Source organism: Nocardia sp. CA-145437 (genome assembly GCF_050956485.1).
Taxonomy (GTDB): domain Bacteria; phylum Actinomycetota; class Actinomycetes; order Mycobacteriales; family Mycobacteriaceae; genus Nocardia.
Map to the genome: position 1 here is coordinate 1,261,317 of NZ_CP191204.1, position 55,807 is coordinate 1,317,123.

At 69.9% G+C, this 55,807-nt stretch carries 52 protein-coding genes and 2 tRNA genes (2 of these 54 only partly in view); 28 read left to right on the forward strand and 26 right to left on the reverse strand.

Going from position 1 to position 55,807, the window contains the following annotated elements; all coding sequences use genetic code 11:
• Both ACQPYY_RS05550 and ACQPYY_RS05555 read right to left on the reverse strand, forming a co-directional pair.
• Positions 1–36, reverse strand: partial view of an NAD(P) transhydrogenase subunit alpha gene (locus tag ACQPYY_RS05550; protein WP_379105553.1) — the beginning only. The gene continues 306 nt to the left of window position 1, outside the view; only the first 36 of its 342 coding nucleotides appear in the window; the start codon lies at positions 34–36; its stop codon lies off the left edge, out of view.
• Positions 36–1,178, reverse strand: a complete 1,143-nt coding sequence (locus tag ACQPYY_RS05555; protein ID WP_433592959.1) for a Re/Si-specific NAD(P)(+) transhydrogenase subunit alpha — start codon at positions 1,176–1,178, stop codon at positions 36–38. The genes ACQPYY_RS05550 and ACQPYY_RS05555 overlap by 1 nt, the downstream gene beginning before the upstream one ends.
• A gap of 325 nt (positions 1,179–1,503) precedes the next feature.
• Between ACQPYY_RS05555 and ACQPYY_RS05560 the strand changes: the two genes are divergently transcribed.
• Genes ACQPYY_RS05560 through ACQPYY_RS05570 form a run of 3 tightly spaced genes read left to right on the forward strand, consistent with a single transcriptional unit; the run spans position 1,504 to position 3,410 of the window.
• Complete coding sequence (locus ACQPYY_RS05560; protein ID WP_357282123.1) at positions 1,504–1,953, forward strand: HIT family protein; 450 nt, start codon at positions 1,504–1,506, stop codon at positions 1,951–1,953.
• Complete coding sequence (locus tag ACQPYY_RS05565; RefSeq protein ID WP_433592960.1) at positions 1,950–2,768, forward strand: maleylpyruvate isomerase family mycothiol-dependent enzyme; 819 nt, start codon at positions 1,950–1,952, stop codon at positions 2,766–2,768. Before ACQPYY_RS05560 ends, ACQPYY_RS05565 begins: the two co-directional genes overlap by 4 nt.
• Before the next feature lie 3 nt (positions 2,769–2,771).
• Positions 2,772–3,410, forward strand: coding sequence for a Type 1 glutamine amidotransferase-like domain-containing protein (locus ACQPYY_RS05570; RefSeq protein WP_379105560.1), 639 nt, complete (start codon positions 2,772–2,774; stop codon positions 3,408–3,410).
• Between the two features lie 113 nt (positions 3,411–3,523).
• On the opposite strand, the gene ACQPYY_RS05575 is transcribed toward ACQPYY_RS05570, so the two are convergent.
• Positions 3,524–4,963, reverse strand: coding sequence for an MFS transporter (locus ACQPYY_RS05575; RefSeq protein ID WP_379105562.1), 1,440 nt, complete (start codon positions 4,961–4,963; stop codon positions 3,524–3,526).
• Between the two features lie 59 nt (positions 4,964–5,022).
• Here ACQPYY_RS05575 and ACQPYY_RS05580 point away from each other — a divergent pair, with 59 nt between their 5' ends.
• Positions 5,023–5,553: a MarR family winged helix-turn-helix transcriptional regulator gene (locus tag ACQPYY_RS05580; RefSeq protein WP_433592961.1), complete on the forward strand. Its 531-nt coding sequence runs from the start codon at positions 5,023–5,025 to the stop codon at positions 5,551–5,553.
• Positions 5,554–5,556: 3 nt separating this feature from the next.
• Here the strand turns inward: ACQPYY_RS05580 and ACQPYY_RS05585 are convergent, their stop codons facing one another.
• Both ACQPYY_RS05585 and ACQPYY_RS05590 read right to left on the reverse strand, forming a co-directional pair.
• Entirely contained in the window at positions 5,557–6,801 is a 1,245-nt protein-coding gene (locus ACQPYY_RS05585; protein ID WP_433592962.1) for an MFS transporter, read from the reverse strand.
• A gap of 231 nt (positions 6,802–7,032) precedes the next feature.
• Complete coding sequence (locus ACQPYY_RS05590; RefSeq protein ID WP_433592963.1) at positions 7,033–7,890, reverse strand: NAD(P)H-binding protein; 858 nt, start codon at positions 7,888–7,890, stop codon at positions 7,033–7,035.
• A gap of 74 nt (positions 7,891–7,964) precedes the next feature.
• Here ACQPYY_RS05590 and ACQPYY_RS05595 point away from each other — a divergent pair, with 74 nt between their 5' ends.
• Both ACQPYY_RS05595 and ACQPYY_RS05600 read left to right on the forward strand, forming a co-directional pair.
• Positions 7,965–8,921: a cupin domain-containing protein gene (locus tag ACQPYY_RS05595; protein WP_433592964.1), complete on the forward strand. Its 957-nt coding sequence runs from the start codon at positions 7,965–7,967 to the stop codon at positions 8,919–8,921.
• 182 nt (positions 8,922–9,103) lie between these two features.
• Positions 9,104–9,538 (forward strand): acyl-CoA thioesterase, encoded by a 435-nt coding sequence (locus ACQPYY_RS05600; protein ID WP_357282109.1) that lies wholly within the window; start codon positions 9,104–9,106, stop codon positions 9,536–9,538.
• Here ACQPYY_RS05600 and ACQPYY_RS05605 read toward each other — a convergent pair.
• The 3 genes from ACQPYY_RS05605 to pdhA all read right to left on the reverse strand — a co-directional run bounded on the left by ACQPYY_RS05605 (position 9,535) and on the right by pdhA (position 13,057).
• Entirely contained in the window at positions 9,535–10,935 is a 1,401-nt protein-coding gene (locus ACQPYY_RS05605) for a dihydrolipoamide acetyltransferase family protein (protein ID WP_433594574.1), read from the reverse strand. The two genes, ACQPYY_RS05600 and ACQPYY_RS05605, sit on opposite strands and share 4 nt — an antisense overlap.
• A 62-nt stretch (positions 10,936–10,997) precedes the next feature.
• Positions 10,998–11,981: an alpha-ketoacid dehydrogenase subunit beta gene (locus ACQPYY_RS05610; RefSeq protein WP_433592965.1), complete on the reverse strand. Its 984-nt coding sequence runs from the start codon at positions 11,979–11,981 to the stop codon at positions 10,998–11,000.
• Positions 11,978–13,057: a pyruvate dehydrogenase (acetyl-transferring) E1 component subunit alpha gene (gene pdhA, locus ACQPYY_RS05615; RefSeq protein ID WP_433592966.1), complete on the reverse strand. Its 1,080-nt coding sequence runs from the start codon at positions 13,055–13,057 to the stop codon at positions 11,978–11,980. The genes ACQPYY_RS05610 and pdhA overlap by 4 nt, the downstream gene beginning before the upstream one ends.
• A 179-nt stretch (positions 13,058–13,236) precedes the next feature.
• Between pdhA and ACQPYY_RS05620 the strand changes: the two genes are divergently transcribed.
• The 3 genes from ACQPYY_RS05620 to ACQPYY_RS05630 all read left to right on the forward strand — a co-directional run bounded on the left by ACQPYY_RS05620 (position 13,237) and on the right by ACQPYY_RS05630 (position 16,049).
• Positions 13,237–13,737 carry an Lrp/AsnC family transcriptional regulator gene (locus tag ACQPYY_RS05620; protein WP_433592967.1) on the forward strand — a complete coding sequence of 167 codons (501 nt, stop codon included), beginning with the start codon at positions 13,237–13,239 and terminating at the stop codon, positions 13,735–13,737.
• A gap of 63 nt (positions 13,738–13,800) precedes the next feature.
• Positions 13,801–15,009, forward strand: a complete 1,209-nt coding sequence (locus ACQPYY_RS05625; RefSeq protein ID WP_433592968.1) for a benzoate/H(+) symporter BenE family transporter — start codon at positions 13,801–13,803, stop codon at positions 15,007–15,009.
• Positions 15,010–15,215: 206 nt separating this feature from the next.
• The gene (locus tag ACQPYY_RS05630; RefSeq protein WP_433592969.1) at positions 15,216–16,049 is read left to right on the forward strand and encodes a sulfurtransferase; all 834 of its coding nucleotides are present in this window, start codon (positions 15,216–15,218) and stop codon (positions 16,047–16,049) included.
• Positions 16,050–16,170: 121 nt separating this feature from the next.
• On the opposite strand, the gene ACQPYY_RS05635 is transcribed toward ACQPYY_RS05630, so the two are convergent.
• Positions 16,171–16,911, reverse strand: a complete 741-nt coding sequence (locus ACQPYY_RS05635; protein WP_433592970.1) for a class I SAM-dependent methyltransferase — start codon at positions 16,909–16,911, stop codon at positions 16,171–16,173.
• Positions 16,912–16,965: 54 nt separating this feature from the next.
• On the opposite strand from ACQPYY_RS05635, the gene ACQPYY_RS05640 reads away from it, so the two are divergent.
• Positions 16,966–17,601: a TetR/AcrR family transcriptional regulator gene (locus ACQPYY_RS05640; RefSeq protein ID WP_433592971.1), complete on the forward strand. Its 636-nt coding sequence runs from the start codon at positions 16,966–16,968 to the stop codon at positions 17,599–17,601.
• Here the strand turns inward: ACQPYY_RS05640 and ACQPYY_RS05645 are convergent.
• Together ACQPYY_RS05645 and ACQPYY_RS05650 are read right to left on the reverse strand one after the other, a co-directional pair.
• Entirely contained in the window at positions 17,542–18,240 is a 699-nt protein-coding gene (locus ACQPYY_RS05645; RefSeq protein WP_433592972.1) for an HNH endonuclease family protein, read from the reverse strand. The two genes, ACQPYY_RS05640 and ACQPYY_RS05645, sit on opposite strands and share 60 nt — an antisense overlap.
• Positions 18,241–18,308: 68 nt before the next feature.
• Complete coding sequence (locus tag ACQPYY_RS05650; RefSeq protein WP_357282100.1) at positions 18,309–18,671, reverse strand: hypothetical protein; 363 nt, start codon at positions 18,669–18,671, stop codon at positions 18,309–18,311.
• Between the two features lie 198 nt (positions 18,672–18,869).
• On the opposite strand from ACQPYY_RS05650, the gene ACQPYY_RS05655 reads away from it, so the two are divergent.
• Positions 18,870–21,704, forward strand: coding sequence for a DEAD/DEAH box helicase (locus tag ACQPYY_RS05655; RefSeq protein WP_433592973.1), 2,835 nt, complete (start codon positions 18,870–18,872; stop codon positions 21,702–21,704).
• Positions 21,701–22,468, forward strand: coding sequence for an SWIM zinc finger family protein (locus ACQPYY_RS05660; protein WP_433592974.1), 768 nt, complete (start codon positions 21,701–21,703; stop codon positions 22,466–22,468). The genes ACQPYY_RS05655 and ACQPYY_RS05660 overlap by 4 nt, the downstream gene beginning before the upstream one ends.
• A gap of 48 nt (positions 22,469–22,516) precedes the next feature.
• Here ACQPYY_RS05660 and ACQPYY_RS05665 read toward each other — a convergent pair whose 3' ends face one another.
• From ACQPYY_RS05665 to ACQPYY_RS05680, 4 genes are read right to left on the reverse strand one after another with little or no spacing between them, the layout of a single operon-like run.
• Positions 22,517–24,055 (reverse strand): flavin-containing monooxygenase, encoded by a 1,539-nt coding sequence (locus ACQPYY_RS05665; protein WP_433594575.1) that lies wholly within the window; start codon positions 24,053–24,055, stop codon positions 22,517–22,519.
• On the reverse strand, positions 24,049–24,792 hold the full coding sequence (locus ACQPYY_RS05670) for a hypothetical protein (protein WP_433592975.1): 744 nt from the start codon (positions 24,790–24,792) through the stop codon (positions 24,049–24,051). The genes ACQPYY_RS05665 and ACQPYY_RS05670 overlap by 7 nt, the downstream gene beginning before the upstream one ends.
• Positions 24,789–25,715, reverse strand: coding sequence for a ferritin-like domain-containing protein (locus tag ACQPYY_RS05675; protein ID WP_433592976.1), 927 nt, complete (start codon positions 25,713–25,715; stop codon positions 24,789–24,791). The genes ACQPYY_RS05670 and ACQPYY_RS05675 overlap by 4 nt, the downstream gene beginning before the upstream one ends.
• A gap of 22 nt (positions 25,716–25,737) precedes the next feature.
• Positions 25,738–26,574, reverse strand: coding sequence for an SDR family NAD(P)-dependent oxidoreductase (locus tag ACQPYY_RS05680; protein WP_433592977.1), 837 nt, complete (start codon positions 26,572–26,574; stop codon positions 25,738–25,740).
• A gap of 134 nt (positions 26,575–26,708) precedes the next feature.
• Between ACQPYY_RS05680 and ACQPYY_RS05685 the strand changes: the two genes are divergently transcribed.
• Positions 26,709–27,347: a TetR/AcrR family transcriptional regulator gene (locus tag ACQPYY_RS05685; protein ID WP_433594576.1), complete on the forward strand. Its 639-nt coding sequence runs from the start codon at positions 26,709–26,711 to the stop codon at positions 27,345–27,347.
• Between the two features lie 28 nt (positions 27,348–27,375).
• Here ACQPYY_RS05685 and ACQPYY_RS05690 read toward each other — a convergent pair whose 3' ends face one another.
• From ACQPYY_RS05690 to icmF, 4 genes are all read right to left on the reverse strand, one after another.
• Complete coding sequence (locus ACQPYY_RS05690) at positions 27,376–28,362, reverse strand: methyltransferase (protein WP_379105605.1); 987 nt, start codon at positions 28,360–28,362, stop codon at positions 27,376–27,378.
• A 70-nt stretch (positions 28,363–28,432) separates the two neighbouring features.
• On the reverse strand, positions 28,433–29,509 hold the full coding sequence (locus tag ACQPYY_RS05695) for an amidohydrolase family protein (RefSeq protein WP_433592978.1): 1,077 nt from the start codon (positions 29,507–29,509) through the stop codon (positions 28,433–28,435).
• A gap of 111 nt (positions 29,510–29,620) precedes the next feature.
• Positions 29,621–29,983, reverse strand: a complete 363-nt coding sequence (locus tag ACQPYY_RS05700; RefSeq protein WP_379105610.1) for a hypothetical protein — start codon at positions 29,981–29,983, stop codon at positions 29,621–29,623.
• Between the two features lie 158 nt (positions 29,984–30,141).
• The gene (gene icmF / locus ACQPYY_RS05705) at positions 30,142–33,351 is read right to left on the reverse strand and encodes a fused isobutyryl-CoA mutase/GTPase IcmF (protein ID WP_433592979.1); all 3,210 of its coding nucleotides are present in this window, start codon (positions 33,349–33,351) and stop codon (positions 30,142–30,144) included.
• A 139-nt stretch (positions 33,352–33,490) separates the two neighbouring features.
• Here icmF and ACQPYY_RS05710 point away from each other — a divergent pair, with 139 nt between their 5' ends.
• Genes ACQPYY_RS05710 through ACQPYY_RS05730 form a run of 5 tightly spaced genes read left to right on the forward strand, consistent with a single transcriptional unit; the run spans position 33,491 to position 38,928 of the window.
• On the forward strand, positions 33,491–35,014 hold the full coding sequence (locus ACQPYY_RS05710; protein WP_379105614.1) for a CoA-acylating methylmalonate-semialdehyde dehydrogenase: 1,524 nt from the start codon (positions 33,491–33,493) through the stop codon (positions 35,012–35,014).
• Positions 35,015–35,019: 5 nt separating this feature from the next.
• Entirely contained in the window at positions 35,020–36,159 is a 1,140-nt protein-coding gene (locus ACQPYY_RS05715; RefSeq protein ID WP_379105616.1) for an acyl-CoA dehydrogenase family protein, read from the forward strand.
• Positions 36,156–37,253, forward strand: coding sequence for an enoyl-CoA hydratase/isomerase family protein (locus ACQPYY_RS05720; protein WP_433592980.1), 1,098 nt, complete (start codon positions 36,156–36,158; stop codon positions 37,251–37,253). The genes ACQPYY_RS05715 and ACQPYY_RS05720 overlap by 4 nt, the downstream gene beginning before the upstream one ends.
• Positions 37,253–38,155 (forward strand): 3-hydroxyisobutyrate dehydrogenase, encoded by a 903-nt coding sequence (gene mmsB, locus ACQPYY_RS05725; RefSeq protein ID WP_379105620.1) that lies wholly within the window; start codon positions 37,253–37,255, stop codon positions 38,153–38,155. The genes ACQPYY_RS05720 and mmsB overlap by 1 nt, the downstream gene beginning before the upstream one ends.
• Positions 38,152–38,928 (forward strand): enoyl-CoA hydratase, encoded by a 777-nt coding sequence (locus tag ACQPYY_RS05730; protein WP_433592981.1) that lies wholly within the window; start codon positions 38,152–38,154, stop codon positions 38,926–38,928. Before mmsB ends, ACQPYY_RS05730 begins: the two co-directional genes overlap by 4 nt.
• Positions 38,929–39,208: 280 nt before the next feature.
• Here ACQPYY_RS05730 and ACQPYY_RS05735 read toward each other — a convergent pair whose 3' ends face one another.
• A complete protein-coding gene (locus ACQPYY_RS05735; RefSeq protein ID WP_433592982.1) occupies positions 39,209–40,261 on the reverse strand; it encodes a hypothetical protein in 1,053 nt (350 codons plus the stop codon).
• 76 nt (positions 40,262–40,337) lie between these two features.
• Positions 40,338–40,880 carry a MarR family winged helix-turn-helix transcriptional regulator gene (locus ACQPYY_RS05740; RefSeq protein ID WP_357097750.1) on the reverse strand — a complete coding sequence of 181 codons (543 nt, stop codon included), beginning with the start codon at positions 40,878–40,880 and terminating at the stop codon, positions 40,338–40,340.
• A 107-nt stretch (positions 40,881–40,987) separates the two neighbouring features.
• Between ACQPYY_RS05740 and ACQPYY_RS05745 the strand changes: the two genes are divergently transcribed.
• Positions 40,988–41,061: transfer RNA gene (locus ACQPYY_RS05745), tRNA-Cys, on the forward strand.
• A 117-nt stretch (positions 41,062–41,178) separates the two neighbouring features.
• Here the strand turns inward: ACQPYY_RS05745 and ACQPYY_RS05750 are convergent.
• The gene (locus tag ACQPYY_RS05750) at positions 41,179–41,622 is read right to left on the reverse strand and encodes an Rv0361 family membrane protein (protein WP_379105627.1); all 444 of its coding nucleotides are present in this window, start codon (positions 41,620–41,622) and stop codon (positions 41,179–41,181) included.
• Between the two features lie 110 nt (positions 41,623–41,732).
• Here ACQPYY_RS05750 and ACQPYY_RS05755 point away from each other — a divergent pair, with 110 nt between their 5' ends.
• The 6 genes from ACQPYY_RS05755 (at position 41,733) to ACQPYY_RS05780 (ending at position 48,116) form a co-directional block, all read left to right on the forward strand.
• Positions 41,733–42,755 carry an iron ABC transporter substrate-binding protein gene (locus ACQPYY_RS05755; RefSeq protein ID WP_433592983.1) on the forward strand — a complete coding sequence of 341 codons (1,023 nt, stop codon included), beginning with the start codon at positions 41,733–41,735 and terminating at the stop codon, positions 42,753–42,755.
• The gene (locus ACQPYY_RS05760) at positions 42,756–44,339 is read left to right on the forward strand and encodes an ABC transporter permease (protein ID WP_433592984.1); all 1,584 of its coding nucleotides are present in this window, start codon (positions 42,756–42,758) and stop codon (positions 44,337–44,339) included. It abuts the gene before it with no gap.
• Entirely contained in the window at positions 44,336–45,469 is a 1,134-nt protein-coding gene (locus tag ACQPYY_RS05765) for an ABC transporter ATP-binding protein (protein WP_433592985.1), read from the forward strand. Before ACQPYY_RS05760 ends, ACQPYY_RS05765 begins: the two co-directional genes overlap by 4 nt.
• A 122-nt stretch (positions 45,470–45,591) precedes the next feature.
• Positions 45,592–45,942, forward strand: a complete 351-nt coding sequence (locus ACQPYY_RS05770) for a hypothetical protein (RefSeq protein WP_379105636.1) — start codon at positions 45,592–45,594, stop codon at positions 45,940–45,942.
• Positions 45,943–46,118: 176 nt separating this feature from the next.
• Positions 46,119–47,507: a hypothetical protein gene (locus ACQPYY_RS05775; protein WP_433592986.1), complete on the forward strand. Its 1,389-nt coding sequence runs from the start codon at positions 46,119–46,121 to the stop codon at positions 47,505–47,507.
• Positions 47,508–47,516: 9 nt separating this feature from the next.
• On the forward strand, positions 47,517–48,116 hold the full coding sequence (locus ACQPYY_RS05780; RefSeq protein ID WP_433592987.1) for a TIGR03086 family metal-binding protein: 600 nt from the start codon (positions 47,517–47,519) through the stop codon (positions 48,114–48,116).
• Between the two features lie 2 nt (positions 48,117–48,118).
• On the opposite strand, the gene ACQPYY_RS05785 is transcribed toward ACQPYY_RS05780, so the two are convergent.
• The 4 genes from ACQPYY_RS05785 to ACQPYY_RS05800 all read right to left on the reverse strand — a co-directional run bounded on the left by ACQPYY_RS05785 (position 48,119) and on the right by ACQPYY_RS05800 (position 51,544).
• On the reverse strand, positions 48,119–49,396 hold the full coding sequence (locus tag ACQPYY_RS05785; RefSeq protein ID WP_433592988.1) for an alpha/beta hydrolase family protein: 1,278 nt from the start codon (positions 49,394–49,396) through the stop codon (positions 48,119–48,121).
• A gap of 273 nt (positions 49,397–49,669) precedes the next feature.
• A tRNA-Arg gene (locus ACQPYY_RS05790) sits at positions 49,670–49,745 on the reverse strand.
• 114 nt (positions 49,746–49,859) lie between these two features.
• Entirely contained in the window at positions 49,860–50,573 is a 714-nt protein-coding gene (locus ACQPYY_RS05795; RefSeq protein WP_433592989.1) for a DUF305 domain-containing protein, read from the reverse strand.
• Positions 50,574–50,584: 11 nt separating this feature from the next.
• Positions 50,585–51,544, reverse strand: coding sequence for a DUF3105 domain-containing protein (locus tag ACQPYY_RS05800; RefSeq protein ID WP_379105646.1), 960 nt, complete (start codon positions 51,542–51,544; stop codon positions 50,585–50,587).
• A gap of 122 nt (positions 51,545–51,666) precedes the next feature.
• On the opposite strand from ACQPYY_RS05800, the gene argS reads away from it, so the two are divergent.
• The 3 genes in view from argS to ACQPYY_RS05815 are tightly spaced (each overlapping or abutting the next) and all read left to right on the forward strand, a layout consistent with a single transcriptional unit that may run on beyond the window.
• Complete coding sequence (argS, locus tag ACQPYY_RS05805) at positions 51,667–53,325, forward strand: arginine--tRNA ligase (protein ID WP_379105649.1); 1,659 nt, start codon at positions 51,667–51,669, stop codon at positions 53,323–53,325.
• A complete protein-coding gene (gene lysA / locus ACQPYY_RS05810; RefSeq protein WP_433592990.1) occupies positions 53,326–54,747 on the forward strand; it encodes a diaminopimelate decarboxylase in 1,422 nt (473 codons plus the stop codon).
• Positions 54,744–55,807, forward strand: partial view of a homoserine dehydrogenase gene (locus tag ACQPYY_RS05815; protein ID WP_433592991.1) — the 5' portion only. 280 nt of this gene lie beyond the right edge of the window; only the first 1,064 of its 1,344 coding nucleotides appear in the window; it begins with the start codon at positions 54,744–54,746; the stop codon falls past the right edge of the window. Before lysA ends, ACQPYY_RS05815 begins: the two co-directional genes overlap by 4 nt.

Consider the following 55,807-nt stretch of genomic DNA (forward strand, 5'->3'; position numbering starts at 1 on the left):
CAGGATCGCGATGTTCGCCAACAATTCGGTGTACATCAGGCTTCCACCTTCTGAGCGCTCTGCTCGCTTCGCTCGCGCGTGACGCAGGAATCCGCCAGCACCTGATCCTCGAAGTCGGGTGCCAGGGCACCGTCTTTGAGCATGAGTTCGAGCAGGGCGGCGATGTTCTTGGAGTACAGCTCGCTGGCGTGCTCCGGCATGGTGGCCGGCAGGTTCAGCGGCGAGGCGATGGTGACGCCGTGGCGCACAACGGTTTTGCCGGGTTCGGTCAACTCGCAGTTACCGCCGGTCTCGCCGGCCAGGTCCACGATCACGCTGCCGGGCTTCATGCCCTCGACGGCGGCGGCGGTGACCAGGCGCGGGGCCGGGCGGCCGGGCACCAGCGCGGTGGTGATGACCACGTCGAAGCCCTTGATGGCGTTCTCGAGGGCCTGCTGCTGCTGAGCCTTCTCGTCGTCGGTGAGCTCGCGGGCGTACCCGCCCTCACCGGCGGCGTCGATGCCGAGGTCGAGCCACTGCGCGCCGACCGAGCGCACCTGGTCGGCGACCTCGGGGCGAACGTCGTAACCGGTGGTGCGGCCACCGAGGCGCTTGGCCGTGGCCAGCGCCTGCAGACCGGCGACACCGACACCGAGGACCAGCACGGTGGCCGGCTTCACGGTGCCCGCGGCGGTGGTCAGCATGGGGAAGAATCGGGTGGATTCCGACGCGGCGAGCAGCACGGCCTTGTAGCCGGCGACATTCGCCTGGGAGGACAGCGCGTCCATGACCTGGGCGCGGGAGATGCGCGGAATCGCTTCCACGGCAAAGGCCTGCACGCCCGCGGCCTTCAGCGCACCGATCTTGGTGTCGGCGTTGCGGGGCGCCAGGAACCCGATGAGGGTCTGGCCCGGCGCGAGCTTGCCGATCTCGCCGTCATTGGGCGGCGCGACCTTCACGACGACGTCGGCGCTGTACGGATCGCCCAGCGTCGCACCGGCTTCGGTGTACGCCTCGTCCGGAATCAACGCGCCCAGACCGGCACCGGCCTCGACGATCACCTCGACACCCTGCTTCAGCAGGGCCGGAATGATCTTCGGCACCAATGCGACGCGTCGTTCGTCCGGGTTCGTCTCGCGAACCACTCCGACGCGCGCACCGCGGGGCGCAGCGGTCTGTGCGCTCTGCGTTGTGTCCACTTGTCAAACTTCCTTCTCGTGGTGAGCCCAGGCCACCTGTCGGTTCCAAGCCGTGTCACCGGTTGAACGGTGGTCCGAACTTACTGTGCAGTAAGTTCGTGAGAATTCTCGCAACTGTACCTGGTTCGCGGTGAGCGTAGCGGAGATGCCCATCACATGGTGTGGCGAGAAAACCGGACAACTCCATGCTCGGCCGGGGTTCTCCCGGCTTCGAACATGATCGAATCCCTGATGCTACTGGCCGGTAGCTCTCGGTCCGGTTGTGCCCGTGTCGGGGTCGAGTAGGGGGTGTACCGCATCACCTGTACGCCGTAATGTCTGCATGGTGAGTGGCTGCATCTTCTGCCGGATCGTCGCGGGCGACGCACCCGCGACCAAGATCTTCGAGGACGACCATCTGGTCGCCTTCCTCGACGTCCGGCCGATCACCCGGGGGCACACCCTGGTGATCCCCAAGCGGCACGCGACCGATCTCGACGAGCTCGACCCGGAGATGGGCGCCCGCCTGTTCGGCTTCGGCCACCGCCTCGCCAAGTCCATGCGCCGGGCGGGCCTCACCGCCGACGGCGCGAACCTGCTCATCAATGACGGCAAGGCCGCCTTCCAGACCGTTCATCACGTGCACCTGCACGTGATTCCCCGCCATCACGGCGACACCCTGCGCTTCGCGAAGGGCTTCGTGCTGCGCCGCCCGCACGACACCGAGCGCACCGCCGCGGCACTGCGAGCCGGACTGGACCGGCTCGCCGACGAGGAGAGGGAGACCACCGCATGACCGACACGGTGCCGGACCGCGCCGAGATCACCGCCCTTTTATCCGACCAGTGGGACGCCCTCACCCGGCTGGTGGACGGGCTGGACGAAAACCGGTGGCGCACGTCATCGCCGCTGCCGGGCTGGACGGTCTTCGACGTGATCGCCCACGTGGTCGGCACCGAATCGCTGCTGCAGGGCGAGCCGACCCCCGACACCGAGGTGTCCGGCGAGCACATCCGCAACGACATCGGCGCGCTCAACGAGAAGTGGATCGAATCCCTGCGCCCGCTCGCCGGGACGCAACTGCTGGAGCGTTTCCTCGACGTCACCGGCCGCCGCCTGAAGGCCCTCGAGCAGACCACCCCGGAGGCGTGGGCCGAGCTCGTGCCGACCCCGGTGGGCATGGCCCCCTACGGCCGGTTCATGCGCATCCGCCTGTTCGACTGCTGGATGCACGAGCACGACATCGCCGATGCCCTCGGCGTCTCCGTCGATGAGGGCGGGGCGCGCGGGGCCCAGGCCTACGCCGAACTGCTGACCGCTCTCGGCCGGGCCGCGGTCAAGGGCGCGGGCGCGCCGGACGGTTCGCGCATCACCTTCGAGCTGACCGGTCCGGTGCCGCAGACCCTGCACGTGGCGGTCGACGGCGGCCGGGCGAACCTGGTCGAGGCGCTCGATGGTCCGGCCACCACGGTCGTCACCCTGGACTCGCGGCTGTTCGCCCGGCTGCGCGGCGGCCGCACCACCGCCGACGCGCACGTGGGGGAGATCACCCTCGCCGGTGACACGGACCTCGGCAACCGCCTGGTCCGCAGCCTCGCCTTCACCATCTGACCCGTGCGACTGTTCCTGTCCAGCTACCGCTTCGGCGCGCACCAGCGGCGGTTGCTCGAACTGACGGGTGCGCCCGGCCCGGTGGCCGTCATCGCCAATGCCTGTGACGCCTGGCCCTCGGCCTGGCAGAGCGCGGTCGCGAGCGATCTGGTCCCGCTGCGCCGCGTGGGTTTCCAGCCCGAGGTCCTGGACCTGCGCGACTACCTCGGCCGCCCGGACGAGGTGGAGCGACGGCTGCGCGAGTTCCCGGCGGTGTGGGTGCGCGGCGGCAACACCTTCGTGCTGCGCGCCCAATTCGCCCGCAGCGGAGCCGATCTCGCCCTGAGGAAACTGCTCGCCGAGGATGCCCTGGTGTACGCGGGTTACAGCGCGGGAGCCTGCGTGATGACCCCCGACTTCCACGGCATCGAGGCCATCGACGACCCGGACGAGGTGCGCACCGCCTGCGGTGTCGAGCCGCGCTGGGACGGTCTCGGCCTGGTCGACCGCCGCATCGTCCCGCACCTGGATTCCCCGACCGACCCGCAGGGCCTGTCCCGGAAACTGGTGCGCGACTACGTCTCCGAAGGAATTCCGCACTGGGCGCTCACCGACGACCACGTGGTCGTCGTCGACGGTGAGAGCACCACGGTCCTGACCTAGGACATGGAAAAAGCCCGCGCACACCGAGGAGGGCGCAGGCTTTCCGGGATGTCTCGGGATCGGGTTTCAGGGCGAAGCCGGCCGGGAGGCGGAGGCCCGAGTGACGAGAGCTGTCAATTCCCCTTGTGGCGCAGGCCGTGTCCCAGCGCGACCGCCGCCGCGCCGAAGGCGCCGACGGCCAGGGTCGCGAAGCTCGCGACGTACGCGCCCTCGGTCGGCACGGCGTGCGCGCCCAGCTTCAGCACGTGGGCGGTCAGGATAGAGCCGGTGATCGCGCCCGCGATCGAGCCGCCCGCGGTCCGCACCAGTGAGTTGATGCCCGACGCGATCCCGCTCTCGCTCATCGGCACGTGCTGCACGGCGAGGGTGCCCAGCGCCGCGTAGCCGATGCCGAAGCCGATGCCCTGCAGCGCGTTCGCGATGACCATGTCGTAGCCGTGGCCGTGCGAGAAGGCCAGCCAGCCCATCGACAGCCCGGCGAAGGTCGCGCCGATGGCGAGGGTGTAGGCGGGTCCGATCTTGGCGGAGATGCGGCCGGTGTTGAAGGAGAAGAAGGTCATCAGCGCAGCGCTCGGGATGCCGTAGAGGCCGACCGACAGCACGGTCCCGGACAGGCCGTAGCCGACTTTGTCCGCGGGTGTCTGAATGAAGTTGGAGACCAGCGAGAACGCGCCGAACATGGAAAAGCCGAGTAGCGCGGAGGCCACGTTCGCCGACAGCGACTGCGGGCCGACGAGCAGCTGCAGGCGCACCAGCGGCTGTTCGACCTTCAGCTCCACGAACACCCAGACGGCGGTGAGCACCGCGGCGGCCGCGAACATGCCGATGACCGAGGTGGAGCCCCAGCCCCAGCGCGGGCCCTCGCTGATGCCGAGCAGCAGGCAGATCAGCAGCGCGGCCAGCAGGGCCGCGCCGATGAAGTCGGGCTTGCCGCCGTGGCGAACGCCATTGTTCTTGGCGCTCACCTGGATCAGCACGGTGGCGACCACGCCCAGACCCGCGGTCAGCCAGAAGACCGGGTGCGGGTCGGTGGTGTGGTCGGCGATGACACCGGTGGCCAGCAGGCCGATGGTGCCGCCGACGCCCATGGTGCCGGACACGACTCCGATTGCGCGGACCAGCCTTTCGCGCGGGAACGTGTCGCGGATGATGCCGATGGCGAGCGGGATCATGGCCGACGAGATGCCTTGCAGCGCCCGGCCGATGATGTAGACGGGCAGCGTGGTGGCGAAGGCGCACACGACCGAGCCGACGATGAGCACGCCCATGGTGACCATGACCATCGGCTTCTTGCCGTACATGTCGCCGAAGCGGGAGAGCAGCGGCGTGGCGACCGCGCCGGAGAGCAGCGCGGCGGTGAACAGCCAGGTGACCCCGGCGACATCGGTGTGCAACTGCACGATGAAGCGCGGCAGCAGCGGAATCACGACGGTCTGCTGCAAGGACACGACCAGACCGGCCGCTGACAACGCGAGCAGGGTGAGGCCGAGGTGGGCCTTCGAAGGTTCGACGGGTTTCGACACGTCGACCTGACCGACAGCGGTCGTAGTCATGAAATGGTCCTTTGGTTTACTTACCAAAATTAAGTAAATGGGTTTCGTAAGATAACCACATGCCGCGATCGGAAGCCATTCCCGCCATCGAAGTTGACGCAGCTCACATCGTCGAACTGGAACGCGCGCTGGCCCGTGTCGCCTACCTGCTGACCCGGGTCCGCCGCCACGACAAAGCCATGGTGCAGTGCGGCCTGACCATGGACCGGGCCAGCGTCCCGCTGCTGCGCCTGCTCGCCGACGCCCCCGAACCCATGCGGCTGGGCGAGCTCGCCACCCGCCTGGACGTGGAGGCCCCGCACGTGAGCCGCCAGATCCAGCGCCTGGAGAAGGCCGGGTATGTGGAACGCGTCCAGGACCCGGACGACCGTCGCGCCCAGCGGGTCGGACCCACCGCGTCGGGTCGCCAGGCCGTGGAGGCCGTGCGCGAGGTGATGCGCGGCTGGATGGCCGAGGCGCTCGCCGACTGGAGTCCCGAGGACCTGAAGGCCGTCGCCGTCCTCAATCACCGCATGGTGGACGCCTTCCTCGACCATGCCGAGGTGATCGGCGATCTGGGCGCCACCGCGCGCGAGCGCCCCTCGACCTGAGCCTCAGTCGCTCGCCGGTGCCGGAACGGGCGCAGCGACCGCGCGGGCGCCCCACGCGCACAAGGCCATCGCGGCCAGCGGCACCGTCATGGCCGCGGTCAGTGGCACCAGCTTGTCGAGCCAGCCGATGACGGCCGGACCGGCCAGCAGGCCCACATAGCCGAGCCCGAAGACGCGCGACATATCCGTCGCCGCCGTCGCCGAGCCCAGATTGCCCGCGGCCGTGAACACCTGCGGGACGCCGCCGGACAAGCCGATCCCGCACAGCGCCCACCCCGCCACGGTCAGCGGCAGCCACCCGGACAGCACGACGACCCCGAAACCGACGGCCGCCACGGCCGTTCCCCAGCGCAGCACGCCCACCCGGCCGAGCCGGCCGCTCACCCGGTCCGCGCCGAATCGGCCGATGGTCATGGTCAGGGAGAACGCGGTGAAGGCCAGCGCGGCGGCGCCCGCGTCGACACCGAGCCGATCGCGGACCTGCAGGGCGCTCCAGTCCGCGGCGACGCCCTCGGCCATCAGCAGCGCGAAAGCGATCAGCCCCAGGGCCACGACCTTCCGTCCCATCCGCCGGGAGGGCTCGCCGTCCGATGGCGTCGGGGCTTCGGTGGCCGGAAGATGCTGGGCCGCCGCCGGATCCACGTACGTGCCGGGCACGTCGTCCGCCGCCGGGGCGGTGTGCGGGAGCAAGGCGGGGATCGCCACAACCGTGACGGCGAGGCCGACCGCCGTGGTGAGGGTGAACGTCGCGGGCAGGGACCAGTGCGCGTGCTGAGCGGCCGCCCCGAAGGCCGAGCCGAGGAATCCTCCGCAGGAGAAGAAGGCGTGGAACGCGGACATGATGGGCCGGGCGTAGGCCCGCTCGATGTGGACCGCTTGCGCGTTCATGGACACGTCCAGCGCGCCGTTGGCGAAACCGAAGGCGCACAGGAACAGTCCGAGGGCGGCGGGAGAGGCGGCGTGGGCCGGGCCGAGCAGCGTCAGGGCCAGCAGCGTGACGGCCGCCGCGGTGAGCGTGCGGCTACCCACCCGGTCCGCGAGCGGCCCCGCGGTCTGCATGCCCACGATGGCGCAGCCCGCCATGAGCAGGATCAGCATGCCCAGCACGGTCGGTGAGACGCCGGCGCGCGCGGTGACGGCGGGGATGTGCACGATCCACACGGCCGAGAGCATCCCGTTGAGCCCGAACACCGCGAACAGTGCCAGGCGCGCCTTGCGGAGGCGGGGAGTGGGCGTCGCAGCGGCCATCGGTACGACGCTACCGGGTGCACCCGGCGTCTCCCCGGTTTTCGCGATCCGTCCCGGCGGCGTCGACGGTCGGGACCGCGATCCGAATCGTTTGCGGTACAACCTGTTTGCCTATCATTGTACGAGGCGGCACCGACAGCTTTCGGCCCCGCCGCCGGGCCGCGATCGCCCCCCGACTTCCGGGGCTACCGGCTGGCCAGGGGCGATGCAAAGGGGCGGATGCCGGTGACCTCACGCGTCCGCGGTGACCGACCAGACCCCGGTCGCGGCCGCCGCGCGCACGTAATCGGCGAAGTCGCGCGGCTCCCGGCCCAGCGCCCGCCGCACTCCGTCGGTGACGGGCGAGTTGCGTCCGTCCAGCACCGTGCCGAACAGGTAGTCCAGCAGGCTGACCTCGTCGGCGGGGACCCCGTAGGAGGTCAGGGCCGCGACGAATTCGGTTCGGGTGAGCGGGATGTAGGCGATCTCCCGTCCCGACGCCGCACCGATCTCGGCCACCGCCGTGGCGAAGCTGATCGCGCACGGGCCGGTCAGCTCGTACACCTGCCCGGCGTGCCGGTCGTCGAGCAGCGCCGCCACTGCCACCTCGGCGATGTCGTCGGCGTGCACGAACGGCTCCTGGACGTCACCGGCGGGCAGGGCCACCTCGCCGGCCAGGATGAAGTCGGCGAACGAGCCCTCGTCGAAGTTCTGCGCGAACCAGGCGCAGCGCACCACGGTCCACGACATTCCCGAATCCCGCACGATGCCTTCGCATTCCAGGGCCTCGGGTTCGCCGCGGCCCGACAGCAGCACCACGGTGCGCACCCCGGCCGCGGCGGCCCGGTCGCAGAACGCCTTGATGTCGGCGGGGGCGCCCGGCACCGCGAGATCCGGTTGGTAGGACAGGTATACGGCGTCGACGCCGTCCAGAGCGGCCGTCCAGGTTTCGCGGTCGGTCCAGTCGAACGGGATTGCGGCCGTGCGCGAACCGGCCCGCACGGGCACGCCGTGCTCGGTCAGCAGGGCGGCCACCCGGCGTCCGGTCTTGCCGGTCGCGCCGAGGACGAGGACGGTGTTCGCGCTGCTCGAGGTGGTTTCGTTGATCATGTAACGAGTACACCGGGATTCGGCGAGCGCGAACATGGTTGAGAAGCGCCCGGGCATTTGCCATCGTCTTTGTCATGGATGCGTTGGCCAGTCTGCTCGAAGGACCACGGGCGCGAGCGGCATTCGTGATGCGCTCGTCGTTCGATCCGCCGTGGTCCCTGCGAATTCGGGACGAGGCCCCGCTGACCGTGGTGGCGGTGGTGCGGGGCGGCGGCTGGGTGCTGCCGGAACCCTCGAACGGCAAGCCGGGTCCGCCGCGGCAGCTGCGCACCGGCGATATCGCCATCTTCCGCGGCCCCGACCACTACGTCGTCGCCGACGATCCGGGCACCGCGCCGCAGGTGCTCATCGAGCCCGGCAACATCACCACCACCATGGACGGTGAAGTCCTGTGCGAGGCACTGAGTCTGGGCGTGCGCAGCTGGGGCACCAGCGCCGACGCCCAGACCGTGCTGGTCACCGGCACCTACGAGCACGAGTCCGCGGCCAGTCGCCGGCTGCTGCGCGCGCTGCCGCCCATCGCGGTGCTGGGCCGCGGCGAGATCGACTCGCGGGTGCTGGATCTGCTGGTCGACGAGTCCGCCAAGGATCTGCCGGCGCAGGGGGCCATGCTGGACCGACTATTGGATCTGCTGCTCATCGCCACCCTGCGCGCCTGGTTCTCCCGCGCCGACGCCCCCGCCTGGTATCACGCCTACGGTGATCCGCTGGTCGGCAAGGCGCTGCGGCTCATGCAGCACAATCCCGCCCACCCGTGGACGGTCGCCTCGCTGGCCGCGGAGGTCGGCGTCTCCCGGGCCGCGCTGGCCCGCCGCTTCACCGAACTGGTCGGCGAACCGCCCATGGCCTTCCTCACCGACTGGCGGCTGGCCCTGGCCGCCGACCTGCTGCACGAATCCGACGCCACCCTCGAGGCCATCGCCCGCCGCGTCGGCTACGGCAGCGCTTTCGCCCTGTCCACCGCCTTCAAACGCCACTACGGCATCAGCCCCCGCGACCATCGCGCCACACCCGACGAACGCTCCGCCTGAATACACGGCGGACCGCGCCTCGGCCGGAGCGGCTAAGGTTCGTGTTCGGAAAGCCTCAACTCGAAGGTTCGCGGCCGTCCCGATTCTGGACCGACGGAGCGGGGGAGCGAAGCGGAGGAGCGGAGGAGGGAAGAATCGGGACCAGGGGCCGCGAACCCGTCCGGAGCGAAGCGGAGGGCAGGATGACTGAGTACCCCGTGTTGTGGCCGGTGCCGACGCGCTGGGCCGATAACGACCACTACGGGCACGTGAACAACGTGACGTACTACTCGTACTTCGACACGGCCGTGAACGCCTGGCTGATCAGCGCGACCGGAACCGATATCCGGGACCTGCACGCGATCGGCGTGGTAGCCCAGACCTCCTGTAAGTTCCTGGGGTCGATCAGCTTCCCGGACATGCTGCGGGTGGGCATTCGGGTGGCGCGCCTGGGCAATTCGAGCATCAACTACGAGCTGGCCATCTTCCGCGACGGCGGCGACCATCTGGAGCTGGCCGCCACCGGCACCTTCACGCACGTCTACGTGGACGAGCAGACCCGCAAGCCGGTGCCGATCCCGGCGGTCATCCGGGCGGCCGCCGAGCCGCTGGTGGTCGCGGGGCCCGCCGAGGGCTAGACCCGGCTCAGCAGGGTCAGCGGATCCTCCAGCAGGGCGGCCACGCTCGCCAGGAACCGCGACCCCTGCTCGCCGTCGATCATCCGGTGGTCGAAGCTCAGGCCCAGGCTGGTCACCCAGCGCACGGCCAGTTCGTCGCGATGCACCCACGGCCGCTTGCGGATGGAGCCCAGGCACAGGATCGCCGCCTCGCCCGGATTTACCAGCGGCACACCGGTGTCCACGCCGAACACGCCCACATTGGTGATGGTGAAGGTGCCGCCGGTCAGGTCGGTGGGGGTGGCGGTGCCACTGCGCGCTTTGCCCGCGACCCCGGCGATCTCGAGGCACAGGTCGCGCAGCGTGAACCCTTGCGCGTCCTTGAGATTGGGCACCAGCAGCCCGCGTTCGGTGGCGACCGCGAAGCCCAGGTTCACGTAGTGCTTGGTGACGATCTCCTGATTCGCCTCGTCCCAGCGGGCATTGATCTCCGGGAACTCGGTGAGCGCCGCCAGCGCGGCCCGGGCTACCAGGGCCAGCGGGGTGAGGGTGAGCCCGGTGAAGCTGGGCGTGGTGCGCAGATGCTCGAGCAGCTCCATGGACGCGGTGAAGTCGGTGGTCACGAAGGTGCTGGCCTGCGGAATGTGCTGGGCGCTGGCCACCATGGCGGCGGCGGTGCGCTTGCGGATGCCGCTGATCGGTGTGCGGGTCTCGCGTTCGGCGGGGACGGCGCGGCCGCCGCCGAGCGCCGGATGCATGGGGGTCACCTCGGGCGCGGCCTGGGTGGCGGGCAGCGCGGTGAGGGTGGCGGGCGGCGGGGTGTGGATCGGAATGTGGCCCGAGCTCATGGATTCCGGCCGCATGCCGTGCAGATCCTCGATGGTGACCGCGCCCTGCGGTCCGGTGCCGATCACGGTACTCAGGTCGATCCCGATCTCACGGGCCAGCTTCCGGGCGGCCGGGGTGGCGGCGGGCCGTCCGGCGGGTGCGGAACTGCCGAGTCCCTCCGCACCGTCGTAGCCCATGCCGCGCGCGCTTGCCGCGCGGGCCGCGCGTCGGGAGACCGGCTCGGCGTCGGGGCCGTAGCCGACCAGCACGGATTGCCGTTCGGCCGGAGCCTCCGGGGTTTCCGCGGCGGCGTCCGTGGCTGCTGTTGCTTCCGGGGCGCCGATCGTCCCGGCGGGCGCGGCCATGCCGATCCGGATCAGCGGCGCTCCGACCGGCACGGTGTCGCCGGGTTGGGCCAGCAGTTCCAGCACCGTGCCCGCGTACGGGCTGGGCAGCGCCACCTGGGCCTTGGCCGTCTCGACCTCCGCGATGACCTGGTTGAGCGCGACGCTGTCGCCGGGCGCGACCGCCCACGACACCAATTCCGCGTCGGCCAGGCCCTCGCCGAGATCGGGCAAACGGAATTCCATGACCTGCTGCTGACTATCCACCGGGCTTCCTCCGTGCGGTAACCATTCGTGCGGCGAGCGGCTTAAGCGGCGAGCGTGCGGTCGACCGCGGCGAGAATGCGATCGGGGTCGGGCAGGTGGTGCCGCTCGAGCTTAGCCGGGGGATAGGGGATGTCGAAGCCACCGACGCGCAATACGGGCGATTCCAGATGGTAGAAACAGCGTTCGGTGATCCGGGCCGCGATTTCGGCTCCCAGCCCGGCGAATACGGGCGCTTCGTGCACCACGATCAGCCGCCCGGTTTTCCGCACCGAGGTCTCGATGGTGTCGAAATCGATGGGCGAGAGACTGCGCAGATCGATCACCTCGATCGAATGTCCTTCCGCCGCCGCGATATCGGCGGCGGTGAGCGCGGTGGCCACGGTGCCGCCGTACGCCACGATGGTGGCGTCCTCCCCGGACGCGCAGATCCGCGCCTGGTCCAGCGCGATTCCGCCGTCGTGGTCGAGTCGTTCGACATCCACCTCGGCCTTGTCCCAGTACCGGCGTTTCGGCTCGAAGAAGATCACCGGATCGTCGAGGTCGATGGCCTGCCGGATCATCAGATAGGCGTCCGCTGGATTACTCGGCGACACCACCCGCAGCCCCGCGGTGTGCGCGAAATACGCTTCCGGCGATTCCGAGTGGTGCTCGACCGACCCGATGCCGCCGCCGAACGGAATGCGAATGGTGATGGGCGCGACCACTTTTCCGCGGGTCCGGGCGTGGATTTTCGCGACCTGCGAGACGATCTGGTCGAACGCCGGGTACACGAATCCGTCGAACTGGATTTCACAGACCGGTCGCAATCCTCGCAAAGCCATTCCGAAAGCGGTTCCGATGATTCCGGATTCGGCCAGTGGAGTATCGATGACGCGGTTGTTGCCGAAATCCTTCTGCAGCGTGTCGGTGACCCGGAAGACGCCGCCGAGGCGGCCGATGTCCTCACCCATGAGCACGACCTTCGGATCGTCCTCCAGGCTGCGGCGCAGTCCGTGGTTGATCGCTCCGGCGAACGTGGTCTTCATCGTCCGACTCCCTCCAGGTAGGCCGCGTACTCGCGGCGTTCTTCCTCGATCAGCCGATGCGGGGTGGCGTACACGTGGTCGAAGAGCTGGTCGGGGTCCGGGTCGGGCATGGTGAGGGTGGCGGTGCGCAGCCGGGCGGCGATGTCGTCGGCGCGCGCGGCCACGGTCGCCTCGAAGTCGCTGTCCCACAGGTCCTCTCGTTCCAGCAGTCGCCGCATCCGGTCGATGGGGTCGCGGCGCTGCCAGAGTTCGAGTTCGGCGGCGGTGCGGTAGCGGGTGGGGTCGTCGGCGGTGGTGTGCGGGCCCATCCGGTAGGTGATGGCCTCGACGAAGCTGGGTCCGCCGCCGGCCCGCGCGTGCCGCAGCGCCTGCCGGGTCACGGCCAGCACGGCGAGTGCGTCGTTGCCGTCGACCTGGACACCGGGGATGCCGTAGCCGAGGGCGCGATTCGCGATCGGGGTGGCGCTCTGCACCCGGACCGGCGCGCTGATCGCCCAGTGGTTGTTCTGGCAGAAGAACACCACGGGCGCCGACCAGGTGGCGGCGAAGCCGAGCGCCTCGGCGATATCGCCCTGACTGGTCGCGCCGTCGCCGAAGTAGGCGATGGTGGCGATCTCCGCGCCCTCGAGATGCGCGGCGTAGGCGTAGCCGGTGGCGTGCAGGCCCTGCGCGCCGACCACGATGGCGGGATTGGTCATGTTGACCTGGTCGGCGTCCCAGCAGGAGTGCGCGGCTCCCCGCCAGAGCCGGGTGAGGTCCTCGGGCGCGACGCCGCGGCAGTAGGCGACACCCGCCTCGCGGTAGCTGCAGAACACGTAGTCGTCGGATTCGAGGGCGTGGGACGAGCCGATCTGCGCGGCCTCCTGACCGAGCAGCGGGGGCCACAGTCCGAGCTGGCCCTGCCGTTGCAGAGCGGTGGCCTCGGTGTCGATGCGCCGGGCCACGACCATGTCCGCGTAGAGGGCGCGCAGGCGCGGGCCGTCGATATCGGCGATCAGCGGGGCGTGCACGCGATCGTGGACGCGCTGTCCGTCGGGCTGGATGAGCTGGACCGGATAGGTGTTCTTGTCGGGCATGGGTATCGCCTCCTGACACCGGGTGACATCGCTTCGACCGCGGGATTGTGTCCGTGTGGCAAACCAATGTGTGTCCTGTACCACAAGCATCCTCCGCGTGGCGATCTGCGCAAGCCTGACGCGCAGAACTGAGCAGAATGCACGGTCAATTCGCCTTCGTCGGTGTCATACTGATCCCCATGAGCAGCAGGGAGCCCAATCCGGTGCCGCTGGACGCCACCGATGCCCGGTTGTTGCTGGAGTTGGTCGCGAACCCGCGCGCGACCGGTGTCGACCTGGCCGCTCGCCTGGGGCTTTCCCGCAATACCGTGCAGGCCAGACTGGCTCGCTGGGAGGCGAGCGGGGTGCTGGCCAGCTTCGAGCGCCGGGTGGACCCGCGTGCGCTCGGCTACTCCCTGGCCGCCTTCGTCGCGGTGGTGGTGGACCAGCATCGGCTCGACGCGGTGGCGGCCGAACTCGCGGAGATCCCGGAGGTCACCGAGGTGTGCGGCATGACCGGGCCGACGGATCTGACGGTCCGGGTGGTGGCCGCGGACGCGGAGGATCTGTATCGGGTGGCGGGCAGCATCCTGAGGATCCCGGGGGTGGAGCGCACCAATATGGCGCTGGTCATGCAGTCGCTGGTCGGCCCGCGCATCACGCCGCTGCTGGAACGGCTGGCGGCCGGCGGCAGCGCGTAATTCAGTCCAGTTTCGGCTGATTGGCCGCAGACCGGCGGGTGACTGGACCGCGACGATAGCCCCATGAGCACCAGCGTCACTCCCGCCGCCGAGGTCGGGAGCCCACCGGAGGCAGGTCCCGGGCAGCCGATCGGAGCCGGCATCGTCACCGCGCTGGTCGGTTTCACCAGTTCGTTCGCGGTGGTGCTGGCGGGTCTCACCGCCATGGGAGCCACGTCGGCGCAGGCGGCGTCGGGTCTGCTGGCGGTGTGCGTGACCCAGGCCGTCGGCATGCTGGTGCTGAGCCGCCGCTATCGGATGCCGATCACACTGGCCTGGTCCACGCCCGGCGCGGCTCTGCTGGCGAGCACCGGGGCGGTTGCGGGCGGCTGGGCCGCGGCGGTCGGCGCGTTCGCGGTGGCGGGCGGACTCATCGTGCTGACCGGATTCTGGGACCGGCTGGGCGCGCTCATCGCCGCCATTCCGGTGGAGATCGCGCAGGCCATGCTGGCCGGAGTGCTGCTGCCGCTGTGCCTCGCGCCGGTGAAGGCGTTGCCGGTGAGCCCGGCCGTGGTTGTGCCGGTCATCGTGACCTGGCTTGTGCTGCAACGCTTCGCGCCGCGCTGGTCGGTGTTGGCGGCCTTCGCGGTCGCGGCGGCCGGGTCCGGCATCGACATCGCCGTGCGGCACCGGAGTCTGGAGCTGTCCGCCATGGTGCCCCGGGTGGAATGGACTGTGCCGCACTGGAGTTGGCAGGCCATGATCGGCGTCGCGGTGCCGCTGTACGTGGTGACCATGGCAGCGCAGAACATTCCGGGCACGGCGGTCATGCGCACCTTCGACTATCGGGTGCCGTGGCGCGCGGCCATGACCGTCACCGGATTGGGCACCGTGCTGGGCGCGCCCGCGGGAGGGCACGCCATCAATCTGGCGGCCATCAGCGCCGCGCTCTCGGCGGCCCCGTCCGCGCACCCGGATCCGAAGCGCCGCTGGGTCGCGGCGTACACCGCGGGCTGCACCTATCTGCTGCTCGCGCTGGCCTCGGGCGCGCTGGTCGCCCTGGTGGCCGCCGCTCCGAAGGGCGTACTGGAAACCGTTGCGGGACTTGCCCTCATCGCCACCCTCGCGAGTGCGCTGACCGCCGCGCTCACCCCCGCCGCGCATCGGTCCGCGGCCGCCCTCACCTTCCTGGTGGCGGCCTCGGGCATCTCGATGCTCGGGATCGGCGCGGCCTTCTGGGCGCTGGTCGCGGGTCTGGTGGTGCGCTGGTTCCTGCCGCCCGCCAGCGTCTGAGGCGCGGGAGAGCGGACGCTGTTGCTGGACTCCGTTCCGCGAGCGGCGAACCCGGGCGCGGCGGTGGACGGGCGCAGGAGCTGATCGAGGTGGCGCATCGGAGCCAGCCGCCCGGCGGTTCGGTGGACCGCCGCGCGTCCCGGCCGCGGGTGGTTAGGGTGGGGTGGTTCGCGTCACGAGTGGTGGATCGGCGAGGAGGAGTTGGCTTGAGTTCGGTGCTGATTTCGGTTGCGGAGCTGGCGGACCTGCTGGAGGCGGGCGGGAGCCGGGTGCGATTGCTGGATGTGCGTTGGGCGCTCGGGGATCCGGACGGGCCGCAGCACTATCTGGACGGGCATATTCCGGGGGCGGTCTTCGTCGATCTGGAAACCGAACTCGCCGATCCGCCGTCGGTCGCGCACGGCCGCCACCCCATGCCGGAATTGCCGCATTTGCAGAAGTGCGCGCGCAGCTGGGGCGTCTCCGACGGCGACACGGTGATCGTGTACGACGCCACCGGCGGCCTGGCCGCGGCCCGCGCCTGGTGGCTGCTGCGCTGGGCCGGCCTCGCCGATGTCCGCATCCTGGATGGCGGGCTGCCCGCGTGGGAGGCGGCCGGTGGGAAGATCGCCGCCGGTGACGAACCCGACCCCGAACCCGGCACGGTGGTGCTGTCCTCGGGGCACATGCCGACCGTCGACGCCGATGGTGCGGCCGGCTGGCAAGGCGTGCTGATGGATGCCCGGGCGGGCGAGCGCTACCGCGGCGAGATGGAGCCCGTCGACCCGCGCGCGGGCCACATTCCGGGTGCGGTGAGCGCGCCGACCGCCGAGAACCTCACCGCTGCCGGGCATTTCCGGCCGCCGGCCGAATTGGCAGCCCGCTTCGAGGGTTTCGGCTCCGGACCGGTCGCGGTGTACTGCGGCTCCGGGGTGACCGCCGCCCACCAGGTCGCGGCACTGGCCGTCGCCGGCATCGACGCCGCGCTCTATCCGGGCTCGTGGTCGCAGTGGTCCAACGATCCCAAGCGCCCGGCGGCCACCGGACCCGACCCGGCCTGATCGACGCCGCCCCCGCCGGACCGGATCGGATCCGGCGGGGGCGCGTGAACCCGGCCGGCGCCGACGAACCGGACGCCGGCCCCGGCAACAGCCGCCGCGCCGCGCCCGGCAGTGCCTGTGCTCAACCGGGTTTGACGCCGGTCAGGATGCCGGTCGCGAACGGACCGGTGCGGAATTCGACTGCGGTGAAACCGATCTCGGCCAGCGAGGCGCGGTAGCGGCGGACATCCACCGCGGCCAGCGAGTCGCCGGGGCCGTCGTGAGTGTGCCCGTGATGGTCGGTTCCGTCGTGACCGCTGTCGCCGTGCCCGTGATCACGGCCGCCGCGATGCGCGGCCAGACCGGCCATGGCGCGAATCGCCAGTCCGCGCACGCCCGTGGTCGCCGGGTGGGTGTCCGCCAGCAGCAGGCGGCCGCCGGGTCGCAGCACTCGGAAGAAGCCCGCCAGCGCGGTGTTCCGATCCGCCTCGGCGATGTGGTGCATGGCGAACGTGCACGTCGCCACGTCGAAGGACGCGTCGGGATGGGGCAGGGCTTGGGCCGCGCCCAGTTCGAAGACACAGTTCGGGGCCGCGTGGGCGGTGGCGTACTCGATCATCGGCGCGGACGGATCGACGCCGACCACGCGCCCGTGCGGCCCGGCCTGGCGGGCCAGCTCATTGGCCAGCCGCCCCGGACCGCAGCCGACGTCGATGGCGTGATCTCCGGGCCGGATGCCCGCGGTGGTGGCGAAGTGCCGCGCCAGGCTGCCGCCGCGGCCGAGGAAGAAGACGTCGGTGAGCAGGGTGTAGCCGCGCGGCCAGGTGATCAGGGCTCCGACGGACCGGGCGTCGATATCGGACACTTGCTTGTTCTCAGTCATGTGTTCCATCATCGAAGGATGGGAAATGCCAGGCCAGAAGCAGTTTCCCCGGATGTGTACGTTTCGGGACACCCCGCCGGGATCCGTCCCGGAACGGATCCGGACCCGGTTGCCGACCGCCGGGTGCGCCGCACCCGTGCGGCGCTGCACCGGGCGCTCATCGAACTCATGCTGTCTCGCCCGTACGCGCGAATCACCGTGCGGGACATCATCGATCGCGCCGACGTCGGCCGCTCCACCTTCTACGCGCACTACCGCGACAAGGACGATCTGCTGCTGGTCAGCTGTATCGAGTATGTGCGGGGCGAGATTTCGGCGGAGCTGTCCCGTTTTCCGGGCCCCCCGCCGCCGCTGCTGCCGATCGAGATCCTGTTCCGTCTGATCGACGCCCACCCGGAGGTGTACCGGCCGCTGGTCGGTCCGCGCGCCAACGCCACAGTGCTGCGGTCGATCCGGCAGATGTACGCCGAACTGCTCACCGAGCATCTGGCCCCGCTGCTGGGCCCCGACCCCGCGGCGGCGTCCGTCGCGATCACCTTTCTTTCCTGGGGGCTTTACGGATTGCTCGAATCGGTCATGGATCCGGCCCAGGAGCTCACCGCGGAACAGGCGTACCGGCATTTCGCCGCGCTATGGGCAGCCGCGGGCGACGCCCGCGAGGGCGGCGCGGTCGGCGGCGGTGACAGGTAGCCCGTACCGGCCGGCGGCGGTCAGATACTTGCCCGCGTAGAAGCAGCGATTCGCCCGCGCGGGCGGCAGCCAGTCGCCGGGCGTGCGATCGCCCTTGTCCTGGTTGGTCTTTCCGTCCACCGCGAGCAGGTTGTAGTCGACGTCGTTGGCGAACCGCACCCGCCGCGCCATCGGCCAGCCCGCCGCGCCCAGATCCCAGGCGGCCGCCAGCGGATACACGTGGTCGATCTGCACGGCCTTGGCCGCCGCCCGCTCGAACGCGATGCGCCGCCCGGTGTACGGATCGTTCAACGCGCCCGCGACCACCACGCAGGCATCGCCCGGCCGCAGGACCACCTCGGTGAGCTGGCGTGCGAGGACGCTGTTGCGGCTGTCGCACCCGTCGTGGCCGCCGGGCCCGTCGTGATCATCGGTCCAGGACGGGCCGAACACACACCCCTGCCCGCCGCCGCATCCGCGCTGGTAGCCGCCGGGTCGCGGCCGCGCGGGCACGGTGACCACGGCGGTGAGCAGGCGTTCGAGCTGGACGCGGGTAGGGCTGCCCGGCGCGGGAGTCACCTGCCCGACGGCCCCGCACCCCAGGACCGCGAACAGGATGACCACCGTGCCGAGCAGCGAAGTCGCGCCTCTGAGCCACACGGCATCAGGTGTATCGCTACCGCCCGCCGGAGCGGGCCGTCATGCGAACTTCGCACCCCCGCGGCGGTTTACAGCCAGGCGTGGGCCAGGATGTCGTCGGCCGCCGTCTCCGACAGTTGCGGCGGAAAGCGCGTGGCCGCAATGGAATCCACGTGCGCGCCGTCGTGCCCGATGAGCCACGAGCCGCCCCGGTCCTCGCACTCGGCGATCTTGGCGAAGATGGTGAGCAGGAATGTGATGGAGTCGCGTGGATCCGGGGTCCGGGCGAGTCGCTGCGACTCACCGGGCCGGGACAGATCCAGCCACACCCCGGACTGCCCGTCCAGGCGCATCCCCACGATCTTCGCTGTATCCACGAAGGTGAATTTCCGCCGTTCCCACGAAGTCGTGGGCGTGAAGGCCTGCTCGAGCACTTGGAGCAGAATCGTCATCTTCACGGCCTCCCTACGGTCTCGAAAGTGCCACGGCCCCGGATTGGGTCGCGGTGATGTCGGGTGCGCACACAGGTGTTACCGACATGCGGTGACCTGCGGATTTATCCAGTATGTGCCGTATCCGATCAGAAATAAAGAGGGACCTGACTCGCGGGTAGCGCGGGCCCTGTCGGGGCGGGCTGCTTGGATGGTCGGATGCTGCACGGACTGTGGACGCCCGGGTCCGGGTTGGTGCTGTGGCACGACCCGGACGGCTTCGTGCTCGCCGACGAGACGGAGAAGCTGCCCGAGCCGCTGCGGTCGGTGGTGCGGGCGGCCAAGTGGCGGCACTGGGCCGAGGTCACGCTGGCGGGGGAGTACGGCAAGGAACGGGCCCGGGTGCGGGCGCACGCGCTGGCCCCGGAGGCGGCGGCCCGGGTGCTGCTGGGGGAGCTGCCGCCGCACTGGCCGGTGGCGGGGGATCTGCGCTATCTGGGCCATGTGGCGCGCGGGATCGAGCGCTGGGTGCGGGCGGGGCGGATCGTGCCGGAGATCCGGCGCGACGACGGGGAGTGGTGGGTGCGGTGGCGGCTGGTCGGCGGGCAGCGGCAGCGGGCCTGGCTGGCCGAGTTGGCCGTAGCCATGCCGTCGGCGCTGAAGGACCACGGCAGGCCCGCCGACATCCTGGAGAACCTGGTCGCCGAGCTGACCGATCCCATTGCCAGGACATGGATTTCCGAACGCGATCCCGAGATCGGTTCCGCGCCGACGGATTCGGTGCCGCATCCGCTGTTGAGGGCACTGCTGGACGCCACACCGCTGGAGACCGGATCGCATCGGGTGGCGGCGGTGCTCGAGGACTGGCGCACCAGTCTCACCGCGGGCGAACCCGATCTGGTGCTGCGCCTGCTGGAACCCGACGGCGACGAGCCGGGTGAACTGTGGCGGCTCGAGGTCTGCCTGCGCGTCGAAGGTGAAGCGCCGCAACCGGTGCTGCTGCCCGGCGATCCGATGCTGACCCGGCTGGCGGGGGAGAAGCTGAGCGCCGCCAAGGAGGTGTATCCGCGCCTGCGGGACCTGCCCGGCGATCCGCGCAGCATGGACCTGTTCCTGCCCACCGAGGTGGTCATGGACCTGGTGGCGCACGGCGCGAACGTGCTGGCCGCCGCCGGGGTGCGTCTCATGCTGCCGCGCGCCTGGCGGGTCGCCGCACCGACCATGAAGCTGCGGGTGCAGAGCCCCGCGGCCACCGAAACCGCTGTGGGGCTCAAGGGTTTGGTGTCGTTCCGGTGGGAGCTGGCGCTGGGCGACACGGTGCTGACGCCCGCGGAGATGGCGCGGCTGGTGGACGCGAAATCGGATCTGGTGCGCTTGCGCGGGGACTGGGTGCAGGCCGACCATCGCATGCTCGCCGCGGCCGCCGACTACGTCTCGGGCCGCACCGACGGCACCGAGACCACGATCGGCGGCCTGTTCGCCGAGCTGTCCGCGCATCCGGTGATCGGTGTGCCGCTGGACGAGGTCACCGCGACCGGCTGGGCGGCAGAGCTTTTCGCCGGCGAGCGCGCCACCGAGCCGGTGCCCGACCCGGTCGGCCTGAAGGCCCAGCTGCGGCCCTATCAGCAGCGCGGCCTGGCCTGGCTGGCGACCATGAGCCGCCTGGGCTGCGGTGCGATCCTCGCCGACGACATGGGCCTGGGCAAGACCGTGCAGGTGCTGGCCCTGCTGGCGCACGAGCGGGAAACGGCCGCCGTGCCGACCGGCCCCACCCTGCTGGTGTGCCCGATGTCGGTGGTGGGCAACTGGCAGCGGGAGGCCGAACGCTTCGCCCCGGATCTGCGCGTGCTGGTGCACCACGGCCCCGCCCGCCGCTCGGGCGCGGAACTGGATGCGGCGGTGACGGATTCGGATCTGGTGGTCACCACCTACGCCCTGCTGGCCCGCGATGTGGAGGAGCTGAAGCGGCAGGACTGGCAGCGGGTGGTGCTGGACGAGGCGCAGCACATCAAGAACGCCGGGACCCGGCAGGCGCGCGCGGCCCGGCTGGTCCCGGCGCGGCATCGACTGGCGCTCACCGGAACTCCGGTGGAGAACCGCCTGGAGGAGTTGCGGTCGATCCTGGATTTCGCCAATCCCAAGCTGCTGGGCAAGGCGTCGGAGTTCCACGCCCGGTTCGCGGTCCCGATCGAGCGTGAGCACGACGAGAACGCCGTCACCCGCCTGCGCGCCATCACCTCGCCGTTCGTGCTGCGCCGGGTCAAGACCGATCCGGCGGTGATCTCGGATCTGCCGGAGAAGATCGAGATGACGGTGCGGGCCAACCTGACGGTGGAGCAGGCCGCGCTGTATCAGGCTGTCCTGGACGATATGTCGGCCACACTGAAGGCCGCCGAGGGCATGGAACGCAAGGGCGCGGTACTGGCCGCGCTGACCCGGCTCAAGCAGGTCTGCAACCACCCGGCCCACTACCTGAACGACGGTTCGGCGGTGCTGCGCCGCGGTCAGCACCGGTCCGGGAAACTGGCGCTGGTCGAGGACATCCTGGAATCGGTCATCGCCGACGGGGAACGCGCCCTGATGTTCACCCAGTTCGCGGAGTTCGGAAAGCTGCTGGCCCCCTTCCTGTCCGAGCGTTTCGGGGCCGAGGTTCCGTTCCTGCACGGCGGGGTGAGCAAGCAGGCCCGCGATGCCATGGTGGCGGACTTCCAGGGCGGCGACGGCCCGCCGCTGATGCTGCTGTCGCTCAAGGCCGGCGGCACCGGCCTCAATCTCACCGCCGCCAATCACGTGGTGCACCTGGACCGCTGGTGGAATCCGGCGGTGGAGAACCAGGCCACCGACCGCGCCTTCCGGATCGGCCAGCGCCGGGATGTGCAGGTGCGCAAGCTGGTCTGCGTCGACACCATCGAGGAGCGGGTGGACGACATGCTGAAGGGCAAGAGCCGGCTGGCCGATCTCACCGTCGGCGCCGGCGAGCACTGGATCACCGAACTCGGCGACGAGGAGCTGCGGGAACTGTTCGCGCTGGGAGCGGAGGCGGTCGGCGAATGAACGATGTCATCGACTTCGGCGGGTACGGCAAGCGCCGCCCGGTGCGCGGCGGGGTGCCGGCGCGCAGCCGCCGCGGCGCCGCCTTCGCCCGGACCTGGTGGGGCCGTGCCTTTCTGGACGCCGTGGAGCAGGTCGCCGACGCCGGGCGGCTCTCGCGCGGCCGCTCCTACGCCCGCACCGGCCAGGTGATCAACTACCGGCTCGAGGAGGGCATGGTGACCGCGGAGGTGCAGGGCAGTCAGCCTCGCCCCTTCGTCTCCGTGCTGACCATGCGGACCTTCGACCGCCACCACCTGGAGGAACTGGCGGACGCGGTGCGCGAGTCGCCGGGCATGCTGGGCGAGATCGCGGCGGGCACGCTGCCCCGGGCGCTGGGCCCGCTGCTGCTGCCGACGACGGTGTCCGAACTCGACTTCTCCTGCAGCTGCCCGGATCACAGCTGGCCCTGCAAGCACGCGGCCGCCATCTGCTACGTGGTGGCGGAACGGCTCGACGAGCACCCGACCGACCTGCTCACCCTGCGCGGGATCCGGCTCGACGACCTCATCGGCGGCCTGCTGCAGAGCGAGACCCTCGACTGCGGTGACCTGTACGGCGAGCACGCGGCGCTGCCCACGCTGCCGGACCCCGAATTCCATCCGGCCCCCGACGATCTGGACCCGGTGCTGCTGCGCCAGGCCCTGCGCATGACCTCCGAGGACGAGCAGTCCGTCGCCGCCGGGCTGCGGCACCTGCGCGACCTCTACCGCTCCCTGGACCGCTGAGGGCTGTTCCCCGGCCCGCTGCGGGCTGGGCCGTGGCTCGCCGCGGCGCTAGGCCGTGGCGGTCCGGGTGGCGGGCCGATCGTCGGTGCGGCGTCCGCCGGGCGCTTCGAAGGTGTAGTCGTTCAGATCGAAATGGGCTGCCCGCCAGGCGGCTTCGGGCGTGCTCATGGCCCGCAGCGGGACGTCGCCGTTCTTGTCGAAGTAGTAGGAGTTGGCCAGTGTGCAGCTGTCCTGCCAGAACACCTGGGTGCCGCGCCGCGACATCATCTCCTGGAAGTACCGCTCGTTGGCGGCGGCGGTGACCTCCACCCGGGTGGCGGCGTGGCGGCGGGCCCGGCGGAGCAGTCGCAGGATGTGGGTCGTCTGCATCTCGATGAGCGTGAAGTAGGACGCCCCGTTATAGCCGTAGGGCCCGATGATGGTGAAGAAGTTCGGGAACCCGGGCACGCTGACGCCCTCGTAGGCCTGCAGCCGGTGGGTGTCCCACCAATCCTCCAGTCGCAGTCCGCCGCTGCCGTGCAGGTCGAAGGTGGGCATATTGCCCGACTCCATCACCTTGAAGCCGGTGGCCATGATGAGCACGTCGACCTGGTGGTGGCGACCGGTGGTGCGCAGACCGCTCGCGGTGATCTCGGTGATGGGATCGGTTTCGAGGGTGACGTTCTCGCGGTTGAAGGTCTTCAGGTAGTCGTTGGAGAACGACGGCCGCTTGCAGCCCAGCGCGTAGTCGGGTGTGAGCTTCGCGCGAATCTCGGGGTCCCGCACCTGATCCCGCAGGTGCGCGAGCCCGGTGCGTTCGCCGAGCTTCACGATCGGCAGCACCTTGTAGTAGTGCGCCGACAGCGGGAAGGTCAGTTCCACGAACGCCTGGCTGATCCAGCGGGTGACGAACTGCCCGCCGGGCAGTCGCATCAGTGCGCGGGCCACCGGCGGCATGGGCGCGTCGGGCCGCGGCAGGCACCAGATCGGGGTGCGCTGGAAGACCACCAGTTCCGACACCTGCGGCGCGATCTCGGGAATGATCTGGATGGCCGAGGCCCCGGTCCCGATGATCCCGACCCGTTTGCCGCGCAGGTCGACGTCGTGATCCCAGCGCGCGGTGTGCATGGTGACGCCCCGGAACCGTTCCGCCCCCGCGATGTCCGGCAGTTTCGGGCGGGTCAGCACCCCGGTCGCGCCGATGAGGAAGCGGCAGGTCAGCTGGTCGCCGTCGTTGGTGCGCAGCCGCCACAGGTGCAGGTCGTCGTCGAAGTCGGCGCGTTCGATGGTGGTGCCGAACCGGATTCGCGGCCGCAGCCCGTACTTCTGCACGCACCGCTCGGCGTAGGCCTTCAGCTCCCGGCCCGGCGCGTATACCCGCGACCACGAGTTCTGCTTCTCGAACGAGTACTGGTAGCTGAACGACGGAATGTCCACGGCGATGCCGGGATAGGTGTTCCAATGCCAGGTCCCGCCCGGGCCGTCGGCCTCGTCGATCATGACGAAGTCGTCGAATCCGGCCTTGCGCAGGGCGATCGCGGTCCCGATCCCCGAGAATCCCGCTCCCACGATGACGATCTGATGATCGACCACGGTTCTTGTCACGATGCGTCCTCCGCGTAGATGATGCAGTCCACCCGATGCTCGACACCGTCCACGGTGCGAATCCCGAGCGGTGCGATCCGGGCGATGGGCCAGCTGACCAGCGTGCAGTTCGGCTGCCGCAGGGCCCGGTAGTAGCGGCCGTGCACCCGCACCGCCGCCCGCTGGTCCGGCGTCAATTGCCGCCGCACCCACGAATCCCCCACCTGCGCCCGCAGATTCGCCGCGGCCGCCCGTCGCAACGCCTGCCGCCCGCCCCAGCGCAGGGCGTCGAAGCCGACGCGCCCGAGTGCGCCCGGCCAGGTGTTCCTGTGCCCCACGCGGTCACCTCGCCCGGAAGCGGTGGGCGATGCCTGGCTTCCGACAGGCGCGCGGAGATCGCCGGAGCGCGGTGCGGCGGAATCTGCGGGGAGCCGTGACCCCGAGTCGCCGGGCAGTGGCGGCGCGGAGTGCGCCGGGAGCGTCCCGAGCGCGTCGGCGGGTAACCGGTCCAGCACCAGCCGGATGCCGGGGACGGGCGGGGTGGGCACGATCCATACCGGATCGTGCTGGAAGACGGTCACCCGCCGGGCCTGCTCGGCGACCGGGGGCACGACCTTGGCCAGTGCCGCCCCGCCGCCGATCACCGCGACGTGCAGGCGGTCCAGCTCGTATTGATCCCGCCAGTGCGTGCAATGGATCGTGGGTCCGCGGTAGGCGTCTCGGGCCCGGCCGACCGCGCCGCCCCGGATCGGGGAGCTCATCTCGCCACCGGCTCGTAGGTCAGGGCCTTGGACCAGGACGGCGTGCGGCGGCGCAGCACTCGCCCGGGGATGCTGTCGATGGCCTTGTTCAGCGCGTCGTTGAGGCCCTGGATCGGTTGCAGGCGATTGATCGTGGCCCTGCCGTGCAGACGGACGACGTGGTAGAGCGGCAGGCGCTTGATGTCGGGGCTGCGTTCCCCGGCCTTCTCATAGCGCCGCACGGCATTCCACAGCTTCTCCTCGTCGAGCCCCATGGCCATGATGTTGGTGGACATGCGTGACAGCAGCGGCGTGTACAGCAGTGCCCCCATCAGCAGGGTGGGGCGCAGCGCGAAACCGGCCGTCTCGATGGCGATGCGCCGCATCGGTCCGGCGCCGAGCTGTTCGAGGACCTGGAAGCCGACCGCCAGGTGCCGGGACTCGTCGCTGTTGATGTGCCGGAACACCTCGTGGCACAGCGGGTCTCGCACCTCGTCGAGCAGGAACTTCACCAGTGCGCCGTCGAGCGCGCACTCGAGCGAGGGGATCACGGTACCGAGCACCGGCAGCGACAGGTGGTCGCCGTACCGGTCCAGCCATTGGATGACGAGCTGAATGTTCTTGTTGGGCAGCGGCATCGCGTCCCTGTCGAGCATGCCCCACCGGCGCATCAACGCCAGTTCGGCATTGGCGTGCTTCTGTTCCTCGGCGTGGAAGTGCCGGTAGATCTCCTTGAGCGGGCCGTCCGGCGCGTGCAGCGTGAGGGCGGCGAAACCGCGCGCGCCCACGTGTTCGATCCACACCAGGTCGGCCATGAAGGTGGCCAGCGCCGGGCGTTGCTCATCGGTGATGAGCTCGGCTCCCGGTGCGTCCCAGTCGATGTCGGCCAGCGCCCACTGCCGGTCCCGGACCACGGTGAGCATGTCGGAATACGCGAACGCCATTGTTCTGCTCCTCGCTGCATGGCTACCGCACCAGCCGCTCCAGTAATCCGGCGGCGCGGGTGTAGGTTTCGGGCAGCAGTCGCTTGGACTGCCAGATCGCCTTGGCCTCGAGCTGCGGGACCACGTAGAGCTGACCGTGGTCGACGGCGTCGAGGGTGGCGCGGGCGATGGCCGCGGGCGGGCGTCCGGTCCAGCGCAGCAGGCGGTCGCCCCACAGCTGCACGGTCTCGTCGCCGATCGAAACGCCTTCCAGGATATTGGTTCTCACCCCGGTCGGGCAGAGCACGGTGACGGTGACGCCGGTGCCGGACAGCTCCGCGGCGAGCGTCTCCGACAGCGCCAGCACCCCGGCCTTGGATACGTTGTAGGCGGCCATGCGCGGCGCGGACCCGAAGGCGGCGGCGGAGGCGACGTTCACGATGGACCCGTGCCCGGCGGCGCGCAGCCGGGGCGCGAAGACGTGGCAGCCGTGGATGACGCCCCACAGGTTCACGTCCAGCACCTGATGCCATTCCGCGGGCGGGGTCTCGCCGATGACGGTGCCGCCGCGGCCGATGCCCGCATTGTTGACCACCAGGTCCGGGCTCTTGCCGAACCATTCCTCGGCGGTGTTCGCGAGCGCGGTGACCTGCGCCAGGCTGCTCACATCGCAGCCGGTGTCGAAGGCCTTGCCCCCGATGTCGCCGACCAGTTCGGCGGTCTCACGGGCGCGGTCGGGGTCGAGGTCGGAGCAGACGACGCGTCCACCCCGTTTGCCGATCTCGAGGGCGAAGGCGCGGCCGATGCCGCTGCCCGCACCGGTCACCACCGCGTCCGCCTGCCGAGTGCGGTGGGTTCCGCCGAAAGGATTGAGTCGCATGGGAACTCCCGGGAGCGTGCCATCCGGGCAGTCAAGTGGTGGCGTGTGCCACCACTGGCCGCACCTGCCACCAATTAGGCTCCGGATGCGCTATTTTGTCAACTATGGACGTGCCCGCGACGGCGACGACCGACCTGTCCGCGACCCCCGGGCGGCGCGGCGGCACCTGGGGTGGCCGCACGCAGGAGCAGCGCCGGGCCGAACGCCGCGAGCGGCTGATCACGGCGGCTCTGGACATCTGGCTCGAGCACGGCTGGGCCGCGGTCACCATGCGCGGCGTGTGCACCCGCGCCGGCCTCAACGACCGCTACTTCTACGAGCATTTCGCCGACCGCGACGACCTGCTGGGCGCGGTCTGGGACGAGGTCGGATTCCAGGTGCTGGGCGAACTCTCGGCCGTGGTCGCCGACAATCTCGCGCACCCGGCGCTGGGCATCCTGCACCTGGCCATCGCCCGCGCCGTGGAACTGCAGTCCGAGGGCCCGGCCCGCATCCTGTTCGGTGATCACTCGGGCAGTCGCGTCCTCGAGCAGCGCCGCACCGCCCTGCTCACCGAGTCCACCGACATGCTCATCGCCACCGCCCGCCCGTACCTGCGCCCGGGCGTCGACGAATCCGACCTGCGCATGGGCGTGCTGATGAGCATCGGCGGCTTCATCGAACTGCTGACCGCCTGGCGAGCCGGGATCATCGAGGCCGACGCCGGCCGCATCGTCGATCACGTCAGCCACGCGGCCGATCTGCTCGGCGCGGAATACCTGGCTCTGCCCTGACCGGCACCCGGCTCGGCCCCGGCCGCCGCTACTTGACCGCCCACATCATCGATTCCGGCCCGGCGAGGTGCTCGGTCTGCGGGTCGTGGAACCCGGCGTCGGCGAGCCAGCCGCGCAGGTCGGCGGCGGTGTAGTCGAAGCCGCCGGGCGTCTCGATCAGCATGTTGAGGCTCATGAGCAGGCCGGGCAGATTGGTGCGGCGATCATCGTCAATGAGGGATTCGTAGACCAGGATCGCGCCGCCCTCGGGCAGCGCGCGATAGGCCTTCTCCAGCAGCATGCGCTTGGTGTCGAGATCCCAGTCGTGCAGGATGTGGCCGAAGACCAGTACATCGGCCTCGGGCAGCTCCTCGGCGAAGAAGTCCCCGGCCCGGAAGCTGCTCCGATCCGCCACCGGGGCAATGTATTCGGTGAAGATCGGCTCGACGGGCGCCAGGTCGTAGCCGATGCCGTGCAGGTGCGGATTGGTCTCCAGGACGGTGCGCAGCAGCGCGCCCTGGGCGGTGCCGATATCGGCGACGGTCTTCCAGCGCTGCCACGGGAAGACCTCGGCGATGACGTGCGCGCCGGGCAGTGACAGCCCGGTCATGGCGCGCTGAAAGTCGTAGAGCCGCTCGGGATCCCGGTACAGCTCGGTGAAGAGGTCACGGCCCTCGCGCGCCTCGTTCTGGGGTAGCCCGGTGCGCAGGCCCTCGGTCAGATGGCCCCAGAAGGGATACAGCCGCGCCGCCGCCATCTCCAGGAAGCCGCCGATGTACTCGCTGCCGGTGCTGTCCAGATAGGTCGCGGTGTCGGCGGTGTTGGCGTACCGGTCGTCGGTGCGCCGCAGCATCTCCATGGCGACGAGCGCGTCGAAGAAGTCACGGGCGGACCGCGGGTGCAGGCCGAGTTCGCACCGCAGCTGCTCGGCGGTCAGCTGGCGATGCCCGAGCACCGTGAACACCCCGAGTTCGACAGCGCTGAGCAAGGCCCGGGACTCCCAGAAACCCATTCCGATCCGCAGGATCCGCTCCATGGCGCATCACGATAGCCAGCGTGACGATCCGCCACGGCCGGACCCGGCAAATTCGGAGCACCCGACCGGGTCAGAGCATGTCGAGCCGGTAGATCCGTTCGGCGTTGCGGCGGAACACCTGCTCGATGGCCTTGTCGTCGGCCCCGTGCCCGGCCAGCGCGGTGGCCACCGCGCTCGCGGCGTTCGGGATGCTCGTAATCGGCTTGTCCACCGGGAAGTTCGAGCCCCAGATCAGCCGGTCGGAGCCGAAGACGTCCAGCGCGTGCTCCAGCATCGGCGAAATCCGTTCCACCAGTACCGGAACCGGTGTCGGCTCGCCGCGCTTGGGCACCGGGTGGCCGAGGATGGGCATCATCAGCCCGCTCACCTTGGCCACCACATTGGGATGCGCGGCCAGCGCGGTGAGGTCGTCGCGCCAGCGCAGGAACAGTTCGCGCCGCTGGCTCGCATTCCTGCCGGTCTCCCGCCCGACCGGCCCGAAAATGCCCGCGGGCGTGCCGAGATGGTTGAGCACGATGGTGGTGTCCGGATACCGCTCGGCCAGCGCCGTCACCTCGGGCAGCTGGCCGGAGTACACCCATGCCTCGAAGTCGAGCCCGCGGTCGGCCAGCGCGCCGAACCCGTTGAGGAAGGCGGCGGAGGTGAGCTTGCCCGGCGCCTTGCAGGTCGCCCGCACATCCGGATCCGGGTGGTATTCGACGCGGGTGCGCACGCCCCGGAACAGCGGGGACGCGGCCTGATGCGCGTCCAGCAACTCGGCGAATTCGGGTGTGACGGGGTCGGCCGCTCCCATGATCGCACCCAGGGCGGGGGTGTCGACGCCCCACGGCAGGCTGGCCACCCACCGGGTCTCGTCGACGGGCCCGAGCGGGCCGTTGCCGACCCATTCCACCTCGATGTGCACGATGGCCTCGACCGGCACCTCGCCCGCATCGGAGTCGTAGTCGCGCGGCAGATAGGGGCGCATGAACGGCGTGGGGTCCCCCACGAACTCGCGATCGCGGCGCGGCGCGAGCCGTTTGGCCCAGTCGACCGGCACCGGTACGTACCGGAACAGCTTCGCCAGGCCGCTGAACTCGCGCGGCGTGGTCATCGGATCCCACTGGTGAATGTGCGCGTCCACCACGGTCATTCCCGCAAACTCCATGGGGTGCCTTCCGTCGGGGTCAGCCTGTCCGGATTGTTCCACAGAGACGCCCGTGCCGCGCTCGCCTGAGCGAACGCGGCACGGAGTTTGCCCGGGGAAGTTGGCGGTGCGTTACGGCAGCACCTGCGGGATGGCGTCGGGATTGAGCAGGCCGATCAGCGCGCCGATGCCGCCGCCGATCAGGGCGCCCAGGGCGGAGCCGCCCAGCGCGCCGGGGATGGAGCCGACGACCGAGCCGAGTGCCGCGCCGCCCGCGCTGCCGGTGAGCGCGCCCGCGGCCGCGCCGTTGAGGGCCGGGTCCGGGAACATCGCGTTCGGGTTGGTGGCCACCGGATCCAGCGGAATGCCCTCGGAGACCGGGGTGACCTGGATCGGCGCGCTGTCCGGGGCCTCGGCGGCCGCCGCGCCGGCGAACAGGGTTGCTGCCGCTGCGAGCGACATGGTGATGGTGGCGAGCTTGGCGGTGGTTCTCATGGTTCCGGTATAGCCGAGAAATTGCTGCCAATCGGAAATTGCCATACACCCTGGGCGGTGTAAGCACTCGCCAGTGCGGGATCGCAGGTGAAAGCAATAGCACCCCGCTATATTTCGAGATATGGCGGGGCGCTGTCGGTCAGCCGGTCAGGGTTTGATCACACGTTGCGGCGATACTGTCCACCCACGGTGAAGAAGGTGTCGGTGATCTGCTGCAGCGTGCACACCCGCGCGGCGTCCATCAATACCTCGAAGGCGTTCTCGTCGCTCGCCGCGGCCGCCGCGAGCCGAGCCAGCGCGGCCGGGGCCTCGTCGCGATGCCGCTCGGTGAATTCGCTGACTCGTTGCAGCTGAGACTGTTTCTCGGCCTCCGTGCCGCGCGCCAATTCCAGTACCCGATGTTCTTCCTCGTGCGGACTGCGGAAGGTGTTGACCCCGATGAGCGGCAGGCTCCCGTCGTGCTTGCGGCGCTCGTAGAGCATGGACTCGTCCTGGATCCGGCCGCGCTGATACCCGGTCTCCATCGCGCCCAGCACCCCACCGCGTTCGCTGATCCGCTCGAACTCCCGCAGCACCGCCTCCTCCACCAGATCGGTGAGCTCATCGATGACGAAGCTGCCCTGCAGCGGGTTCTCGTTCATCGCCAGCCCCCACTCCCGGTTGATGATGAGCTGGATGGCCAGCGCCCGGCGCACCGATTCCTCGGTGGGCGTGGTGACCGCCTCGTCGTAGGCATTGGTGTGCAGGCTGTTGCAGTTGTCGTAGATCGCGATCAGCGCCTGCAGGGTGGTGCGAATGTCGTTGAAGCTCATCTCCTGTGCGTGCAGCGACCGCCCGGAGGTCTGCACGTGGTACTTGAGCTTCTGCGACCGTTCGCCGGCCCCGTACTTGTCGCGCATGGCGATCGCCCAGATGCGCCGCGCCACCCGGCCGATCACCGAGTATTCGGCGTCCATCCCGTTGGAAAAGAAGAACGACAGATTGGGCGCGAAATCGTCGATGTCCATGCCGCGCGCCAGATACGCCTCCACATAGGTGAAGCCGTTGGCGAGGGTGAAGGCCAGCTGGCTGATCGGGTTCGCCCCGGCCTCGGCGATGTGATAGCCGGAGATGGACACCGAGTAGAAGTTGCGAACGCCGTTGCGCACGAACCACTCCTGGATGTCGGCCATCATGCGCAGGCTGAACTCGGTGGAGAAGATGCAGGTGTTCTGGCCCTGATCCTCCTTGAGGATGTCGGCCTGCACGGTGCCACGCACGGTGGCCAGGGTGCGGGCGCGCAGGTCCGCGGCCTCCGCGTCGGTGGGTTCGCGGCCCTGCTCGGCGGAGAACTCCTCGCGCGCTTGATCGATGGCCGCATTGAGGTAGTAGGCCAGGATGGTCGGCGCGGGCCCGTTGATGGTCATGGACACCGAGGTGCTGGGCGCGTCCAGATCGAACCCGGCGTACAGCGCCTTCATATCGTCGAGCGTGGCGATGGAGACCCCGGACGTGCCGACCTTGCCATAGATGTCGGGCCGCTCGGCCGGATCGTGCCCGTACAGGGTCACCGAGTCGAACGCCGTCGAAAGCCGTTTGGCGTCGGCGTGTTCGGACAGCACCCGGAACCGCCGATTGGTGCGGAAGGCGTCGCCCTCGCCCGCGAACATGCGCGCCGGATCCTCGTTGTCCCGTTTGAACGGGAACACCCCGGCCGTGAACGGGAACCGCCCGGGCAGATTCTCCGACCGCAGGAACCGCAGGAGTTCACCGTGATCGGTGAAGCGGGGGAGCGCCACCCGCGGAATCGAGCTGCCGGACAGGGTCTCCCGGCGCAGCGTGGTCCGCAGCTCCCGGTCCCGGACCCGCACCACCTGCTCCTCGCCGCGATAGGACTCCGCGACGGCGGGCCATTCGGCCAGCAGGGCGGCGTTCTCGGGCGCCAGCTCCCGCGCGGCCCGGGCGAGCAGATCGCGCACGGATTCGTCGTCCGGTAGTTCGGCGAGCACCTGCTCGACGCGCTGCACCCGCTGCGCCGCCGCGAGCTGCCGGGCGGTCGCCGCGTGGTAATCCCGGACGGTCTCGGCGATCTCGGCCAGGTAGCGCACCCGCGCGGGCGGAATGATCTGCGCGAACCGCGTCGAGGCGCGGGTTTCCACCCGGGGCAGCGCACCCTCCTGTAGTGGTAGCCCGCGCTCGGCGAGCAGCCCGGTCAGATGGTGGTATAGCGCCGTCACCCCGTCGTCGTTGAACGTGGCCGCGCTGGTGCCGAACACCGGCATGTCCTCGGGCAGGGCGTGGAAGTCCTCGCGATTGCGCACCAGCTGCCGCGATACGTCCCGCAGCGCGTCCTCGGCCCCGCGCCGCTCGAACTTGTTGATGGCCACCACATCCGCGAAGTCGAGCATGTCGATCTTCTCGAGCTGGGAGGCCGCCCCGAATTCCGGCGTCATCACGTACAGCGACACGTCCACGTGCTCGGCGATGGCCGCGTCACCCTGTCCGATGCCGGGGGTCTCCAGGATGACCAGGTCGAATCCGGCTGCCTTGCAGGCGATCAGCATGGCGTCGATATTGTTCGGCACCTCCCGCTCGCCCCGGGTGGCCAGGGACCGGAAGTAGACGCGTTCCCCGTCCAGGGCGTTCATCCGGATCCGGTCGCCGAGCAGTGCGCCGCCGCCGCGTCGCCGGGTGGGGTCCACCGCCAGGATCGCGACCCGCAGCTTGTCCTGCTGGTCGGTGCGCAGCCGCCGCACGAGTTCGTCGGTGAGGGAGGACTTTCCGGAGCCGCCGGTGCCGGTGATGCCGAGTACCGGCACCTGCCGCGCCGCCGCCGCGGCCGTCAGCGCTGCCAGGTCGTCCGCCGGCAGCGTCCCCTGTTGCAAGCAGGTGAGTGCGCGGGCCAGTGCCGCCCGATCGCCGCTCAGCACCGCGTCGACGGGGGCGGGCGTCCGGGAAACATCCACGTCGCACGCCGAAATCAGCTGATTGATCATGCCCGGCAGCCCGAGCCGCTGCCCGTCCTCGGGGGAGAAGATGGTCACCCCCGACTCTTGTAGCCGGGAGATCTCCTCGGGAATGATCACCCCGCCGCCCCCGCCGAAGATCTTCACGTGCCCGGCCCCGGCCTCTTTCAAAGCCTGCGCCAGGTATTCGAAGTACTCGATGTGCCCGCCTTGATACGAGCTGACGGCCACCCCCTGCACGTCCTCGGTGACGGCCGCGTCCACGACTTCGCGCACGGCCCGGTTATGCCCCAGATGAATCACCTCCGCCCCCTGCGCCTGGAGGATTCTTCGCATGATGTTGATGGCCGCGTCATGGCCATCGAAAAGCGCAGCGGCGGTCACGAACCGCACTGGATTTACCGGGACATGCAGATCTGGCATGCCAATCCTCCGCACGGAGAGCCTGTAGGTGCTGTGAATTATCCCACAGCCAATACTTGGATGTCCAACTATAGGATCGCCACATACCGCGCAAATTGCGCGCAAGCTTCGAGACAGGCTGAGAATTTTGGAGACGGGCATGGTTCGCGAACTCACGCACTTCATCGACGGCAAGCACGTAGAGGGAACTTCCGGCAAGTTCGGGGATGTCTTCAACCCCAGCACCGGTCAGGTCCAGGCGCGGGTGCCGCTGGCGAGCAAGAGTGAGGTCGAGGCGGTCATCGCGAACGCGGCCGCCGCGCAGCCCGCCTGGGCGGCCACCAACCCGCAGAAGCGGGCCCGCGTGCTCATGAAGTTCCTGACCCTGGTGCAGGACGAGATGGACTCGCTGGCCGCCCTGCTCTCCGCCGAGCACGGCAAGACCATCGCCGACGCCAAGGGTGACATCCAGCGCGGCCTCGAGGTCATCGAATTCGCCGTCGGCATCCCGCACCTGCTCAAGGGCGAGTACACCGAGAGCGCCGGCACCGGCATCGACGTCTACTCCATGCGCCAGCCGCTCGGCGTGGTCGCGGGCATCACCCCGTTCAACTTCCCGGCCATGATCCCGCTGTGGAAGGCCGGACCCGCACTGGCCTGTGGAAACGCCTTCGTGCTCAAGCCCTCCGAGCGCGACCCCTCGGTGCCGCTGCGCCTGGCCGAGCTGTTCCTCGAGGCCGGACTGCCCGCGGGCATCTTCAATGTCGTCAACGGCGACAAGGAAGCCGTCGACACCCTGCTGAACGACGAGCGGATCAAGGCCGTCGGCTTCGTCGGCTCCACCCCGATCGCGCAGTACATCTACGAGACCGCCACCGCCAACGGCAAGCGCGCCCAGTGCTTCGGCGGCGCCAAGAACCACGCCATCGTGATGCCCGACGCCGATCTCGACGATGTGGCCGACCAGCTCATCGGCGCGGGCTACGGCTCCGCGGGCGAGCGCTGCATGGCCATCTCGGTCGCGGTGCCGGTCGGCGAGGAGACCGCGGATCGCTTGCGCGCCAAGCTCGTCGAGCGCATCGGCAAGCTGAACGTCGGCCTCTCCGACGACCCGGGCGCCGACTTCGGCCCGCTGGTCGGCCGTGACGGCGTGGACCGCGTGAACAACTACGTGCAGATCGGCGTCGACGAGGGCGCGGAACTGGTCATCGACGGCCGCGGCCTGGTGGTCGAGGGCGGCGAGGACGGATTCTTCGCGGGCGCTTCGCTGTTCGACAACGTCACCCCCGAGATGCGGATCTACAAGGAAGAGATCTTCGGCCCGGTGCTGGCGCTGGTCCGTGCCAAGGACTACGAAGAGGCGCTGCGGCTGCCCAACGAGCACGAGTACGGCAACGGCGTCGCCATCTTCACCCGCGACGGCGACACCGCCCGCGACTTCGCCGCCCGCGTGCAGGTCGGCATGGTCGGCATCAATGTCCCGATCCCGGTGCCGATCGCGTACCACACCTTCGGCGGCTGGAAGCGGTCCGGCTTCGGCGACCTCAACCAGCACGGCCCGGACTCGATCCGCTTCTACACCAAGACCAAGACGGTGACGCAGCGCTGGCCGGCAGGCGGAAAGGAGACCGCGTCCTCGAGCGGCTCCGCCGCCAACGCCTTCGTCATCCCGACCATGGACTGACGCTGATGTTCGTACTGGACGAGGACGAGAAGGCGATCGTCGAGACCGCCCGCTCCTTCGCCGACGAGCTGCTCGCGCCCGACGCCCTGGAATGGGACGAGCGCAAGCACTTCCCGGTGGATGTGCTGCGCAAGGCGGGCGGGCTCGGACTGGGCGGCATCTATGTGCGCGAGGACGTGGGCGGCTCGCAGCTGCGGCGGCTGGACGCCGTCCGCATCTTCGAGCAGCTGGCCACCGGCTGCCCGTCGGTCGCCGCCTACATCTCCATCCACAACATGGCGACGTGGATGATCGACACCTATGGCACCGAGCCGCAACGCAATCGGTGGCTGCCGGGACTGACGTCGATGGATCTGCTGGCGTCCTACGCGCTGACCGAACCGGGCGTCGGCTCCGACGCGGCGGCCTTGAGCACCAAGGCCGTTCGCGACGGTGACGACTACATCCTCAACGGCGCGAAGCAATTCATCTCGGGAGCCGGGTCCAACGACGTCTACGTGATGATGGTGCGCACCGGAACCGAAGGCGCGCGCGGCATCTCGGCGCTCATCGTTCCCGCCGACACCCCCGGTCTCTCGGTGGGGCCGAACGAGAAGAAGATGGGCTGGAACGCCCAGCCCACCCGGCAGGTCATCCTCGAGGACGCGCGCGTTCCGGCGGCCAACCTGCTCGGCGCGGAGGGCGACGGCTTCCGGATCGCCATGAACGGGCTCAACGGCGGGCGGCTGAACATCGCCGCCTGCTCGATGGGCGGCGCGCAGGCCGCGCTGGACCGCACGGTCGAGTACCTGGCCCAGCGCAAGGCCTTCGGCTCCCGGCTGCTGGACAACACCGCCCTGCAGTTCCAGCTGGCCGATATGCGCACCTCCCTGGAAGCCGCCCGCACCCTGCTGTGGCGCGCCGCGGCCGCCCTGGACGCCGACGCCCCCGACAAGGTGGAGCTGTGCGCCATGGCCAAGCGGTTCGCCACCGACGCCGGGTTCGAGGTGGCCAACCAGGCCCTGCAACTCCACGGTGGCTACGGTTACCTGGCCGAATACGGCATCGAGAAGATCGTCCGCGACCTGCGGGTGCATCAGATCCTCGAGGGCACGAACGAAATCATGCGGGTGGTCGTCGCCCGCTCGGTGGTAGGAGCAGCATGAGCGAAGGCGTGAAGGAACCCGAGGTTCTGATCGAGCAGCGTGACGGGCTCGGCCTGATCACCCTCAACCGGCCCCGCGCCATCAACGCGCTCAATCACCCCATGGCGCTGACCATCCTGGCCGCGCTGCGGGCCTGGGCCGACGACGACGCGGTGCGCGCGGTCGTGCTGACCGGCGCGGGCGAGCGCGGACTGTGCGCGGGCGGCGATATCGTCGCCATCCACAACGACGCCAAGGCCACTGTGGCACAGGGTGATTCGCCGGAGGTCGCGGCCGACTCGCCCAGCGGGAAGTTCTGGCGCGACGAGTACATCCTCAACGCCCTGATCAAGCGCTACCCTAAGCCCTACGTCGCGATCATGGACGGCATCGTCATGGGCGGCGGCGTCGGCCTGTCCGGGCACGCCTCGCACCGCATCGTGACCGAGCGGTCCATGGTCGGCATGCCCGAGACCGGCATCGGCTTCATCCCAGACGTGGGCGGCACCTGGCTGCTGGCGCACGCGCCCGGCGAGATCGGCACCCACATCGCGCTCACCACCGCGCGCATGTCCGCCGGCGACGCCATCGCGGCCGGCTTCGCCGACCACTTCGTGCCCTCGGAACACCTGCCCGCGCTGCTCGAGGCGCTGGCGACCACCGAGGTCGAGGTGGCCATCGCGAAATTCGCGCAGCCCGCACCGGTTTCGGAGTTCGTGGCCCAGCAGGACTGGATCGACGCCTGCTACAGCGCCGACACCGTCGAGGAGATCGTGCACCGGCTCGAGATCGACGGCCGCGCCGAGGCCGCCAAGGCCGCCGCCGATGTGCTGACGAAATCCCCGGTGGCCCTGAAGGTCACGCTGAGCTCGCTGCGCGAGGCGCGCCGGGCCGCCGACCTCGAGACGGCGCTGAACCAGGAATACCGGGTCTCCGTCGCCGCCCTGAACACCCACGACCTGGTGGAAGGCATTCGCGCCCAGGTCATCGACAAGGACCGCAACCCGCAGTGGTCGCCCGCCACCCTGGCGGACGTCACCGACGCCGACGTCGACGCCTACTTCGGCGCGCTCGGCGATCGCGAATTGGGTTTGGCCGCAGCTAAGGACGAATGATGAGCAACAACACCACGGTCGGGTTCCTCGGACTCGGTCACATGGGCGGGCCGATGGCCGCCAACCTGGTCGAGGCCGGATACGACGTTCTCGCTTTCGATCCCGTGCCCGCCGCGCAGGAGCAGGCCCGCCAGGACGGGGCGACCGTGGTCGCCACCGCGTCGGAAGCGGTCTCGGCCTCCGACATCGTGATCACCATGCTGCCCAACGGCCGCATCGTGCTCGACCTCTACGGCGACATCCTCCCGGCCGCGAAGCCGGGCACCCTGTTCGTCGACTGCTCCACCATCGACGTCGGCGACGCCAAGCAGGCCGCGGAACTCGCTGTGGCGGCGGGGCATCGGGCCCTCGACGCCCCCGTCTCCGGCGGCGTGGCGGGGGCGGCGGCGGGCACCCTCACCTTCATGGTGGGCGGCGCGGACGCCGACTTCGCCGCGGCGCTGCCGCTGCTCGAGGTGATGGGCGGCAAGGTCGTGCACTGCGGCGGGGCAGGCGTCGGCCAGGCCGCCAAGATCTGCAACAACATGCTGCTGGGCATTTCCATGATCGGACTCTCCGAAGCCATCGTGCTGGGGGAGAAGCTGGGGCTGACCCACGACAAGTTCTTCGACGTGGTCTCCACCGCGTCGGGCCAGTCGTGGGCGCTGACCTCGTATTGCCCGGTGCCGGGACCGGTTCCGGCCAGCCCCGCCAACAATGACTACCAGCCGGGCTTCGCGACCGCGCTCATGTCCAAGGACCTGGGGCTCGCCGCCAACGCGCTGCGGTCCAACGGGGTGGACGGACAAATCGGTCAGCTGGCGGCAGCGATCTACACCCGCTTCAACCAGGAAGAAGCGGGCAAGGACTTCTCGGCTATCGTCACCGATATCCGCAAGCGATCTGAGGGAGAGACGGCGTGACCGACTTCGAGACCATTCTGCTGGAGCGCAAGGGCCGCGTCGCGCTCATCACGCTCAACCGGCCGAAGGCCCTGAACGCGCTGAACTCGCAGGTCCTGTCCGACATCTCGGCCGCGCTCGACGAGCTCGAGAACGACAACGAGATCGGCGCGGTCGTGGTGACCGGGTCCGAGAAGGCCTTCGCGGCCGGCGCGGACATCAAGGAGATGCAGACCAAGTCCTACATGGACATGTTCGTGACCGACCACTTCGGTGGCTGGGACCGCGTCGCCGCCTTCCGCAAGCCGCTGATCGCCGCGGTCGCCGGCTACGCCCTCGGCGGCGGCTGCGAACTCGCCATGATGTGCGACCTGCTGCTCGCCGCCGACACCGCCAAGTTCGGGCAGCCCGAGATCAAGCTCGGCGTCATCCCCGGCATGGGCGGCTCGCAGCGCCTCACCCGCGCCGTCGGCAAGGCCAAGGCCATGGACCTCATCCTCACCGGCCGCAATATGGGCGCCGAGGAGGCCGAGCGCGCGGGCCTGGTCTCGCGCATCGTCCCCGCCGCCGAACTGGTCGCCACCGCCATGGAGGTCGCCGAGACCATCGCCTCCATGTCGCTGCCATCGGTGATGATCGCCAAGGAAGCCGTGGACCGCTCCTTCGAGACCACCCTCGGCGAGGGCCTGCGCTTCGAGCGTCGCGTCTTCCACTCGCTGTTCGCGACCGACGACCAGAAGGAAGGCATGACCGCCTTCGTCGAGAAGCGCCCCGCCAACTTCACCAACAAGTAAGCGCGACACCAACTCTCGTACTCTCGTGCCCCGCTGCCGTTGGTAGCGGGGCACGGTGCTGGGTGGGGTGGGTGAGGTTCGCCGCAGCCATGCCGGACGCGTGGTCATCGGTAGCGGGGCACGGTGCTGGGTGGGGTGGGTGAGGTTCGCCGCAGCCATGCCGGACGCGTGGCCATCGGCAGCGGGGCCCGGTGCGAGGCGGTGGTGTTTACCGACACCGTGCCCCGGGGCGTGGCCGAGCGGTGCGGGATCGCTTGCGGGCGAGCGGGATCGGTGGGCGTCAGCCGTGTTTGGACGGGCCGACCACTTCGACGGTCGGGGGTTTGCCGTCGGTGTGGCCTCCGCTGTCGCCTTTCATCGCCAGTCCGCCGACGATGGTGCCGCCGAGGGTGGCGGTAACCGCCACCGCCGCAACGAGTTTGCGGCGGGAGACGGGGGCGGCGGGGGCCTCGACGGGAGTGCCGCCCGGGGCCAGGTGCACGCTGCGGATGCTGCGGGCCGACGGGCGTTCGGCGGCCAGCAGGACCGCGCCGCGGGTGGACACGAAATCGGGCTCCGGGTCGTAGATCATCGGGTAGCCCAGCTGGAGTTTCAGCTCGTCGCGGATGCTCTTGTTGCGGGTGCAGCCGCCGAGCAGGGCCAGACCCGCGGGCCGGATGCCGGTCTCGTCGATCATGTGGCGGACGAACGACGCCGAATGATGGATGCCCGCCTCGACCAGTTCGGCGAAATCACTGCGGGTGACCACGGTGCGCTGCCCGGAGATCGGATCGCAGACGGCCAGTACGCGTTCGGAGGCCAGGGCTTCCTTCTGACGGCGGATATCGGCCAGGTCCAGGGTGACGCCGCCGCGGGTGAGCAGCCAGCGCAGCAGGGCGTCGTGGCCGTCCCCGCCCAGGACGGTGCTGCGCTTGGTGGCGAGGACGGCATCGTTTCGGCAGTCGATCTGGGTGAGGGTCAGCCCGGACGCGCCGAGGTCGTACAGCAGGATCGAGCCCTCGGTGGGGAGCTTCCGGGTGAAGCGCAGATATCTGAGCTGAGCCACCGGCTCGTCGATGACGGTCAGGCGATTGCGGCCCGCGGCGGTGCGGACGGCCTCGGCATGGTTGGTACTGCGGCAGGTGACCGCGATACCGGTGATGAACTCGTCACGCTCGGCCGCCGACTTCCGCATCAGGCGGATGGCCTCGAAGACCGCCTCCGCCATGCTCCCGCCGCCAGCCCGGCGTAGGACCTTGCACCGGTCGATGGGAGGCAGGTGCGGCTGGTCGGAATGGGTGAGCATGGCGCGTGCGCCAGCAGCGCCCGCCGACACCCCCAGGACCAGCACCATGGCCTCAATGGTGAACCTTTTGCGGGCCGAAGCCAAGACTATGACGCAGGAAATTGGCTGCTGGGTCGCTGGGTGGTTACTGACCGGCCCATCGGGTGGGCGAGCTACCGGGGTCGAAGTCGCCTGCGCTCTGCCGGAACTCCGCCAGCAATTGCAGCAGCAGCTGCAATCGTTCCGGCGCCAAACCGGTCTCGGCGAAAACTCGCCGATTCAGTTCGGTGGTGGCCTTGGCCACCAATTCTCTTCCGGCCCCGGTGATTTCGATGAGCGTTGCCCGCCGGTCACTGGGATGTGGCACACGCTTCACCAACTGGGCCGCCTCCAGCCGGTCCACCGTATTGGTGACCGACGTCGGATGCACCTGCAGCCGGGCGCTCGCCACCGCCATCGGCAGCGCACCAGTTTTGCTGAAACTCAGCAACATCAGTAGCTCGTACCGCGAGAAGGTCAAACCGGACGGCTTCAATGCTTCGTCCACCCGCGCCATCACGATCTGCTGCGCGCGCACCAGGGAGGTGACCGCCGCCATCCCGTCCGCGACCTCGCCCCAGCCGTGCTCGGTCCACTGGCGGTGCGCCTCCTCGATCGGATCGAGCGGCAGCGGACGGGGACGCGACATGCCCTGATCATCGCATGTCGCGAAGCGCTCGGGCCGCCCCATAGCAATCACGGTGATTCAAACCCTCGGCCCCGGACCCGAACCGGCGCACTATGGACCTCGCCGATGCGGGTGTGACCGAGTGGCCAGGTGGCGGTCTGCAAAGCCGTGTACGCGGGTTCGACTCCCGCCGCTCGCTCCATCGGAGAACGCCTCCCCGGGCAATCAGCCCAGGGAGGCGTTCCCTTTTCCTCCTGCCGCCGGACGCTCAGGAACGGATCGGTCGCGATCGGCGAATCGGCTTGGGCCCGAACCGGTCCTACTTCGCGTCGGTGGAGCACACCTTCCATACACCGTCCTCCTTGCGGAGGTGTTCGTTGGTGGATCGTTTGCTGTCGGCGGCGCCGGGCAGCGAGAGGGTGCCGAGGGTGACGGCGGTCGCGCGGTCGCCGGTGACGGTGACGCCCTCCACCGAATCCACCTTCATGCTGACCTTGCCCTGGTCCATGGCCTTGCGCTGGGCTTCGGGCAGGCCCTGGTACTGGGCGCGGTCGCCCGCGCAGGTCTGGCCGACAGCCTGGGACGCGCCGCCGGTGGACAGGGTTGCGTAGAAGTCGCGCAGCGTGGTCTCGATCCGCTTGGCGTCGCTCGGTGCGGAGTCCTTGCCGTTCAACGTCATCGCGGTAGCGATGCCGCCGCCGACGAGAACCGCGGCCGCGATGCCGATGCCGATGGTGAGAGGGGTGCGCTTGTGCCGAGTCATCGAGGGGCAGATTACAGCGATTCGGTTTCGTCGGCGGGGTGGCATTTCCACCCGTGACGTGGGACGGTACGTTGGTTAGGCAAACCTCAGCGTCGAGTGGAAGGACGGTCATGACGGCGGCTCGATGGAAACTGGTGTCCGGCGCATTGGCGGCGATCGCGGTGCTCGGCGCGACCACGGCATGCTCCAGCTCGTCCGACGAGGACAACGAGATCCTGGTCTACAACGCCCAGCACGAATCCCTCACCAAGGCGTGGGTCGACGCGTTCACCAAGGACACCGGCATCAAGGTGACCATCCGCAACGGCGGTGACACCGACCTGGGCAACCAGATCGTCGCCGAGGGTAAGAACTCCAAGGCCGACGTCTTCATCACCGAGAACTCCCCGGCCATGGCGCTGGTCGAGAACGCCGGCCTGTTCGCCGACGTCGACAAGGACACCCTCGGCCAGGTGCCCGAGCAGTTCCGTCCCTCCACCGGCAAGTGGACCGGAATCGCCGCGCGCTCCACCGTTTTCGTCTACAACACCGGCAAGCTCCCCGCCGACCAGCTGCCCAAGTCGCTGCTGGACCTGGCGCAGCCGCAGTGGAAGGGCCGCTGGAGCGGCGCCGCCGCGGGCGCGGACTTCCAGGCCATCGTGGCCGCGCTGCTCGCCCAGAAGGGTGAGGAGGCGACCCTCTCCTGGCTCAAGGGCATGAAGGAGAACGCGGTCATCTCCCAGAACAACACCACCGTCATGAAGGGCGTCAACTCCGGCCAGTTCGACGGCGGCGTGATCTACCACTACTACTGGTTCAAGGATCAGGCCAAGACCAAGGAGAACAGCAAGAACACCCAGCTGTTCTACTTCAAGAACCAGGACCCGGGCGCCTTCGTCTCCATTTCCGGTGGCGGCGTGCTGAAGTCGAGCAAGCACCAGAACGACGCCCAGAAATTCCTGAACTACATCACCTCCAAGAAGGGCCAGGAGGTGCTGCGGGACGGCGACTCCATGGAGTACCCGGTGGCCTCCGACGTCGCCGCCAACGCGGCGCTGCCGCCGCTGGCCTCACTGGACGCGCCCAAGATCGATCCCTCGAAGCTGGACTCCAAGAAGGTCACCCAGCTGATGACCCAGGCGGGCCTGCTCTAAGTGACCGCTCGGACCGCTGTGCCCACCCGGGCCACCGGGTCGACCCGGGTCGCCACGGCACTCGCCTGGCGGCCCGGGTCGCTCGTCACCGTCGCCGCCCTGCTCATGGTGGCGGCGACGCTCGTGCCACTGGGCTACATCGTGTCCACCCTGGTCTCCACCGGCCTGCACGAGACCGCCGAACTGGTCTTCCGGCCGCGCGTGGCCGAATTGCTGCGCAACACCGCCGAATTGGTGGTCCTCACCGTGCCGATCAGCGTCGCGCTCGGCGTCGGACTGGCCTGGATCGTGGAACGCACCGACGTGCCGGGCGCGGCCTGGTGGGGACCGGCCTTCGCGGCGCCCCTGGCGGTTCCGGCCTTCGTCAACAGCTACGGCTGGGTCAGCGCCATCCCGTCGCTGCACGGACTGTGGGCGGGCGTGCTCGTCGCCACCGTCTCCTACTTCCCGCTGGTGTACCTGCCCGCCGCGGCCACCCTGCGCCGGCTCGACCCGGCCGTGGAGGAATCCGCCCGCGCACTGGGCTCGGGGCCGTTCGCCGTCTTCGCGCGGGTGGTGCTGCCGCAGCTGCGGCTCGCGATTCTCGGTGGCGGACTGCTGATCTCGCTGCACCTGCTCGCCGAGTACGGCGCCTTCGCCATGATCCGGTTCGACACCTTCACCACTGCCATCTTCCAGCAGTACCAGTCCAGCTTCGCCGGGGCCGCGGGCAGCACCCTGTCCGGCGTGCTGGTGGTGCTGTGCCTGGTGCTGCTGGCCGCCGAGGCCGGAGTGCGCGGGCGGGCCCGCTACGCGCGGATCGGCGGCGGCGCGCAACGCGGTGTCCACCGGATCCGCCTGGGGCTGGGCCGGATTCCCATGCTGCTGGTGTTGTTCGGGGCGCTGGCGGCCACGCTGGGCGTGCCGCTGTGGACCATCGGGCGCTGGCTGACGATCGGCGGCTCGGCGGTGTGGAACACCGTCGACATCGGCGAATCCCTGGGCCAGACCATCGGTCTGGCCGCCACCGCCGCGGCGATCACCACCCTGTGCGCCTTCCCGGTCGCGTGGGTCGCGGTTCGCTCCACCTCGCGGTTCGCGCGAATCATCGAGGGCGCCAACTACATCACCAGCTCGCTGCCGGGCATCGTGATCGCGCTGGCCCTGGTGACCGTATCGATCCGCTGGCTGCCCGTCTTCTATCAGACCGCCGCCACCATCCTGGCCGCCTACACCCTGATGTTCCTGCCGCGCGCCCTGGTCAGCGTGCGCGCCGGGCTGGCGCAGGTGCCGATCGGGCTGGAGGAGGCGTCGCTGGCGCTCGGAAAGTCCCCGGCCGCCACGTTCTTCCGCGTCACCCTGCGCCTGACCGCACCCGCCGCCGCGGCCGCCGCCGCCATGGTGTTCGTGGCGGTGGCCACCGAACTGACCGCCACCCTGCTGCTCGCGCCCAACGGCACCAACACCCTCGCCATGCAGTTCTGGCAGCTGTCGGGCGAACTGGACTACGCCGCCGCCGCGCCCTACGCGCTGATCATGATCATCGCCTCGGTGCCGGTCACCTATCTGCTGTTCACCCAATCCAGGAAGGCGGCGGGATTGTGAGTCGGCTTGTCGTAGACCAGGTTCGCAAGAGCTTCGGACCGGGAGCTCCGGTCCTCGACGGCATCGGCCTGGACGTCGCCGACGGCACCGCCACCGCCGTCGTCGGCTCCTCCGGCTGCGGCAAGACCACCCTGCTGCGGGTGATCGCCGGGTTCGAGCACCCCGACTCGGGCTCGGTGACCATCGGCGGGGAAACCGTCACCCGCGAAGGCTTCTCGCTGCCCGCGCACCGCCGCCGCATCGGCTACGTGGCGCAGGACGGCGCGCTGTTCCCGCACTTGACCGTGGGACAGAACATCGCCTACGGGCTGGGCGGCGGGTTCGGGGCGAGCCGCAAACACCGGCGGCACGTGGCCGAACTCCTCGACATGGTCTCCCTCGACCCGTCGTACGCGGATCGGCGGCCGCACCAGCTCTCCGGCGGCCAGCAGCAGCGCGTCGCCCTGGCCCGGGCCATGGCCCGCAAACCCGCCCTCATGCTGCTCGACGAACCCTTCAGCGCCCTCGACACCGGACTGCGCGCCGCCACCCGCCAGGCCGTCGCCGAAACCCTGCGCGCCGCGGGCATGACCAGCATCCTGGTCACCCACGACCAGGAGGAGGCGCTGTCCTTCGCCGATCAGGTGGCGGTCATGTGCTCCGGTCGCTTCACCCAGGTCGGCACCCCGGAGCAGGTCTACGCCGAGCCCGCGGACCTGTTCACCGCCGGATTCCTCGGCGACACCGTGCTGCTCGACGCCAGCATCGGCCCGGTGACCGCCGAGACCCTGCTGGGCCGGATTCCCGTGCAGGACAACGCCCCGACCGGGCAGGGCGCGATCATGCTGCGCCCCGAACAGTTGCTGGCGCACGCCACCGCCGCCGGCGACGCGGGGAGCGCCACCGTGCGCGCCCTCGAATTCCGCGGCGCGGACGTCATGCTCACCCTCGACCTCGACGGCTCCCCGGAACCGATCCAGGTGCGCCGGGTCAGCGTCGGCGCGCCCGCGGTCGGCGACCGGGTCGACCTCGAAGTCCTCGGCGCGGCGGTCGCTTTCACCTCCGAGCAGTGCGCCGCCGCTGGTCGCGCACCCCGCAACGGCGCCGCGCCCGGCGTGTTCACCGTGCCGGACGTCGTCTCCGCGGTCTGATCACACGTGCCCCGGGTCTACACACACCGTGCCCCGGGTCGACGGAATGTGACCGAATGGTCTGGGAAGCACCTATATTGGCGCGGAAGCCGAATCCTCGGCTCGAGGCCGAAGGAGACCCGGTGCGCCGCACGCTGATCGTCATGTCCGCCCTCGCCGCCGCGTGCGCGCTCGCCCCGCAGGCCGGCGCCGAACCGGCCGCCGATCCGGCGCTGAAGGTGCAGGCGGTCTTCGGAACCGAACAGTTCCCCATGGCGGGCGTGGCCGCCGACATCGCGCCCTGCGGCGGCGCGAGCGTGGCCACCATCACCACCGGCGCCGACGGGTCGGCCGTCTACGCGGGCGCGCCGGGCTGCTATCGGGTTCAGGTCGCCGCGCCCATCGGCTGCATGCTCGACGGCGATTCCGCGCTCGAGGTCACCTCGGTGCCCGGCACCACCCCGCTCGCGACGTTCCGCTTCCGCTGCGCCTGAACCGGCTCGCGCGCCCGCACCCTCATCTCCCACGCGTCTCGTGTGATCGTGATCCCGTGTGACCGACTCCACATCCCGGAATGCACACTGCCCGGGGCTGTTAGCCTCGGTCACACATAGCTGCTCGACATCGCCGTACGCGGAAGGCGTCGCATCACCGAGGGAGTAGGTGACACATGGGCGCGAGATTCGCGCTGGCACACCAGCCCGGCATCGCCGCGCCCCTGTCGATCCGGCGCTACGCGGTGTCGATCGAGACGCTCGCGGCCCTGCTCGGCGCGGTAGTGGCGGGACTGCTGCTGATGGCCCCCCTCGATCTCGGCGGCGCCACCGCCGGACCGGTCCTGCAATTGGATCTGCTCGTCCTCAATATGCCGCGCGCCGCGGCGGCCGGAGCCGCGCTGGCCGTGGTGTCGGCGGCCCTGGTGGTCGCGCTCGGTAGACGCAGCGCGTGGATCACCGCCTGCGGCAGCGCGGTCATGCTGTTGGTCGACCAGTTCTGGAACCGGGGCGCGCCGACCATGGACAGCCTCACTACCGCCAATTACATCGACTCCATGTTCGCGGGCATCCTGCTCGGCGCGCTGGCCGTCGCGGTCTTCGGCAAGCCGCTCGCGACCGCGGCCTTCCTCATCGGCGCGCTCGGCTCGATCCTGGTCGGCGACCAGACCTCGCTGCCGCCCGCCGACGGCCAGGGCAACCCGCTCATCCAATTGGCCTCGGCCGGCACCCCGCCGGTGTGGCTGCTGCTGCTCACCGCCGCGCTGCTGGCCGCGGGAATCATGCTGCAACAGCCCGATCCGGCGATCGAGGAGGAGACCACCGACCTGGCCATCGGCACCATCCTGTCCGCGCTCGTGGTGATCACCGCGACCGTGCTGTCCACGGAATGGTTCGTGCGCCACGCCGGGACGCTCGTGCAGATCGGCGCGGCGATCGCCGTCACCGTCGGCGCGGCCGTACTGGCCGCCCTGCTGCTGCCGGGCCGCGAGGGCACGCTGGTGCTGCTGGCGGTCGCGGTCGCCAATGCGGGCAGCGCGATCATCGCGGTGCCGCGGCCGGATTGGACCGCGCCGTTCCCGGTGCTGGCCCTGCTGGCCGGACTGGCCGCCGGACGCGCGCGGCGCTCACCGTGGCTCGCGCTGGCGGTGACCGGAGCACTGGCCGTCTTCGCGGCGGGCACCGCCGACCTGGCCCACCAGTACTCGGTGATCCCGGTGCTCGGCGTGGTCGGCACCGGATTCGCCATCGGCTGCTGCTTCGGCGCGGCGGTGCCGAAGGGCGCGGGCAGCGCGGTGGTCGCCATCGCGGTGCTGATCGTGCCCTGCCTGGTGGTGGCGTTGCGCGGCAGCGACTTCGGCCGGGTCGCGTATTCGCCGCGCTGGTACCGGGATCCGACCGGCGTGGTCTCGGCGATGCCGGGCTGGTCTGCGCTGGTCGTCACCCTCGGCTGTGCGGCCGGGGTGTACCTGCTGTGGCGGATCCGGCCGGCGGGCGCCGCACCCGCCGCTCTGCTCGCCGCGCCCCACGCCGATGAACCGCGGAAGGTCCTGCCCCGGGGCTAGTCTGGCCGCATGGCCGACACGTCACCGGTGGACCCGACCGTCGATCTCCTGGCCCGGGCGATCACCCAGACCGGCGAGGTCATCGCCGCCGTCACCCCGGATCAGGCCGACCAGCCCACCCCGTGCGCGGACTGGACGGTGCGGGAGCTGGTGACCCACCTGATCGGTCAGATCCTGCGCGACTTCCGCATCGCCGCCCGCGGCGACATGCCCGAGTGGGGAGCGCCGCCCGAGGAGGTCGGCGCGGACTGGTCCGCCGAATTCGAGACCCGCGCGCGAGCCCTGCTCGACGAGTGGCGGACCGCCGACCTGGAACGGCCGGTGCCCAGCCTGGGCGGGGAGGCCCCGCTGCGCGGCCGCGCCGACCAGCAGATCGCCGAATTCGCCACGCACACCTGGGATCTCGCCCGCGCCACCGGCCAGGACCGGACCCTGGACCCCGAACTCGCCGAATACGGCCTGGCCTGGTCACGCCGGGTGCTGAAACCCGAATTCCGGGGCCCGGGAAAGGCTTTCGGCGCCGAGATGCCGATCGCCGCGGACGCCCCCGCCTACGACCGCCTCGCCGCCTGGTTCGGCCGCGATCCGGCGTGGACGCGGTCGGCCTGAGCTCAGCGCCCGAAGCGCCGGTTCACCCAGTCCAGCGCGTCGTCGAACGACGCGTCGAGCACGCCGCGGTGATCCACCCCCGCATAGGCGTGGTACTGCACCGGCTGCCCGCTCGCGCGCTGCCGCACCACCATGGCCTCGGTGCCCGGTGCGGGCACGGTGGTGTCGGCGCGGCCCTGCAACACCAGCAGCGGCTGGGTGAAGGACAGGGCGGTGGGGTCGTTCTCGTTCAGCACGCGGATCAACGCGGCCGCGTCCCCGTCGCGTCGGAAGACGTCGTCGGCGTTCAGTCCGCCCCACGAATCCGGTTGCCGCAGTTGCCCGATGCACCGGTCGTCGGCCTCGTCCAGCATGGATTGCGCACGTGGCGTGAGGAATCGGACGGGATCCACCTCGGCCACCGTCTGCGCGCCGCGAATGATCAAGGGCAGGAACGACACCGCGCCGCCGGTGAGCGGGGCCAGCGGCCCCGCCACGCCCGCGGTGCTGGCCAGCTGCGAGGCCTGCAGGCCGATGCCCTGGTGTGAGGCCGGGGCCAGCGCCACCGCGCCCAGCAACTGCAGATCCGGCGCCCACTGCTGGGCCTCCGCGTCGGTGAAGACGGCCGCCTGCCCGCCCTGGGAATGCCCGACCGCCACCCAGCGCGTCCCGATATCGGGGTCGATCTGCCGTGCGGCCCTGGCCATATCGGTGACGGCGCGCTGCTCGGCGGTGCCGATCAGATAGCCGTGCGGCCCGGGCGTGCCCAGCCCCTGATAGTCGGTCTGCGCGACCGCGTACCCGGCCGCCACCCAGCGCTCCTGCACCCGCCGCACCATCGAGGTGTAGTCGTGGGCGGGGAAGTCGGGGGAGGTGTCCTGCGAGGGCGCGCACGCGTCGGCGACACCGGTGGTGCCGTGCGCCCAGGAGATCAACGGCCAGCCCCCGGGCGGCGGCGTGCTGTCGGGCACCGCGAGCGTGCCGGTGACCGCGACCGGATTGCCCCGCATATCGATCGAGCGGTACATCAGCAGATAGTTGCGTGCCCCGGCAAGCGCGGGATCGCCTGTGAGCGGCCGGATCTGGATCACCGAACCGTGGGTCCCGGGAATCCGGTCGGCGGCCGGTTCGTAGAACGACGCGAGGGTCGTCTCCTCCGGCCGGACGGGTGTGGAGGTGGCCGGTGTGGCCAGGATCGAGCCGGTGACGGTGGCCGCGAGCAGCGGGAACAAGCGGCGGATTCCGGGGCGCGAGGCGCGCCGGGACCGCTGTCCTGTACGGGCGCTCTCGTTCTCCGGCACCTCTCAGAAGATACCGGCTTGCACGTGTTTCACTCGGCAAGGCAGGGCCGACCGGTCCGCCCGGAACGCGCTCGCGGTGTCCGGCTGCCTCCTGCACAACCGGACACCGCGATGCACAGCTCTACCTTCCCGCCCAGGGCCGTGAATCGGAATACCGATCGGTCACGATGGCACGATAAGTCAGACATCTGATTCGGCTGTCACGGTGCGCGAACGACAGCATGTGCACGAACGACAAAGGCCCCGACCGTGAATCACGGTCGGGGCCTTTGATGGTGCCCTCGGCAGGAATCGAACCTGCGGCCTTCTGCTCCGGAGGCAGACGCTCTATCCCCTGAGCTACGAGGGCGGGGATGGTCCCGTCCGGTCTCCCGGTCGGGCGGGGAAAGCGTATCGCATCGGCCGCGCTGCGCCAAAAACCGATGCGGACCGGGCGTTTCTATCCACCCGGTCCGCCGGGTCCTCAGTTCATCGGCAGCGGTGCGACCTTGCGTTCGGCGAGCATCTGCGTCATCAGATCGGCCTCACCCTGCTGGGTTTTGGCCATGCTCTCCGCCAGCGACCGCACCGCGTCGGTGTCGGCGCGCTGGGCCGCGTACTCGATCATCGGCATGCCGCCCTGATGGTGGCGCAGCATGAGCTGCAGGAACAGTGCGTCCTGGGCCGGACCGGTGGCCTGGCCGAGCGCGGCCATCTCCTGATCCGAGGCCATACCGGGCATGGTCTGCACCGCGCCCGCGTGTACGCCCGTGCCCGAATGCTGGTGCGCCGACATGTCGGTCATCCAGCCCATGTAACCGTCGGGGGCGATGAGCGGCTTGTCCCACAGCTGCAGCCAACCCTGCATGCGCCCGGCTTGATTGGCCTGTGTGGTCAGGATGTCGTAGGCCAGGCGTTTCACCGCCGGGTCGGCCGACCCGGACAGGGCGAGACTCGACATCTGCACCGCCTGCGTGTGGTGCACCGACATGTCCTGGGAGAAGCCGACATCCACGGCGCCGGGCGTTTCGGTCTGATGCCGCAGCGGATTGCCGACCAGGATTCCGGCCAGGAAACCGGCGAGCAGCACCCCGACCACGCCGAGGATCGCCAGCAGCTGCCGCTGATTGCGGCGCGGCTGCTGGGCGGGCTCGGCGGCGGGATCCGGCTCGGAGCTGCGATCGGGGACGTCGGCCATGAACGGCGGCACTACTGGGTCGGAGCCGGCTGCTCCGGCTGCGTCGGGCCGTCGGTCGGGGCCGGGATGGTCGGGATGCCGCCGGGCAGATTGGCGTCGGTCGGCAGCGCCGGGGTGCCCTCGGGCAGGCTCGGGATACCGGCGGGGAAGCCGGGGATGCTGGGCATGCCCGGGGTGCCGCCGATCTCGTTCTGCGCCTTGGTCGCACCGGTGCCGTCCATCGGGACCGCGTCGGGGCCGGGGGCGCTCGGATCGAAGGCGGGCGGGTTGTCGGTCTTGAAGGTCGGGTTCGCGCAGTCCGCGCCGACCTCGGGGTAGGCGTACTGGTTCAGCCGCAGCGCGGTGATGAACTGGGTGACGCGCTTGTCATCGGCGCTGTCCAGCTTGAGCTGGTGGCCCCACGACTGCATCGAGATGGCCGAATCCAGGCCCGGGTACGGCGACATCAGGGTGTACGGCTTGCCCTTGACCTTGGCCGACAGCGTGTCGACGCCCGCCTTGTCGAGCTTGTCCGGGTTGTAGGCGATCCAGACCGCGCCGTGCTCGAGCGAGTGCACCGCGTTCTCGGTGCGGATCGCCGTCGGGTACACGACGCCGGTGCACGCGGCCCACGAGCTGTCGTGCGGGCCGCCGAAGGGCGGGGCCTGGTCGTAGGCCACCCGCTGGGTGGCGGCGATGTGCAGGCCCGCCGCGTAGTCCTTCTTCACCACGCCGGAGATCTGATCCGAGGGATCCTTCTTCTGCGCGGACGGCGTGTACTTGTTCTGCTCCTGCTTGTCCTGGATCTTCGGCACGAGCACCCAGGCGATGCCGCCGATCAGGGCGAAAACGCAGACGACGGCCCCGATCATGAGCCACGGGATCTGGCGCCTTCCGCCCAGTCCGCCGCCACCGCCCTTGCGGGACGACCCGGCGGACTTGCCCGCGGCCTTGATGGCCTTGGCCGATTTGGCACTGGTCTTGCTCGGCATGCTTGTTGTGCTCTTTTCGACGTGTCGGACAATCAAACGACGCGGCCGCATCGTTTGCTGGGCACCTGCCCGGTGGTGCCCGCTCGCGGCGTTCACCTGCTCAGACCATAGGATAGTGACTCGTGACTCCAGCTGACCTTGCAGATCTCCTTCGTGCTACCGCGGCGAAGGTACTTGTCGAACGTGGATCCGACCCTTCGGTCCTGCCCGACGAGGTCAAGGTGGAGCGTCCCCGCAACCCCGAGCACGGTGACTATGCCACGAATGTGGCCATGCAGGTAGGCAAGAAGGCGGGAATGAACCCGCGCGATTTCGCCACGCTGCTCGCCGAGGCGCTGACCGCCGCCGAGGGCATCGACGCCGCCGAAGTCGCGGGACCTGGCTTTTTGAATATCCGCCTGGCCAAGGCCGCGCAGGGTGCGATCGTGGAGAAGATCCTGGAAGCGGGCGCGACGTTCGGCACCGCGGACGCCATGGGCGGCACCAGGATCAACCTGGAGTTCGTCTCCGCCAACCCCACCGGCCCCATCCACCTGGGCGGTACCCGCTGGGCCTCGGTCGGCGACGCGCTCGGCCGCATCCTGGCCGCGCAGGGCGCCGACGTCACCCGCGAGTACTACTTCAACGACCACGGCGCGCAGATCGACCGCTTCGCCAACTCGCTGGTCGCCGCCGCGCTCGGACAGCCGACCCCGGAGGACGGCTACGCGGGCGATTACATCAACGACATCGCTGACACCGTGGTGAAGGCCAACCCGGGCGTGCTGGAACTCCCGGAGACCGAGCGCCACGAGCTGTTCCGCCGCGAGGGCGTCGAGCTGATGTTCGCGCACATCAAGAAGACGCTGCACGAATTCGGCACCGACTTCGACGTGTACTTCAACGAGAGCTCGCTGTTCGCCTCCGGCGCGGTGGAGAAGGCCCTCGACGAGCTCAAGGCGTCGGGCAATCTGTACGAGAAGGACGGCGCCTGGTGGATCGCCTCCACCGAGTACGGCGACGACAAGGACCGCGTCGTCATCAAGAGCGACGGCAAGTCCGCCTACATCGGCGGTGACATCGCCTACTTCCAGAACAAGCGCTCGCGCGGCTTCGACCTGTGCATCTACATGCTGGGCGCCGACCACCACGGCTACATCGGCCGCCTGAAGGCCGCCGCCGCGGCGTTCGGCGACAACCCCGACACCGTCGAGGTACTCATCGGCCAGATGGTGAACCTGGTGAAAGACGGTGCGGCCGTCCGCATGTCCAAGCGCGCGGGCACCGTCGTCACCCTCGACGACCTGGTCGAGCAGATCGGCGTCGACGCCGCCCGCTACTCGCTGGTGCGTTCCTCGGTGAACTCCAGCATCGACATCGACCTGGACCTGTGGACCCGCCAGGACAGCGAGAACCCGGTCTACTACGTGCAATACGCGCACGCCCGCACCAACCAGATCATCGGCAATGCCGCCGCGTTCGACTACGCCTCGGTCGCACCGGATTTCGCGCTGCTCACCGATGACCGCGAGGGCGAGCTGATCCGCACCCTCGGCGAGTACCCGCGCGTGGTGGCCACCGCCGCCGACATGCGCGAGCCGCACCGCGTCGTCCGCTACCTCGAGGAGCTGGCCGGCGCGTACCACCCCTTCCAGTCCGACAAGACGCTGCGCGTCATCCCGCAGGGCGACGACGAGGTCACCCCGCTCAATGCCGCTCGCCTCGAGCTGGTCAAAGCCACCCGTCAGGTTCTCGCCAACGGCCTCGGCCTGCTAGGCGTCAGTGCTCCGGAGCGTATGTAGATGAGTGCCCACCCCGCCGGTCCCCGCCACGCGGACATTCCGCACGCGCCCACGCTGGCCGAGCGCCCCAGCGCGCCCGCCCAGATGATCGAGCTGCCCGCGAGCGTGTGGCCGCGCAACGCCTCCCGCGACGCCGACGGCGTGGTGCGGCTGGCCGGTGTGCCGGTGCACGAGCTGGCCGCCGAGTACGGCACCCCGTTGTTCGTCATCGACGAGGACGACTTCCGTTCCCGCTGCCGCGACATGGTCCGCGCCTTCGGCGACGGCGCGCGAGTCCACTACGCCTCCAAGGCGTTCCTGTGCGGCGAGATCGCCCGCTGGATCCGTGACGAGGGCCTGCACCTGGACGTCTGCTCCGGCGGCGAGCTCGCGGTGGCGCTGCACGCCGGCTTCCCGGCCGAGCGAATCGCGCTGCACGGCAACAACAAATCGGTACCCGAACTGGAGATGGCGGTCGAGGCGGGCGTCGGCGACGTGGTCGTCGACTCGCTGATCGAGATCGAGCGACTGGAAGCCGTCGCCAAGCGCGCGGGCAAGGTCGTCGACGTGCTGGTGCGCGTCACCGTCGGCGTGGAAGCCCACACCCACGAGTACATCTCGACCGCGCACGAGGACCAGAAGTTCGGCTTCTCCATCGCGGGCGGCGACGCCATGCAGGCCATCGCCCGGGTCTTCGAATCCGACAACCTGCGCCTGCTCGGCCTGCACTCGCACATCGGCTCGCAGATCTTCGAGATCGACGGCTTCGAGATCTCCACCCGCCGCATGCTGGGCCTGCTGCGCGAGGTCGCCGACAAGTTCGGCATGGAGCGCGCCGAGCAGATGCGGATCCTGGATCTCGGTGGCGGCCTGGGCATCTCGTACCTGCCGCACGAGGACCCGCCCGCCCTGGACGGTTTCGCCGCCAACCTGCGCCGCATCGTGGCCGAGGAGGCCGAGCGCGCCGGGCTGCCGATGCCGACCATCGCCGTCGAGCCGGGCCGCGCCATCGCCGGTCCCGGCACCGTCACCCTCTACGAGGTGGGCACCATCAAAGATGTTGTGCTCGACGGTGGCAATCGCCGACGCTATGTGAGCGTCGACGGCGGCATGAGCGACAACATTCGTCCGGCCCTGTACCAGGCCGAGTACGACTGCCGTCTGGTCTCGCGGTCCAGCGAGGCCGGACCGGTGGTGGCCCGAGTGGTCGGAAAGCATTGCGAGAGTGGGGATATCGTCATCCGCGATACCTGGCTCCCGGCCGATGTGGGCCCGGGCGACCTGGTGGCGGTGGCCGCGACCGGCGCGTACTGCTACTCGATGTCGAGCCGTTACAACATGCTCACCCGGCCCCCGGTGGTCGCGGTGCGAGACGGCAAGGCGCGCTTGATCCTCCGCCGTGAAACGGTGGAGGACCTACTCAGCTTGGAGGTGAAGGCATGACCGAGGTGGCGAACAACGCTGCGAAGAACGGCGTGTGGGGATCGGATCACCCGATCGGTGTCGCGGTCCTCGGCATGGGCACGGTCGGCACCGAGGTGGTCCGCATCATTCGTGACCACGCCGACGACCTGTGCAACCGTGTCGGCGCCCCCGTCGTGCTGCGCGGCGTCGCGGTGCGTGATCTGAGCAAGGACCGCGGCCTGTCCGCCGACCTGCTCACCACCGACGCCGACGCCCTGGTCACCCGCGACGACGTCGACATCGTCGTCGAGGTGATGGGCGGCATCGACCCGGCCCGCGCCCTCATCTCCGCGGCCCTGAACGCGGGCAAGTCCGTGGTCACCGCCAACAAGGCGCTGCTCGCGGACTACACCGGCGAGCTGGCCGCCGCGGCCGAGAACCACCGCGCCGACCTCTACTTCGAGGCCGCCGTCGCCGGCGCCATCCCGGTGGTCCGCCCGCTCATCCAGTCGCTGTCCGGCGACCGGGTCAACCGCGTGGTCGGCATCGTGAACGGCACCACCAACTTCATCCTCTCGGCCATGGCCGAGACCGGCGCCGACTACGACGACGTGCTGGCCGAGGCCACCCGCCTGGGCTACGCCGAGGCCGACCCGACCGCCGACGTCGAGGGCTACGACGCCGCCGCCAAGGCCGCCATCCTGGCCTCGGTCGCCTTCCACACCCGCGTCACCTCCGGCGACGTCTACCGCGAGGGCATCTCCAAGATCACCTCCGAGGATCTGGAGACGGCCGCGGCCGTGGGCTGCACGGTGAAGCTGCTGGCCATGGCCGAGCGCGTCACCGACGAGGGCGGCAAGGAGAAGATCTCCGTGCGCGTCTACCCCGCCCTCATCCCGCGCAAGCACCCCCTAGCCGCGGTCAGCGGCGCGTTCAACGCCGTGGTCGTGGAGGCCGAGAACGCCGGCCGCCTGATGTTCTACGGGCAGGGCGCCGGCGGCGCTCCCACCGCGTCGGCCGTCATGGGTGACCTGGTCATGGCGGCGCGCAACAAGTTCTACGGTGGCCGCGCGCCGGGCGAATCGGTCTATGCTGAGCT

Excerpts from the sequence above, each read along its gene's own strand:
- ACQPYY_RS05565 (WP_433592960.1), top strand. The coding sequence starts at position 1,950 with ATGACCGACACGGTGCCGGACCGCGCCGAGATCACCGCCCTTTTATCC.
- ACQPYY_RS05575 (WP_379105562.1), bottom strand. The coding sequence starts at position 4,963 with ATGACTACGACCGCTGTCGGTCAGGTCGACGTGTCGAAACCCGTCGAA.
- ACQPYY_RS05580 (WP_433592961.1), top strand. The coding sequence starts at position 5,023 with ATGCCGCGATCGGAAGCCATTCCCGCCATCGAAGTTGACGCAGCTCAC.
- ACQPYY_RS05585 (WP_433592962.1), bottom strand. The coding sequence starts at position 6,801 with ATGGCCGCTGCGACGCCCACTCCCCGCCTCCGCAAGGCGCGCCTGGCA.
- ACQPYY_RS05590 (WP_433592963.1), bottom strand. The coding sequence starts at position 7,890 with ATGATCAACGAAACCACCTCGAGCAGCGCGAACACCGTCCTCGTCCTC.
- ACQPYY_RS05595 (WP_433592964.1), top strand. The coding sequence starts at position 7,965 with ATGGATGCGTTGGCCAGTCTGCTCGAAGGACCACGGGCGCGAGCGGCA.
- ACQPYY_RS05600 (WP_357282109.1), top strand. The coding sequence starts at position 9,104 with ATGACTGAGTACCCCGTGTTGTGGCCGGTGCCGACGCGCTGGGCCGAT.
- ACQPYY_RS05605 (WP_433594574.1), bottom strand. The coding sequence starts at position 10,935 with ATGGAATTCCGTTTGCCCGATCTCGGCGAGGGCCTGGCCGACGCGGAA.
- ACQPYY_RS05610 (WP_433592965.1), bottom strand. The coding sequence starts at position 11,981 with ATGAAGACCACGTTCGCCGGAGCGATCAACCACGGACTGCGCCGCAGC.
- pdhA (WP_433592966.1), bottom strand. The coding sequence starts at position 13,057 with ATGCCCGACAAGAACACCTATCCGGTCCAGCTCATCCAGCCCGACGGA.
- ACQPYY_RS05620 (WP_433592967.1), top strand. The coding sequence starts at position 13,237 with ATGAGCAGCAGGGAGCCCAATCCGGTGCCGCTGGACGCCACCGATGCC.
- ACQPYY_RS05625 (WP_433592968.1), top strand. The coding sequence starts at position 13,801 with ATGAGCACCAGCGTCACTCCCGCCGCCGAGGTCGGGAGCCCACCGGAG.
- ACQPYY_RS05635 (WP_433592970.1), bottom strand. The coding sequence starts at position 16,911 with ATGACTGAGAACAAGCAAGTGTCCGATATCGACGCCCGGTCCGTCGGA.
- ACQPYY_RS05650 (WP_357282100.1), bottom strand. The coding sequence starts at position 18,671 with ATGACGATTCTGCTCCAAGTGCTCGAGCAGGCCTTCACGCCCACGACT.
- ACQPYY_RS05655 (WP_433592973.1), top strand. The coding sequence starts at position 18,870 with ATGCTGCACGGACTGTGGACGCCCGGGTCCGGGTTGGTGCTGTGGCAC.
- ACQPYY_RS05660 (WP_433592974.1), top strand. The coding sequence starts at position 21,701 with ATGAACGATGTCATCGACTTCGGCGGGTACGGCAAGCGCCGCCCGGTG.
- ACQPYY_RS05670 (WP_433592975.1), bottom strand. The coding sequence starts at position 24,792 with ATGAGCTCCCCGATCCGGGGCGGCGCGGTCGGCCGGGCCCGAGACGCC.
- ACQPYY_RS05675 (WP_433592976.1), bottom strand. The coding sequence starts at position 25,715 with ATGGCGTTCGCGTATTCCGACATGCTCACCGTGGTCCGGGACCGGCAG.
- ACQPYY_RS05680 (WP_433592977.1), bottom strand. The coding sequence starts at position 26,574 with ATGCGACTCAATCCTTTCGGCGGAACCCACCGCACTCGGCAGGCGGAC.
- ACQPYY_RS05690 (WP_379105605.1), bottom strand. The coding sequence starts at position 28,362 with ATGGAGCGGATCCTGCGGATCGGAATGGGTTTCTGGGAGTCCCGGGCC.
- ACQPYY_RS05695 (WP_433592978.1), bottom strand. The coding sequence starts at position 29,509 with ATGGAGTTTGCGGGAATGACCGTGGTGGACGCGCACATTCACCAGTGG.
- ACQPYY_RS05700 (WP_379105610.1), bottom strand. The coding sequence starts at position 29,983 with ATGAGAACCACCGCCAAGCTCGCCACCATCACCATGTCGCTCGCAGCG.
- icmF (WP_433592979.1), bottom strand. The coding sequence starts at position 33,351 with ATGCCAGATCTGCATGTCCCGGTAAATCCAGTGCGGTTCGTGACCGCC.
- ACQPYY_RS05710 (WP_379105614.1), top strand. The coding sequence starts at position 33,491 with ATGGTTCGCGAACTCACGCACTTCATCGACGGCAAGCACGTAGAGGGA.
- ACQPYY_RS05715 (WP_379105616.1), top strand. The coding sequence starts at position 35,020 with ATGTTCGTACTGGACGAGGACGAGAAGGCGATCGTCGAGACCGCCCGC.
- ACQPYY_RS05720 (WP_433592980.1), top strand. The coding sequence starts at position 36,156 with ATGAGCGAAGGCGTGAAGGAACCCGAGGTTCTGATCGAGCAGCGTGAC.
- mmsB (WP_379105620.1), top strand. The coding sequence starts at position 37,253 with ATGAGCAACAACACCACGGTCGGGTTCCTCGGACTCGGTCACATGGGC.
- ACQPYY_RS05735 (WP_433592982.1), bottom strand. The coding sequence starts at position 40,261 with ATGGTGCTGGTCCTGGGGGTGTCGGCGGGCGCTGCTGGCGCACGCGCC.
- ACQPYY_RS05740 (WP_357097750.1), bottom strand. The coding sequence starts at position 40,880 with ATGTCGCGTCCCCGTCCGCTGCCGCTCGATCCGATCGAGGAGGCGCAC.
- ACQPYY_RS05750 (WP_379105627.1), bottom strand. The coding sequence starts at position 41,622 with ATGACTCGGCACAAGCGCACCCCTCTCACCATCGGCATCGGCATCGCG.
- ACQPYY_RS05755 (WP_433592983.1), top strand. The coding sequence starts at position 41,733 with ATGACGGCGGCTCGATGGAAACTGGTGTCCGGCGCATTGGCGGCGATC.
- ACQPYY_RS05775 (WP_433592986.1), top strand. The coding sequence starts at position 46,119 with ATGGGCGCGAGATTCGCGCTGGCACACCAGCCCGGCATCGCCGCGCCC.
- ACQPYY_RS05780 (WP_433592987.1), top strand. The coding sequence starts at position 47,517 with ATGGCCGACACGTCACCGGTGGACCCGACCGTCGATCTCCTGGCCCGG.
- ACQPYY_RS05795 (WP_433592989.1), bottom strand. The coding sequence starts at position 50,573 with ATGGCCGACGTCCCCGATCGCAGCTCCGAGCCGGATCCCGCCGCCGAG.
- ACQPYY_RS05800 (WP_379105646.1), bottom strand. The coding sequence starts at position 51,544 with ATGCCGAGCAAGACCAGTGCCAAATCGGCCAAGGCCATCAAGGCCGCG.
- lysA (WP_433592990.1), top strand. The coding sequence starts at position 53,326 with ATGAGTGCCCACCCCGCCGGTCCCCGCCACGCGGACATTCCGCACGCG.